Here is a 56,382-nt window from a genome sequence, read left to right as displayed (position 1 = left end):
AACACCTCGTAGTCCATCGCGAGGCCGAAGACGACGCCCACCATGAAGATCGGCATCATCGACATGACCGGGCCGGTCTCCTCGACGTTCATCAGGCCCGACAGCCAGCCCCACTGGAAGACCGCGACCACGGCGCCGAGGGCCGCCATCACGCTGAGCAGGAAGCCGAGCGCCGCCTTCAGCGGGACCAGGATCGAGCGGAAGACCACGATGAGCAGGAGGAAGGCCAGGCCGACCACCAGGGCCAGGTACGGCAGGAGCGCGTCGTTCAGCTTCTGCGAGACGTCGATGTTCATCGCCGTCGAGCCGGTGACCAGGACCTGGGAGTCGGTCTTCCGGGCGATGTCCGCGCCCTTGTCGCGGATGGCGTGCACCAGGTCCTCGGTGGTGGTCGAGGACGGCTTGGAGTCGGGGACGACCGTGATCGTCGCGGTGTCGCCGGCCTTGTTGGGCGTGGCCGGGGTGACCGTGACGACGTCCTTCAGGCCCTTGATCTCGTCGCCGACCTCGGCGAACGCGGCCTTGGGGTCGGCGCTGCCCTTGGCGTCGACGACGATCATCAGCGGGCCGTTGAAGCCGGGTCCGAAGCCCTCGGAGAGGAGGTCGTAGGCGCGGCGCTGGGTGGTGGAGGTCGGCTGGGAGCCGTCGTCGGGCAGGCCGAGTTCCAGGGAGGCGGCCGGGACCGCCGCCGCGCCGAGGCCGAGCACACCGAGCAGCAGGACGGCGACCGGGCGGCGGACGACGAAGCTCGCCCAGCGGGTGCCCATGTTGGGGCGGCCCGGCTTCCTCGGCGTCCGGCCGCCGCCGAGCAGCCTGCTCTTCTGGCCGGCCGGCTTGATCCTGCGGCCGGCGTAGCCGAGCAGCGCCGGGATCATGGTCAGCGCGATGAGGACGGCGATGGCGACCGTGCCCGCCGCGGCGATGCCCATCTTCGTCAGCATCGGGATGTTGACGACGGACAGGCCGACCAGGGCGATGACGACGGTGAGGCCGGCGAAGACGACCGCCGAGCCCGCCGTGCCGACGGCGCGTCCGGCCGCGTCCTCGCGCTCGCGGCCCTCGGCGAGCTCGGCGCGGTAGCGGGAGACGATGAACAGGGCGTAGTCGATGCCGACGGCGAGGCCGATCATCGAGGCCAGGGTGGAGGTGGTGGTGCCCAGGTCCAGGGCGCTGGCGAGCGCGGTGATGGCACTGACGCCGATACCGACCCCGATGATGGCGGTGAGCAGCGGGAAGCCGGCCGCGAGCAGCGAGCCGAAGGTGATGACAAGGACGACCGCGGCGACCGCGATGCCGATGATCTCGCTGGAGCCGGTCTCGGGGGTCGCGCTCAGCGCGTCACCGCCGATCTCGACGGTGAGGCCCGCGTCCCGCGCGTCCTGGGCCGCGTCCGTCAGGGCGTCCTTGGAGGAGTCCGCCAGCTCCATGCCGGAGACCTCGTACTTCACCGAGGCGTAGGCGATGGTGCCGTTCTTGCTGACGGCGTGCCCGGTGTAGGGGTCGGCGACGGAGGCGACCTCGGAGCCGCTCCGCAGTTGTGTGACGGTCTTCTCGACGGTCGCCTTGTTGACGGCGTCCGTCATCTTCTCGCCCTTCGGGGCCTTGAAGACGACCCGGGCGGTGGCGCCGTCGGCGCTCATCCCGGGGAAGCGCTGTTCCAGCAGGTCGAAGGCCTTCTGGGCCTCGGTGCCGGGGATGGAGAAGGACGTGTTGCCGGCGGCCGGCGCGGAGGCGGCGCCCACCCCGGCGAGGGTGAGCAGCGCGACCCATATGAGGGCGACGAAGTGCCGTCGCCGGAAGGCGAGGCGGCCGAGTTTGTAGAGGAACGTGGCCACGGAGGCGTACTCCCGGTCAGGTCGTTGGGTTCAGCTGGGCAGGGGTGATCAGCCCGACGACGTGAGCGGTGACGTCAGGTGGTGGGCTTGCTCGGGAAGAGCGTTCAGCTCGCGGGTACGCCGAAGGCGGGGAGAACCACGGCGTCGATGTACGAAAGGAGGAAGTCCTGCGTCGGCGGCTGTTCGTCGATCATGGTGCGGGCGGCGAACGCGCCGATCATCATGTGCATCACGAACCTGATCGCGGGGTTGTCCGCACGGACCTCGCCCCGGTCGACCGCCCGTTGCAGCACGCGGCGGAACTCCGCCATCTCCGGCTCGATGAGGTGCTCCCGGAACGCCTTGAGCAGATCCGGGTTGCCGTGCACCGCCATGGCCAGGCCCCGCATCAGCGCGGAGCTCTGTTCCATCTCGCAGTCGTCCGCACGCAGGGTGAGCGCGTGCAGATCGCCCCTGAGGGAGCCGGTGTCGACGTCGCCGGCCCGGCCCGGCTGCTTGTTGTGCCGCACGGCCTTGGCCACCAGTTCGGCCTTGCCGCCCCACTGGCGGTAGAGCGTGGCCTTGCTGGACCGGGTGCGGGCGGCCACGGCGTCCATGGTGAGGGCGTCGTAGCCGACCTCGCGGAGCAGGTCGAGCACGGCCTCGTACAGCTCGGCCTCGCGCTCGGGGGTGATACGGCTGCGACGTGTCGCCGCGACGGCTTCGGTCATGCCCGTCACCTTCCCGCTCCGGAGCTTCTTCCTCGTACATCCACGAAGATACCCCGTGCACCAGCGAAACGAAACCGTTTCGTACGTGCGGTGGGTCACGAAGGTGAAGGGCGTGTAAGGAAGGGGGCGGCGCGGACCCCATAAGTTGCCCGCGCGGTGTGACCGGAAAAGCATGGGGACGTGAGCTATCTGCGCCTTCCCCACCTCAGCGGCGACCTGCTGTGCTTCGTCGCGGAGGACGACCTCTGGCTGGCCCCCCTCGACGCCCCGGGCCGCGCCTGGCGGCTCACCGCGGACCGCACCAAGACCGGCCACCCGCGCTTCTCGCCCGACGGCCGCCGGATCGCCTACACGACCTGGCGCAGCCTCGTCCCCGAGATCCACCTCGTCGACGTCGACGGCGGCCCCGGCCGCCAGCTGACGTACTGGGGCAGCGCCGACACCCAGGTGTGCGGCTGGACCCCGGACGGCGACATCCTGGCCGTGGCCTCCCACGGCCAGCCCTTCTCCCACTTCACCTGGGCCTACAAGGTCCCCGCCGACGGCGATCCGGGCGGGCGGCTGCCCTGGGGCCCGGTCGCCGACATCCAGTGCGCCGACATCGCCGGCGAGCACAGGACCCTGCTGCTCACCGGCACCCCGCCGCACGAACCGGCCTCCTGGAAGCGGTACCGCGGCGGCGCGACGGGCCGGCTGTGGCTGCACGGGCGACGCCTGCTGCCGGACCTCGACGGCCATCTGGCCTGCCCCATGTTCGTCGCCGGCCGGATCGCCTTCCTCTCCGACCACGAGGGCGTCGGCAACCTCTACTCCTGCGCCCACGACGGCACCGACCTGCGCCGGCACACCGACCACGACGCCTTCTACGCCCGGCACGCCGCCGGCGACGGCGAGCGGGTGGTCTACCAGTGCGCGGGCGACCTGTGGCTGGTGGACGACTTCTCGCCGGGCGGCACGCCGCGCAAGCTCGACGTCCGGCTCGCCGGGCCGCGCACCGGCCGCCGCCGCTACCAGGTGCCGGCCGCGCAGAACATCGACGGCATCTCCGTGGACGACACCGGCCGGGCCAGCGCGGTCGTCGTCCGCGGCAGCCTGTACTGGCTCACCCACCGCGACGGCCCCGCCCGTACGATCACCGACACGCCCGGCGTCCGGGTACGGCTGCCGGAGATGCTGGGCTCCACCGGGCAGATCGCCTACGTCACCGACGCCGAGGGCGAGGACGCCGTCGAGATCGTCCACCTGCCCCGCGCCACCGGTGACCGCGCGCCCCGGCGGCTGGCGTCCGGCGCGCTCGGCCGGGTCCTGGAGATGGCCTGCGACCCCCAGGGCGAACGCCTGGCGGTGGCCTCGCACGACGGGCGGCTGCTGCTGATCGACGTGCCGGAGGACGGGGCGGCGGAACCGGAGGACGGGGCGCCGGAGCCGGAGGAGGGGGAGGCCGGGGCGGAGTCCACGATCACCGAGCTGATCCGGTCCCTCAACGGCCCGGTCCGCGACCTCGCCTTCTCCCCCGACGGCTCCTGGCTCACCTGGTCGCACCCCGGCATCGGCCGCTCCCTGCGCAAGATCAAGCTGGCCCGCATCAAGGACCGGCTGATCGTCGACGTCACGGACGGCCGCTTCGAGGACGAGAACCCGGTCTTCACCCGCGACGGCCGCTACCTCGCCTTCCTCTCCTGGCGCGGCTTCGACCCGGTCTACGACGTGCACACCGGCGACCTGTCCTTCCCGCTCGGCTGCCGCCCGTACCTGGTCCCGCTCTCCTCGGCGACCCCCTCCCCGTTCGCCCTGAACCCCGAGGGCCGCCCGGCCGCCGGCGGGCTCGATCCGCTGGAGGACGAGGAGACCGGCGAGGCCGGCACGGTGACGGTCGAGGCCGAGGGGCTGGCGAACCGGGTCACCCCGTTCCCGGTCATCGCCTCCAAGTACTCCGGGCTGCACCCGGTCGCGGGCGGCGGTCTGGTCTGGCTGCGCTGGCCGATCTCCGGCGCGCTCGGCGAGACCTTCGTCAATCCGGCCGACGTCAGCGGACGTCCGACCCTGGAGTTCTTCAACATCACCAAGGCGAAGAAGTCCGAACTGGTCGATCACCTGGACTGGTTCACCGTCAGCGGCGACGGCACCCGGCTGGTCGTCGTGGACGAGGGCGACCTGAGGGCGGTGCCGTCGACCGAGGTCGGCGACGCGGACTCGACCGTCTGGATCGACGTGCGCCGCATCCTGCACCAGGCCGACCCGCCCGCCGAGTGGCGCCAGGCCTACGACGAGGCGGGCCGGCTGATCCGCGCCTACTTCTGGGAGCCGGGCATGTGCGGCATCGACTGGGCCGCGGTGCTCGACCAGTACCGTCCGCTGGTCGAACGGGTCGCGTCCCCCGACGAGTTCGCCGACCTGCTCCGCGAGGTCCTCGGCGAGCTGGGCACCTCGCACGCCTACGTCACCGCCGCCCGCCGCAACGAGGGCCCGCCGCACTACCAGCGCTGGCAGGGCCTCCTCGGCGCCAACTTCGTCCGCCGGGACGGCCGCTGGGTGGTCCGGCGCATCCTCGCCGGCGACTCCTCCGACTCCAAGGCCCGCTCGCCGCTGGCCGGCACGGGCATCCGCGAGGGCGCCGTCCTCACCCACGTCGAGGGCCGCCCGGTCGACCCGGTGACGGGCCCGTACCCGCTGCTGGCCGGCGCGGGCGGTACGACGGTGGAGCTGACGTTCACCCCGTCCGAGGACGAGACCGGACACGCCCGCCGGGTCGCGGTCGTCCCGCTCGTCGACGAACGGCCGCTGCGCTACCAGGACTGGGTGGCCAAACGCCGCGAGGTCGTCCGCGAGTTGAGCGGCGGCAAGTGCGGCTACCTGCACATCCCCGACATGGGCGGCTCCGGCTGGGCCCAGTTCAACCGCGACCTGCGCATGGAGGTCTCCCGGCCCGCGCTGATCGTGGACGTGCGCGGCAACGCGGGCGGGCACATCAGCGAACTCGTCATCGAGAAGCTGACCCGCACGATCCTGGGCTGGGACCTGACCCGGAACGCGCAACCGGTGTCGTACACCTCGAACGCCCCGCGCGGACCCGTGGTCGCCCTGGCCGACGAGGCGACGTCCTCCGACGGCGACATGATCACCGCCGCCTTCAAGCTGCTGAAGCTCGGCCCGGTCGTCGGCCAGCGCACCTGGGGCGGAGTGGTCGGCATGACCGGCCGGCACCGCCTCGGCGACGGCACGGTCATCACGGTGCCCATGAACGCGGCCTGGTTCGACGCCTACGGCTGGTCCGTGGAGAACCACGGCGTCGCTCCCGACCTGGAGATCCTGCGCACCCCGCTGGACTGGGCGGAGGGCCGCCACGCCCAGCTCGCCGACGCGGTCGAACTCGCCCTGGAGCTCCTGGAGTCCAACCCGGCGGCGGTCCCCCCGACCTACAGCGACGTCCCCAACAGATCCCGCCCGAAACTGCCCCCGAGGGCGACTTGAGCCCCCGGAACCGACACAGGGTGCCCTCCTGGAAGAAGGGCACCCCACGTCAACCGGCCAAGGCCGAGCGCAGCAGTCAGGCGTCGTAGTCCCGGTCGAACCGGTCCTTCATCTGCTGCTCCGTGTCCTCGATGTCACGGTGGTTCTGGTGGCCGCCCCGCTCCGGCGGCTGCTGGCCCTGACGGCCCTGCGGCTGGCCCTGGCGGCCCTGCTGCGGGCCGCGCTGGCCGGCCTTCTCGCGGCCCTGGTCCATCTTGTCCTTGGCCTGGCGCGACTTCTCCTGGAACTGGTCCTTCATACCCATGTGGGTTCACTCCCGTGATGAGTGGGGGTCCGGCCCCGTCGGTGGGGCCTCGACCAGATTCACACGGGCGAACACGCCCTGCATGTCGATCAGTTACGGTGCGTAGCGCGGGCCGCCTCGTCAGCCGCCCCACCTGCGCCGACGAGCCCGGAACGCATGCCCTTCAGCCGGGGCGCGAACCGCCTCATCTCGCGCTGCCCGACCGTCCCGATGAGCGCGGGCAGATATCCGCGCACGCCCTGCATGCCCCGCAGCCACCACTGCCCGTACACATGCGCCGAGCGCCGCTCGATCCCCTCCACCAGCCGGTCCACGGCGGGTCCCAGCGGGTAGGTCTTGTTGGACGGCCACGGCAGCCGCTGCCGCAGCTCCCGCATGACCTCGTCCTGGTCGGCGCCGCGCACCATGTCGGTGTCGGTCCAGGACAGGTACCCGACGCCGACGCGGACGCCCTGGTAGCCGACCTCGGCGCGCAGACTGTGCGCGTACGCCTCCACGCCCGACTTGGACGCGCAGTACGCCGTCATCATCGGCGCGGGTGTGATCGCGGCGAGCGAGGCGATCTGGAGCAGGTAGCCGCGGCTCTCCACGAGCACCGGGAGGAACGCCCGCGCGGTCACCGCCGAACCGATGAGGTTCACCTCGATCACCCGCCGCCACGCCTGCGGATCGGAGTCGGCGAACGGACCGCCCGTCGCCACACCGGCGTTGGCGACCACGATGTCGACCTTCCCGAACCGCGCCTTCACCTCCTCGGCGACCCGGCTCATCGCCTCGTGGTCGGTGACGTCGGCGTGCCAGTGGGCGCTGTCGCTGTGCAGCCGCCCGGAGACCTCCTTCAGCGCCTCCTCCTCCAGCCCGACCAGCGCCACCTTCGCGCCGCGCGCGGACAGTTTGCGCGCCAGCAGCTCACCGACGCCGCGCGCCGCTCCCGTGACGACCGCGACCTGTCCTTCGAGGCTGACCCTGCTCATGCGCCCTCCTTGATCCGCGCGGGGGTGGAACCGTGCTCGGGGGCAGCCCCCGTGACATACGTGCCGACGAGTTCCCGGATGCGGGCCGTCACCGGCTCCGGGGCCTCGATCGGGGTCATGTGGCCGACGCCGGGCAGCTCGGTGAGGCCGACGCAGTGGGGCAGCGCGGCGACCAGCGCCCGGGCGTGCGCCAAAGGCGTGAGCCGGTCCGACGCGCCGTGCAGCACGGCGGTGGGCGCGCTCAACCGCCGTACGCCGTGGTCGAGATCGAGCGCGGCGAGGACGGCCGACCACGCGTGGCGCGCGGTGCGCGGGCAGGCGTGCACGATCCGCGCGCACGCCTCCACCATGTGCGGGGCGGAACCGGCGCCCATCGTGGCGTACTTGAGGATGCTCCGCGCGACCGGCGCGACCGGCCCGAGGGGCGCGCGGGAACCGAGGACGCGCCCGGTGATCCAGGTGCGCACGCGCCCGGCGCGCAACGGCACCACCCGCGACTGGGCGACCAGCCGCGAACTCCCCGTGCTGCACAGCAGGACGGCGGCTGCGTGTTCCCGGAAGCGGGGGCGCTCGGCCGCGGCCATGACCGTCATGCCGCCCATGGAGTGACCGACGACGAGCGCCTGCTCCCCGCGCGCCAGCGTCTGCGCGAGCACCGCTTCGAGATCGTCCGCCAGCGCCTCGGCGGTGCAGGCGGGGCTCGCGGGACTGCGCCCGTGCCCCCTCTGGTCGTAGGCGATCACCCGGTGGTCGGCGGCCAAGTCCCGTATCTGGGCCGCCCAGAACGCCGTCGAGCAGGTCCAGCCGTGGGCGAGGACGACCGGTGGCGCGTCCTTCGGGCCGTGCACCTCGACGTGCAGCCGCGCGCCGTCGGCGGAGACGGCGGTGAGGGTGCGGGCCGGGGCGGGCGGCGCGCAGGGGCCGGAGGTGACGTGGACGCTCCGGCTCATGCGGCGGCCCCGCTCTTCCGGCCGGCCGGCCCGGCACCGGGTCCGGCCGCCGGCGCGGGCTTGCGCAGGACCTCGTACTCCGCGAGGTCCACCCGCCGGGTGGCACGCCGGAACTCGGTCGTCGTACCGGGCCAGATGGTGGTGTTGCGGCCGCTCGCGTCCAGGTACCAGCTGGTGCAGCCGCCGGTGTTCCACACGGTCCGCTTCATGCGCTCCTGCACCCGGTCGGTCCAGGCGTCGACGGCGGCGGGCCGGGCGTCGAGGGCGGTACGGCCGCCCAGGACGTCGAGCTGGCGCAGATAGTCGGCCATGTAGTTGAGCTGGGACTCGATCACGAGGATCATCGAGGAGTTCCCGAGGCCGGTGTTGGGCCCGATGATCGTCATCCAGTTCGGGAATCCGGCCGCCGAGGCGCCGCGCAGCGCCCGCATGCCGTTCTTCCAGGACTCCGCGAGCGTGATGCCCTCCGCGCCGACCACGCGCTCGGCGATGGGCATGTCCGTGACGTGGAAGCCGGTACTGAAGATGATCGCGTCGACCTCGGCCTCGGTGCCGTCGGCCGCCACCGCCGTGGACCCGCGGATCTCGCTCAGCCCGCTGGCGACGACGTCCACGTTCGGCCTGGCCAGCGCCGGGTAGTACGCGCTGGACAGCAGGATCCGCTTGCAGCCGATGCGGTAGTCCGGGGTGAGCTTGGCGCGCAGGGCCGGGTCCTTGATCGCGCGGGCCATGTTCCGCTTGGCGAACTGTTCGACCAGGCCGAGTTCGTCCGGGCGCTTGGTGAACGCCTGGACCTGGAGCTCCCGGATGCCCCACAGCAGTCCGCGCCGGACCTGGGCGGTGACGGGCAGCCGGCGGTGCAGCCAGCGCTCGGCGCCGCTGATGGCGCGGTCGACGCGGGGCAGCACCCAGGGCGGGGTGCGCTGGAAGAGGGTGAGCCGGCCGACCTGCGGCTGGATGGCGGGGACGATCTGTATGGCGGAGGCACCGGTGCCGACCACGGCGACCCGCTTGCCGCGCAGGTCGTAGTCGTGGTCCCAGCGGGCGGAGTGGAACACCTTGCCGGGGAAGGATTCCAGGCCGGGGACCTCGGGGATCTTCGGGTCGGACAGCGGCCCGGTGGCGGAGACGACGACGTCGGCGGTCAGCGCGCCGCGCGTGGTCTCGATGGTCCACCGAAGGTTCTCGTTGTCCCAGGTCATCAGCTTGACCTCGGAGTCGAGACGGAGGTGCGGGCGCAGTCCGAAGAGGTCGGTGACGTGCTCCAGATAGGCGCGGATGTGCCGCTGCCCGGAGAAGGTGCGCGGCCAGTCCGGGTGGGGCGCGAAGGAGAAGGAGTACAGGTGCGAGGGCACGTCGCAGGCGCACCCGGGGTAGCTGTTGTCGCGCCAGGCGCCGCCGACGCTGTCGGCCCGCTCCAGTACGACGAAGTCGGTGATCCCCTCGCGGCGCAGCCGCACGGCGGCCCCCAGCCCGCCGAACCCGGACCCGATCACCGCCACCCGTACATGCTCGTGCTCGGCCATCCCGAAGCCTCCACGCATCGCCTAGGAACTCTGCCAGTGAACACTGGCGCAATGGGACTGTAGAACAGCCGCCTACTGAGCGGTAGGGGGCGGCGGAAGGAAAGTTACCGTCGGTACGCCATAGGCTGCGGTCGTGGCAGAGGACGCGGAACACCCCACGGTCAGGCGCGAGTACCGCATGGAGGAGCTGGCCCGGCACGCGGGCATCACCGTGCGCACCCTGCGCTTCTACCGCGAACGCAAGCTGATAGGACCGCCCCGCCGCGAGGGCCGCATCGCCTGGTACGACGACCACCACCTGGCCCGGCTGCGCACCATCGCGGCACTCCTGGAGCGCGGCCACACCCTGAACGGCATAGCGGAACTCGCGGACGCCCTCGACCAGGGCCGCGATGTCGCCGACCTGCTGGGCGTCGGCACCCCCACCGAGGAGGAGCCCGTCCGCCTCACCCCCGAGGAACTCGCCGCCCGCTTCGAGGGCGAGGTCACCCCCGAGAACCTGGCCGCCGCCCTGGAACTGGGCTATCTCGGCACCGACGGCGACGAGATCGTCCACATCAGCCGGCGCCTGCTGGACGTCTCCTCCGCACTGGTCCGCGAGGGCATCCCGCTCGCCGAGGTACTGGCGGCCGGCGCGCGCGTCCGCGAACACGCCGACGCCCTGGCCGAGCTCTTCGCCGACCTGATCCTGCGCCACGGCCCCGAGGAGGACCTGCGCCGACTGCGCCCCCTGGCCCGCAGCGTCGTGGAGGCGGAACTCTCGCTGGCACTGGACCGCCGGCTGAACAAAGGCTGAGGCTTGATCATTCACTCCATCGGAGTAGCTTTCCGGCAAGCCCGTACGCGCGTCCATAGCCAGCCCTCGGCCCCGCCCACCGGCGCCGAGCCACTCCTCACCTCCTCACCGGACGTCCCCGGGCGCTGGCCGCCCTGCGCCTGAGTTGCGTGACCAGCGTGACGACGTCGCCGGGCCGCCAGCGTTCCGCCGTCCAGCGCTGCGCGGACCACCTCGGCTTCCACCTGGTCGCCGAAGCCTCGGACCTCGGCGTCTCGGCGCGTACGACCTCTCCGTTCGAGAGGCCGGCACTCTCCCCCTGGCTGCGGCGGCCCCATGCATACGAGGCCGTCGTCTGGTCGCACGTGGACCGTGCCGTGCGCTCCGTCGAGCACATGACCGAGTTGATCGCCTGGGCTCGGCGGCACGGCCGGACCCTCGCCTTCGGAATGCCCGAGGACGGCGTCCCTCTCGTGGTGACACCCCTGGCAGGCGGCTCCGTCATCCGGCGCTGCATGGAGTTGGCCCGGGATGCCCAGCGGGAGGCCGAGACCATTTCCGCGCGCCTCACCAGTGCCCACGCCACCCTGCGTGAGGCGGGCCGCTACGGCGGCGGGCTGGTGCCGTACGGCTACCGGGAGGCACCTCACCCCTCGGGCAGCGGGTGGTGCCTGGCCCCCGATCCCGAGACCGCCTCCCTCGTACGGTCGCTGGTGAGCGAGGTGCGATCCGGGCGCTCGCTGATCGCCCTCGCACGCGAACTCAACGACCGGGGCGTGCCGGTGCCACGGGACCGCCAGGCGCAACTTCAGGGTCGCCGAACGGGCGGCCGCCGCCACGGACGTGACTTCGACCACTTCCGATGGACGTCGGGCACCCTGTCCAAGGTGCTGCGCAGCCCGTCCCTCAAAGGCCACCGCACCCACCGGCCAAACGGTCCGCGACGGAGCGGGTACCCCCGTGCTCATCGGGCAGCCCCTGCTGTCCGATGGCGAGTTCGACGCCCTGCAAGCGGTCCTCCAGACCCGGTCGAACGGCACCCGCCGCCCCAGGCGCCCGACGTCTGGCGAGGTGTGCCCGGCGCCGACCGGTGTGCGCTCCGACTGGCTGGAGCAGTACACGCTGGACTGCTACCGGCGAGCGACAGGAAAGGGGGCTCCTGCGACCCGTGAGGACCTCCTCCGCGACAGAGTCCGCGTCACCGTCGCCAAGGGCCGCCGGGGCGGCGGACCCGAACGCAGCAGGGGGCCGGAGGCGTCACGGCTGACCTTCACGATCGAGGGGCGGGCCCCGCAGAGCGGCTGAGTCGACCACCGTGGACAGCACGGGCGCCCCGCCGGCCGACGGGGCCTCGTGCGGTCCACCTCACATATCGAAGACCACCGTCACCGGCGCGTGGTCCGACCAGCGCTCCTCGTGGCTGGCCGCTCGCTCCACCACCGCCTTGACCGCGCGCCGGGCCAGCCCAGGCGTCGCCACGGCGAGGTCGATGCGCCAGCCCGAGTCGTTGTCGAAGGCCCGCCCCCGGTACGACCACCAGGTGTACGGGCCCTCCGTGTCCGGGTGCAGGGCGCGGACGACGTCGACGTAGCCGCCCTCCTCGGCCGCGAACACCCGGCTGAGCCAGTCCCGCTCCTCGGGCAGGAAGCCGGAGTTCTTGGTGTTGCCGCGCCAGTTCCTGAGGTCGGCCTGCCGGTGCGCGATGTTCCAGTCGCCGCAGACCAGGACCTCGCGCCCGTCGGCGGCGGCCCGTTCACGCAGCTCCTTCAGATGGGCCAGGAACTCGCCCATGAAGCGGACCTTCTCGTCCTGCCGCTCGGTGCCGACCTCGCCGGAGGGCAGGTAGAGGGAGGCGACGGTGACACCGGGCAGCTCGGCCTCGACGTACCGTCCGCTGCCGTCGAACTCGGCGGAGCCGAAGCCGACCCGGACCCGGTCGGGCTCGCGCCGGGTGTAGAGGGAGACGCCCGCGCGGCCTTTGGCGGCGGCCGGGGCGTGCACGACGTGCCAGCCGTCGGGCCGGCCGGCCTCGTCGGGCAACTGGTGCGGCTCGGCGCGCACCTCCTGAAGGCAGACGACGTCCGCGTCCGTCCCGGCGAGCCACTCCACGAAGCCCTTCTTCGCGGCGGCCCGCAGCCCGTTCACGTTCACCGAGGTCACAGTCAGCACCCGGGCACGATACCGGCACACTGGTCCGGGTCCACAAAATCCGGGATCCCCGCCGACTGCATAGAAGTACGATGCCCAGCATGATTATCCGCCGCGTTCGTTTCGATCACCCCGACGCCGTGAAGCTCAACGACGAGGTCCAGGCCGAGTACCACCAGCGCTACGGCGACGGGGGCGACGCCACGGCCCTGGACGCCGCCGACTTCGACCCGCCCCAGGGCGTGTATCTGATCGCCTACGACGAGCGCGACCGCCCCGTGGCCACCGGCGGCTGGCGCAGCCAGGACCGCAACGAGGAGGGCAACGAGGACGGCGACGCGGAACTGAAGCGCATGTACGTCGTCGCGGAGATGCGCGGCCGGGGCCTGGCCCGCCGCATGCTCGCGGCCCTGGAGGAGGACGCCCGCATGGCCGGCCGGGTCCGCATGGTCCTGGAGACGGGCACCAAGCAGCCGGAGGCCATCGCCCTGTACACCTCCAGCGGCTATGAGCCGTGCGCGAAGTTCGGCTACTACCGGCACCACGAGGAAAGCCTCTGCTACGCCAAGCGGCTCTGACCCGGGGGCGGTGAAGCCGCCGCCCAGGCGGCGGCGCCTCCGCCGCTGCCGCTGTCGCCGCCGGAAACGAAGAAGATCCCGACCGGTCATGATGACCGACGGGATCTTCGTCGTGCAGTGGACCTGAGGGGATTTGAACCCCTGGCCCCCTCGATGCGAACGAGGTGCGCTACCGGACTGCGCCACAGGCCCTTGCAACGAGTGAAACTCTAGCATCCCGATCGGGGTGCTTGGAAATCCGCTCCCTGACTGGTCAGGGCGGGTGTTTCCGGGGTGACCCGGGTCACTCGTTGGCCGCGCGCGGGCGGTCGCCGTCCTCGTACTGGTCGAAGAGCGGCGTGCGTCCGCGTTCCCGCACCCGGCGTGCGGCGGCCACGGCGGAGGCCGCGCCGCGCGAGCGGGTGCGGGCGTGGGGGCGGCCGTCCGCGGCCTTGTCCCCCTTCTTCTCCCCGGGCACCGCCTCCGGGTCGCGCGCCTCGCTCTTGGGCGCGGAGCCCGCCTCCTGCTCCGGCACGACCGCGCTGGACCGCGCCGAGCTCCAGGTGTCGGGTGCGCCGAGATCCACGTCGGAGGTGGCGCGCGGGGCGACGGGCGCGGTCACGTACGTCGGCAGCGGCACCGGCACCGGGTCCCAGCTGTCCCCGTGACCGGGCCGCCGCTGCCGCTCGCGCTGCTGGTCGACCCACTCGGCGTGGTCGGTCTGCTCGACGAGGGCGCGCCGGTCGGCGGCGAGCGCGGACAGGCCGGTGTCGGTCTCGGCGGCCTGGCCCTCCTCCGGTTCCTCGGCGTCCGGTCCCGTGTCGGGGGACACGCGCCGGCGCGGCTGGCGCTCGCGCAGGCGCTGGGCGGCGGCCTCGGCACGGCGCCGGTCCATCTGGTAGGCGAACCGGCGGCGCTCCTGCACCCGCAGATAGGCGATGTACGCGCTGAGCAGCACGGCGGGCGCGCCGGGCACCCAGAGGAAGGCGAGGCCGCCGACGGCGGCGACGATCGCGCCGAGTGTGAAGGCGAGGAAGAGCATCACGGTGGTGCGCCGACGGCGCGCGAGCACCTTGGTGCGCCGGGCGCGTGCCGCGGCCGACTGCGCCGAGGGCACGCTCCGTGCTGCCGGTTCACGCTGCGGGGCCGGTGGGGTCCCGGACGCGGGCGCGGGCGCGGGGGCGGGCCGGGACGCCGGAACGGAGGCGTGGTCGCTCGCCGCCTCGGTGCCGCCGGGCGCCTCGGGCTCGGCCTCCTCGGCCACCTGACGGCGGGTCGGAGGCACGGCGAAGGCCCGGACGTCCACCGAGTCGGTGACGGCGTCCGGATCGACGGCGCCCTGCTCCCCCTCCTGGGCGGAGCGCGCCCGCAGGTCCCTGGCGTACCGACGCTCCATACCCGCCCGTCCGGACAGCAGCCGGATGGCGGTGCTGAAGCGTTCCGTCGGACGGGCCTCGTTCAGCTCGTCCTGCCTACGGAGCCACATCGGCACCAAGTAGGCGGCCCAGGCCCCGACAATGACTGCGTAGATGAGGCCGCTGCTGCTCACGCTCACACCGTAGAGGGGTTTGCGTGAGGCCATCCGCCAATTGGGCCGGTGTGTCGCACGATCTGGCTCATATTTCCAGCATTTTTTGCGACCCTTGCGATCAGAGGACCGCCGCAGCCGGGAAATTCAGCGTCCCGAGACGGTCAACAGCCGATCATTTTCGAACATATATTCAATTTACTGGCTCTCGGTGCGCTGGCTCCCGCGAGAGCGCGCCCGCTTCCACCGCGTGAGCAACCCGTCGGGCACCTCTTCCGCGGTGAGCGCGAAGACGAGATGGTCGCGCCAGGCGCCGTCGATGTGCAGATAACGCGGCCGGAGCCCCTCCTCGCGGAATCCGAGTTTCTCCACCACCCGCCGGCTCGGCCGGTTCTCGGGGCGAATGCAGACCTCGACGCGGTGCAGGCCGACGGTGCGGAAACAGTGGTCCACCGCCAGCGCGACGGCCGTGGGCATCACCCCGCGCCCGGCCACCGCCTCGTCCACCCAGTACCCGACGTGCCCCGAGCACATCGAGCCCCAGGTGATCCCGGCGACCGTCAACTGCCCGACCAGCTGCCCCTGGTACTCGATGACGAACGGCAGCATCCGGCCCGCGTTCGCCTCGGAGCGCAGATGCCGGACCATCTGGCGGTAGGTCGGCCGGTGCGCTATCGGTCCGCTCGGCGTGGGCGGCGGGATGGTCGCCTCCCACGGGCGCAGCCAGTCGCGGTTGCGCCGGTTCACCTCGCGCCAGACCCGCTGGTCGCGCAGCTTTATCGGCCGGAGGACGACATCGCCGTCCACCAGTACGACGGGCCAGGAAGGGGTGTTCAGCTCGCACCCCCCGTACCGCCGGGTCTCGGGTGGTCACCGCCGCGGATCTGGTCGACGGCATGGATCAGCAGGGGCTCCAGCACGGCGAGGCCGTCGCGCACCCCGCCGGTCGACCCGGGCAGGTTGACGATCAGCGTGCGCCCGGCCACTCCCGCCAGGCCCCGGGACAGCGCGGCGGTCGGCACCTTCTCGCGGCCGTACGCGCGAACGGCCTCCGCGATGCCCGGCACCTCGTGGTCGATCACCGCGCGGGTCGCCTCGGGGGTGCGGTCGGTGGGCGACAGGCCGGTGCCGCCGGTGGTGACGACGACGTCGTACCCGGCGGCGACGCCCGCGCGCAGGGCCGCTTCCACGGGGTCGCCGTCGGGAACGACCTGCGGGCCGTCGACGTCGAACCCGACGCTCCTGAGGCCGTCGGCGACCAGCGGACCGCCCTTGTCCGCGTAGACGCCCGCGGCGGCCCGGTTGGAAGCGGTGATCACCAGAGCACGGTAGGTCATGTCCTGCTCCAGTCGCCCGACTTGCCGCCCGTCTTCTCCTCCACCCGTACGTCCGTGATGACCGCCCCCTTGTCGACCGCCTTGACCATGTCGATCACGGTGAGCGCGGCGACCGTCACGGCGGTGAGGGCCTCCATCTCGACGCCCGTGCGGTCCGTGGTCTTCACGGTGGCCCGGATCTCCACGGCGTCGTCCGCGACCGACAGGTCCAGTGTCACACCGGACACCGACAACGGGTGGCACAGGGGGATCAGATCCGGGGTGCGCTTGGCACCCATGATCCCGGCGATCCGCGCGGTGGCGAGGGCGTCCCCTTTGGGCACGCCCTCGCCGCGCAGCAGTTCGACCACGCGTGGTGCGACGAGGACCCGGCCGCTGGCGCGGGCGGTGCGCGCGGTCACGTCCTTCCCGGACACGTCGACCATGCGGGCCGCGCCCGCCTCGTCGATGTGCGTCAGTCGGTCCTGCGCAGGGGCTCCGGGGGTCTCCCCCCGGGAAGGCTGGGTCATGGCTGTGGCGCTCCCGGTCCGGGCCCGGCGCGGTGCGGCGCGCGGGCCTGCTGTGCGCGACACGGTACCGCCAACCGGCGGAGCTCAGCCGAGCAGGACCACCTCGACCTCGCTGCCGGGCTCGACGGACTCCGTGTCCTCGGGCACGACGATCAGCGCGTCCGCCTGCGCCAGCGCGGCGATCAGGTGGGAGCCGGCACCGCCCACGGGGGTCACCTCGCCGTCGGTGTAGGTGCCGCGCAGGAACTGGCGGCGCCCCTTCGGCGAGCGCAGCGCCCCGTCGGCCTTGAGGACGGCCCGCGCGCGGGGCCGGTGGAGGTCCGTGACGCCCATCAGCGCGCGGATGGCGGGGCGGACGAACAGCTCGAAGGAGACGTACGACGACACCGGGTTGCCGGGCAGTGCCAGCAGCGGGGTGTGGTCGGGGCCGATGGAGCCGAAGCCCTGGGGCTTGCCGGGCTGCATGGCGAGCTTGCGGAACTCGACGCCGCTGCCCGCCTCGTCCGCGTCCCCGGCGTACGACAGCGCCTCCTTGACGACGTCGTACGCGCCGACGCTCACCCCGCCGGTGGTCACCAGCAGGTCGGCGCGGATGAGCTGGTCCTCGATGGTGGAGCGCAGGGTCTCGGCGTCGTCGGCGACGGCGCCCACCCGGTAGGCGATGGCGCCCGCGTCCCGCGCGGCGGCGGTGAGGGCGAAGCTGTTGGAGTCGTAGATCTGCCCGCCGGCCAGTCGCTCGCCGGGCTGGACGAGCTCGCTGCCGGTGGACATCACGACCACCCGCGGGCGGGGGCGCACGCGCACCGTGCCGCGGCCGATCGCGGCGAGCAGCGCGATCTGCGGCGGGCCGAGGACCGTCCCGGCCTCCAGGGCGAGGTCCCCGGCCTTCACGTCGCTGCCCTTGGCCCGCACGTGCGCGCGTGCCTCGGCGGAGCGGTACACGTGCACATGGCCCTCGGCGCCCTCGGGGGCCAGGCTGCGCGCCCGCATGCCGCTGACCGGGCCCTCGCCGAGCCCGCCGTCGGTCCACTCGACGGGGACGACGGCCTCGGCACCGGGCGGCAGCGGCGCGCCGGTCATGATGCGCGCGGCCTGTCCGGGGCCGACCCGCACCGGGTCGGCCGCGCCGGCCGCGACGTCCCCGACGACCTCCAGGACGGCCGGGAACTCCTCCCCGGCGCCCGCCACGTCCGCGACCCGCACCGCGTACCCGTCCATGGAGCTGTTGTCGAACGGCGGCAGGGACACCGGCACCGTGACGTCGTCGACCAGGACGCAGCCCTGGGCGTCGAGCAGTTGCAGCTCGATGGGTTCGAGGGGGCGGACGGTCGAGAGGATGTCCTCAAGATGCTCGTCCACCGACCACAGGTCGTCCGGGCCGGCGGGGCGGGTCGCGGCGCTGCTCAAGATTCCTGCATCTCCTCGGCTACGTAACTGCGGAGCCAGGTCCGGAAGTCCGGGCCCAGGTCCTCACGTTCGCATGCGAGTCTGACAATGGCACGCAGGTAGTCGCCACGGTCACCGGTGTCATAGCGGCGGCCCTTGAAGACGACGCCGTGCACCGGGCCGCCGACCTTCTCGTCCTGCGCGAGCTGCTGGAGCGCGTCGGTGAGCTGGATCTCGCCGCCGCGGCCCGGCTCGGTCGTGCGCAGTATGCCGAAGACGTGCGGGTCGAGGACGTAGCGGCCGATGATCGCGTAGTTCGAGGGGGCGTCCGCCGGGTCCGGCTTCTCGACCAGTCCGGTCACCTTGACCACGTCGCCATCGGCGGTGGCCTCCACCGCGGCGCAGCCGTAGAGGTGGATCTGCTCGGGCGCGACCTCCATCAGGGCGACGACGCTGCCGCCGTGCCGCTCCTGGACCTCGATCATGCGCGCGAGCAGCGGGTCCCGCGGGTCGATCAGGTCGTCGCCGAGGAGGACGGCGAAGGGCTCGTGGCCGACGTGCGGGGCGGCGCACAGCACGGCGTGCCCGAGGCCCTTGGGGTCGCCCTGGCGCACGTAGTGCATGGTGGCCAGGTCGCTGGACTCCTGCACCTTCGCGAGCCGTTCGGCGTCGCCCTTCTTCTCCAGCGCCGATTCCAGCTCGTAGTTGCGGTCGAAGTGGTCCTCAAGGGGGCGCTTGTTGCGCCCGGTGATCATGAGGACGTCGTCGAGCCCCGCCGACACGGCCTCCTCGACCACGTACTGGATCGCCGGCTTGTCTACGACCGGCAGCATCTCCTTGGGAGTGGCTTTGGTAGCCGGCAGGAACCGGGTGCCGAGGCCGGCTGCGGGAATGACAGCCTTGCTGATCCTGGGGTGGGACTGAGTCATGCCCGCCACCATATCCGGTGCCTTTGTGGGGAATCTGTGGCTCAGGCTGCTTGACCCTTATATGGACTGCATTAGGAAGGGTGCGAGGACCACCAGTGGAACACGACGGACGTACGGGCGAGCCTGACAAGCGCGCGTTTCGGCGAGAGCTCCTCGGGGTGAGGAACAGGTTGACGGCGGATGACGTCCGCGTGGCGGGCCGCGCGCTGGCCGAGCGCGCCCTGGAGCTGCCCGAGCTGGCGCGTGGCCGCACGGTGGCGGCGTACGTCTCGGTGGGCAGCGAACCGGGCACGCCCGCCCTGATGGACGCGCTGCGCGCGCGGGGCGTGCGCGTCCTGCTCCCCGCGCTGCTGCCCGACAACGACCTGGACTGGGGCGAGTACGCCGGCCCGGACTCCCTCGCCCGGGTGCGACACGGCGGCAAGATGGCTCTTTTCGAGCCCTCCGGTCCGCGTCTCGGCCCGGACGCCGTGACGGACGCGGACGTGGTCCTGCTGCCCGGGCTCGCGGTGGACGCGCGCGGGATGCGCCTGGGGCGCGGTGGAGGGTCGTACGACCGGGTGCTGGCCCGGCTGGAGCGCGCGGGCGCGCGCCCGCGGCTCGTGGTGCTGCTCTACGACACGGAGGTCGTCGCGCGCGTCCCGGCGGAGGCGCACGACAGACCGGTGCACGCGGTGGTGACGCCGTCGGGTGTGCGCCGCTTCCCGCAGGGCTGACCCTTCCCCTGAAACGCGGAAGCGGCCCTCCACGCGCGCGTGGGGGGCCGCTTCCGTGCCGTGTGCCGGTGGTCAGGGCTGGAGGACCAGGGTGTCGCTCGTGCTCTTGTCCACGGCCTTGCCCGAGAACGACCAGGGCAGCAGCTCGCCCTTGGCCCACTTGCTGGTCTGGTCCGTGTAATGCGCGCTGAAGGCGTGCCCGGAGGCGCCGCTCAGGTTGATCCACTTGGACTTGTCGAGGTCGGCGAGGTTGACGACCATCCGCATGGACGGCACCCAGACCACGTTGTAGCCGCCGGCGGCGTTCCAGCCGGTCGCGTTCACCGTCGCCTCACCGCCGCTGAGCTTCCAGGGGCCGCGGTTGAGGAGGTACTGGAGGACCTTGGGGCCCTCGGTGCCGAGCGTCTGGTTCTTCAGGAACAGCCGGTGCAGACGGCCCCAGCTCCAGGTGTCGATGTCCTTGCCGAGCTTGGCGGTCAGCTCCCAGCGGGCGTCGATCATGGCGCGGGCGAAGAGCTGGTCGCGGTTCTCGGCGGCGGGACGGGTGCCCGACTTGGGCGTCTTCCACCAGTCGCTGTCCGGCTTGTCCATCAGGGTGCGCACGACCTCGAACCAGCGGTCGCCGCCGTCCGGCTGCGCCTGGTCGGCGTCGCGCTGGCCGCACTCGCGCACCTTGGTGTCGTCGTCCACCGGGCCGGTGCTGTCGATCTTGTCGACCCACAGGCACTGTCCCTTGACGCGCAGCTCCTTGGGCAGCTTGTTGCCGAACGCGAGCTTGAGGATGTTGCGCCAGACGGCGTTGAAGTACGCCGCCGCCGCGGAGTCGGCGTCCTGGGTGTAGTCCCAGCCCTCCAGCAGCTTCTGCGCCTGGCGGACCTCCGGGTCGTCCAGGTTGATCTTCAGCAGCTTGGGCACCAGGAGCTTGGCGATCTCGCTGCTGTTGTCCGTCTGCATCTGCCGCATGTCGTCGGTGGAGATCTTGCCGCCGTCCTTGATCTTGGACTCGATCAGGTCGGTGATGCGCTGGCTGCGGGTGCCGTAGCCCCAGTCCGTGGTGAGGGTGTACGGGTACGTGTCCGGGTCGACCACGGCCTGGTTGGCGGTGACGATGTAGCCGCGCTTCGGGTCGTACTCGTAGGGCAGTTCGTCCTGCTTGATGAAGCCCTTCCAGCGGTACTTCGAGTCCCAGCCCGGCACCGGGACGGCACCGGAGTCCTTGGCGGTGCGGGTGGGGATCCTGCCGGGCAGCGTGTAGCCGATGTGGTTGTCCGTGCTGGCGTAGATCAGGTTCTGCGAGGGCACGTCGAACAGGGCCGCCGCCGCGCGGAAGTCGCTCCAGTCCCCGGCCTTGTCGAGGGCGAACACGGCGTCCATGGTCGTGCCCGGGTCGAGCGCGGTCCACCGCAGGGCGATGCCATAGCCGTCGCCGCGGTCGGGCGCGGCGGTGTTCACGGTGGCCTTCTTGCCGACCTGGACGAGTTCGTCGTCACGGTCGGACAGCAGCGGCATCCCGTCCTGGGTCTGCCGGACGACGATCGTCTTGGCCGAGCCCCCGGCGACCTTGATGGTCTCCTCGCGGGTCTTGAACGGCCGGATCTTGCCGTCGTACAGGTAGCCGTTCGCGCTCACCTTCTCCAGGTAGAGGTCGGTGACGTCGACGCCGGAGTTGGTCAGGCCCCACGCGATCTTCCCGTTGTGGCCGATGACCACACCGGGCATGCCGGCGAACGTGTAGCCGGTCACGTCGTACTGGCACTTGGCGGAGACGGTGCGGCAGTGCAGGCCCATCTGGTACCAGACGGACGGCAGGGACGCCGACAGGTGCGGGTCGTTGGCGAGCAGCGGCTTGCCGGTGATGGTGTACTTCCCGGCGACCACCCAGGAGTTGGAGCCGATGCCCTGGCCGTTCACGCCGACGGCCGTGGGCAGGTCGTCCAGGACGTTGTAGAGGCCGTCCAGCTGGCTCGTGAGGCCCGAACCCGTTCCGGCCGAGGTGGAGGAGCCGGTCGTGCCCGTCGTGCCCTGAGAAGAGCCCGTGGCGCCGCCGGTCGTGCCCGTCGTGCCCGTCGTACCGGTCGTGCCCGTCGTACCGGTCGTGCCCGTCGTGCCCGCACCGGAGCTCGTGCCGCCGCTCTGCTGGAAGGCCTGGGTCACCGCGTCGTACTGGCCCTCCTGGACGATCGGCTTGTTGCGGCCGTAGGGGTACGCCGGGTACAGGTCCTGGATCTGCTGCGGGCCGAGGCGGCTGGTCATGAGGGCGCGGTCGATCTCGTCCTGCATGTTGCCGCGCAGGTCCCAGGCCATCGCCTTCAGCCACGAGACGGAGTCGACCGGGGTCCACTTCTCCGGCTTGTAGTCGTTGGTCAGGCCCAGGGCCGCGTACTCCAGGGAGATGTCCTTGCCGTCCTTGCCCTGGAGGTAGGCGTTGACCCCCTTGGCGTACGCCTGGAGGTACTTCTTGGTGGAAGCCGACAGCTTGGTGTCGTACTCCTGCCGCGCGATCCGGTCCCAGCCGAGGGTGCGCAGGAACTCGTCGTTCTTGACCTGGCCCTTGCCGAACATCTCCGACAGGCGCCCGGAGGTCATGTGCCGGCGCACGTCCATCTCGTAGAACCGGTCCTGCGCCTGGACGTAGCCCTGCGCCATGAACAGGTCCTCGTCCGAGGACGCGTAGATCTGCGGAATGCCGTAGCCGTCCCGCTTGACGTCGACCGGCCCGGACAGGCCGTCGAGCTTGATCGAACCGGTGGTCTGCGGGAAGGAGGCGCGGACGGTGCTGATCGACCAGTACGCCCCGTAGGCGATGCCTCCGATGATGGCCAGGACCAGCACCAGCACGATGAGTCGGGCTCTGCGCCCCTTCTTCCTGCCGGACTTGACGGACGTGGCACCCGCTGTGGCGGTGTCACCCGTGGTGGCGGTGGTGTTGGGGGGCATCGCTGTCCTTGCTGTCCTAACGCGAGCGGCAGGTCGGGCTGTGACTTTGAATGAGCGCTGGAGCAACCATAGGCGCAGGGCCCTGTCCCGCTTGACGCGGAGTCGGGAACCAGCGCGTACGAGCGTTCGATCTTGCCTCGCCGAACGTCAAGAAATCGTCAAGAGTTAGGTAAGGTAACGAAGTAACCGAAGATCCGCGGGCCCGATCCCGGAGGAGGAACGCCCCCTGACTGTTCACCACCTCAACCAGCTCCTGCTCGTCTGCTCCATCGTCCTGCTCGTCGCCGTCGCGGCCGTCCGGGTCTCGTCCCGCAGCGGGCTCCCCAGCCTGCTCGTGTACCTGGGGATCGGCGTCCTCATGGGCCAGGACGGCATCGGCCACATCCAGTTCAACAGCGCCGCGACGACCCAGGTCATGGGGTACGCGGCCCTGGTCGTGATCCTCGCCGAGGGCGGTCTGGGCACGAAGTGGAAGGAGATCCGGCCGGTCCTGCCGGCCGCCTCCGTGCTGGCGACGGTGGGAGTCGCGGTCAGCGTGGGCGTCACCGCTGCGGGCGCGCACTACCTGGTCGGGCTGGAGTGGCGGCAGGCGCTCATCATCGGGGCGGTGGTGTCGTCGACGGACGCGGCGGCGGTCTTCTCGGTCCTGCGGAAAATCCCCCTCCCCGCGCGCGTGACGGGCACACTGGAGGCCGAGTCCGGCTTCAACGACGCCCCGGTGGTCATCCTGGTCGTCGCCTTCTCCACGGCCGGCCCGGTCGAGCACTGGTACCTGCTGCTCGGCGAGATAGTCCTGGAGCTGGCCATCGGCGCGGCCCTGGGCCTCGCCGTGGGCTGGTTCGGCTCCTGGGGGCTCAGGCACGTCGCCCTGCCCGCCTCCGGTCTCTACCCGATCGCCGTGATGGCCATCGCCGTCACGGCGTACGCCGCCGGCTCCCTGGCGCACGGCAGCGGCTTCCTCGCCGTCTACCTGGCCTCCATGATCCTCGGCAACGCCAGGCTCCCCCACTGGCCCGCCACCCGCGGCTTCGCCGAGGGGCTCGGCTGGATCGCCCAGATCGGCATGTTCGTCGTGCTCGGCCTGCTGGTCACCCCGCACGAGCTGGGCGACGACATCGTGCCCGCGCTGGTCATCGGGCTGGTGCTGACCATGGTGGCCCGCCCGCTGAGCGTGGTGGTCAGCCTGGTGCCGTTCCGGGTGCCGCGGCCGGAGCGGATCCTGATGTCGTGGGCCGGGCTGCGCGGCGCCGTGCCCATCATCCTGGCGACCATCCCCATGGTGAACGGCGTCGCCGGCAGCCGCCGCATCTTCAACATCGTCTTCGTCCTGGTCGTCGTCTACACCCTCGTCCAGGGGCCGACCCTGCCCTGGCTGGCCCGCACGCTCCGGCTGGGCGAGAAGGGCGAGGCCGCCGACCTCGGCATCGAGTCGGCGCCCCTGGAGCGGCTCCAGGGACACCTGCTGTCCGTCACCGTCCCCGAGGGCTCCCGGATGCACGGCGTGGAGGTCAGCGAGCTGCGCCTGCCGCCCGGCGCGGCCGTCACCCTCGTCGTGCGCGAGGAGAAATCGTTCGTGCCGCTGCCCTCGACCGTGCTGCGGCACGGCGACGAACTGCTGGTCGTCGCCACCGACCCGGTCCGCGACGCGGCGGAACGGCGACTGCGCGCGGTCGCCCACGGCGGCAAGCTGGCGGGCTGGCTGGGCACGGACGGCAACCGCGGGTGAGCCCCGTGGCAATCACAGGCGCCCCCTGCGAGCGTGCTCGCTTTCACAGGGGCACAGGCCATGATCCCTGTAGTATGAAGGCACCCTGATCGAACCAACTCTGCCTGATGCAGAGCTGGCGCGACCGTATGGCGGCCGGAACATCCTCCGCGGAGGCACCGGTATCTACCGCAGTTCCGCGCAAGAGGACAGCTCTCGGCGCCCCCGCACGGGCGCGCTACCAGGCGGAAGAAAGGCACGGGCCGTGGAGTCCACGGTCACCACCGAGCCGGCGGAGAACCCGTCGACGTCGCCCCGCCCCGGATACGGACAGCTGCTGCGCACCCGCGGCGCCTGGACGTTCCTGCTCCCCGGCTTCGCCGCGCGCCAGCCGTTCGCGATGCTCACCCTCTCGATCGTGCTGCTCGTCCAGCACACCACCGGCTCGTACGGTGCCGCGGGCGCCGCCGCGGCGGCCACCGGCGTCTCCATGGCGCTGTTCGCGCCGTACGGCGGGCGCCTCGCCGACCGCTACGGCCAGCGGGCCGTCCTGCTCCCCGGCATCCTGGTGCACACGCTCTCCGGCCTGTCCCTGACGGCGCTCGCGCTGGCACACGCGCCCCTGTGGGCGCTGTTCCTGGCCGCCGTCCCGACCGGCGCCTCCGTACCGCAGATCGGCCCGATGGTGCGGGCGCGCTGGGGTGTGAAGCTCCAGGGCACGCCCCTGATGACCACGGCGGCGGCGTTCGAGTCGGTCACGGACGAGCTGACCTTCGTCGTCGGCCCCCTGCTGGCGACCGCGTTGTGCACGGCCGTGACGCCGGCCGCGGGCCTGGTCACGGAGGCCGGGCTGACCCTCGTCGGCGGTCTGCTGTTCGCCGCGCGGAAGAGCACGCAGCCGCCGGTCTCCCGGGAGAGCGGGCACGCGCGCGTGCGGCACGCCTCCGCCCTGCGTGTCCCGGGCGTGCGCGTGCTGGTCGTCACCTTCCTCGGCATCGGCTCGGTCTTCGGCGGTATGCAGGTGTCGTTCGCGGCCTTCACCGAGTCGATCGGCGAGCCCGGCCTGAACGGCGCCCTGTACGGCGTCTTCGCCGCCGGGAACATGCTGTCCGGCATCGTCTGCGGCGCGGTCGCCTGGAAGACGGCCCCGCAGAAGCGCCTCGTGATCGGTTACACGGCGCTCGCGGTGGCGGCGTCCGCGCTGTGGACGGCACACTCGGTGCTGCTGCTCGCCGCGCTCGGCCTGCTGGTCGGCATGTGCATCGCCCCGGCGCTGATCACCGGCTACACGCTGGTCGAGGGCCTGGTCCCGGCCGGCGCCCGGACCGAGGCCTTCACCTGGCTGACCGGCGCCGTCGCGCTCGGCCAGGCCGCCGCCGTCACGGTCGCGGGACAGCTGGAGGACCGGCTGTGGGACGGCTCCGGGTTCCTGGTACCGATGGGCGGCACCGTGCTCGCGCTGGTGACCCTGGTGACGCTGCGGTCGCGGCTGTCCGCACGGCACGGGAACCGCACCATCGCGCGTGGCGTCGGTCACCGCGTGCCGGTCACGGTGGACTGATCCCCGGGAATACGTCACTATGGACCGTCGTTAGCACTCATCGAGTGAGAGTGCCAGGAGGAAGACAGTGCCGACCTACCAGTACCAGTGCACCGAGTGCGGCGAGGGCCTTGAGGCGGTGCAGAAGTTCACCGACGACGCCCTGACCGTCTGCCCCAACTGCAACGGCCGCCTGAAGAAGGTGTTCTCCGCAGTCGGCATCGTCTTCAAGGGCTCGGGCTTCTACCGCAACGACTCCCGCGGCTCCACGTCGAGCAGCACCCCGGCGTCGAAGCCGGCCGCCTCGTCGTCCGACACGAAGGCGTCCTCCTCGACGTCCTCGTCCTCGTCGAGCTCCGGTTCCGCCAGCAGCTCCGCAGCCTGACACCTCCCATCCGGACCCTGCCGTCGCACGACGGCAGGGTCTTCGGCGTTCCCCGGCACCGGCTCCCCCACGCCCACGCGGCCCGCTAGTGTGCTGGTCATGGCCAAAGCAGAGATCGGCGTAATCGGCGGTTCGGGTTTCTACTCCTTCCTCGACGACGTGACCGAGGTCCAGGTGGACACCCCCTACGGGGCGCCCAGTGACTCGCTCTTCCTCGGGGAGATCGCCGGCCGGAAGGTCGCCTTCCTGCCCCGGCACGGCCGTGGCCACCATCTGCCCCCGCACCGCATCAACTTCCGCGCCAACCTGTGGGCCCTGCGCTCCGTCGGCGTACGGCAGGTGCTCGGCCCGTGTGCGGTGGGCGGACTGCGTCCCGAGTACGGGCCGGGCACCCTGCTCGTGCCCGACCAGTTCGTGGACCGTACGAAGTCCCGGGCACAGACCTACTTCGACGGGCTGCCGCTGCCGGACGGCACCGTGCCGAACGTCGTGCACGTGTCCATGGCCGACCCCTACTGCCCCACAGGGCGTGCCGCCGCGCTGAAGGCCGCCCGCGGCCGGGACTGGGAGCCGGTGGACGGCGGCACGCTGGTCGTGGTCGAGGGCCCGCGCTTCTCGACGCGCGCCGAATCGCTGTGGCACCAGGCCCAGGGCTGGTCGGTGGTGGGCATGACCGGCCACCCCGAGGCGGCGCTCGCCCGGGAGCTGGAGCTGTGCTACACCTCGCTCACCCTGGTCACCGACCTCGACGCGGGCGCCGAGACCGGTGAGGGCGTCTCGCACGAGGAGGTGCTGGAGGTGTTCGCGGCCAACGTGGACCGGCTGCGCGGCGTCCTCTTCGACGCGGTGGCGGCCCTTCCGGAGACCGGCGAGCGGGACTGCCTGTGCGTGAACGCGCTGGGCGGAATGGACCCGGGGTTCGCGTTGCCGTAGTGCCGGGGGGGTGAGGGGGAGGTCGGGCGGGGGGGCGGGCCGGGCCGGGAGGGACGGGTGGGGGAGGTTGGGCTGAGGAGGCCGGGCCGGGCAGGCCAGGCCGAGGACGCCGAGCCGGGGAGACCGAGCCGAGGACGCCGGGGGCGAGGAGGCTCGGTGACGCGGGGCGCGGCGCGGCTTGGCGGCGAGGCACGGCAGCGCGGCGCAACTCAACGGCGGGGCACGCAGCACGGCGCGACTCAGCGGCCGGGACGCGGCAGCACGGCGCGGCGGCGCGGAACTCCTCGTTCGGGTGGGTGAGTTATCCACAATCCGTCCGTGATCCACCGGCCCCGGCGGGATCCGGCGCGAGGCGTCATCGTGGCATCGCAAGCCGAACTCCTCCTCGCAGGCGGTGACTCCCATGCCCTCGTCCCCCCTCCCGCTCCCGCCCTCCCCCTCTCGCTCCCCCTCGCTCCCGCCCTCCCCTTCTCACTCCCCCTCGTTCTCCTCCGCGCCGACTCCGCCCCCGCTCTCCCCCGCTCGCTCCTCGTTCCCGCCCCCGCTGCGGCCTCCGCGTCCGCTGGGCACGGATGCCCCGCCGACCCGCGAGGTGTCCCCGTTCGATCCGGTGCGGGTGCGCGGCGGGCGGTACCGGTCGCAGCGGCTCCTACGGCAGCGCGGGCGAGCCGTCGCGGCCGGGCTCGCGGTGACGGCGGTGGCGCTCGTGGCCGCGGGGCCCCGGACCGGCGCGGAACCACACGGCACGCAGCGTGCCGACGGCCATCGGGCGGCGGAGCCCGTACGCCCCCACCCGGCGGTCGAGGTGGTGACGGCTCCGGTCCGGATCGCCGACGCCGCCGCGGTTCGCCTGCTGCACTCCGGTGACCGTGTCGACGTGATCGCCGCGGAGGACCCGTCGGCCGGGGCCGGCGTCCGGGTGCTGGCGCGCGGCGCACGGGTGACGGAAGTGCCGGAACCGCCGTCCAGTGCGGCCGAGAGCGGTGCGCTGGTCGTGCTGTCGGTGCCGCGGCCCACGGCGGCCCGGCTGGTCGGGGCGAGCGCCACCGCGCGCCTGGCGGTGACGCTGTGCTGAACCGGCTCGTACGCGCTCTTGGCGCCGTGGCCGACGTGTGGGCGAGGGCCTCGATCCGGTTACGGAAGTGGACACGACGTCCGCACCGTGCCGTAGGTTGCGGAGCGTTTCGTTCCACAACCTGTGCACGCGAGGAGAGTCCCCCAAGTGAGCGTGAAGAAGGATCCGGGCGTCTGGCAGGGCTTCAAGGCCTTCCTGATGCGCGGCAACGTCGTCGATCTGGCGGTCGCGGTGGTCATCGGCGCGGCCTTCACGAACATCGTCAACTCGATCGTGAAGGGGATCATCAACCCGCTGGTCGGGGCGATCGGCACCCAGAGCCTCGACAACTACAGCTCCTGCCTGAAGGACCCGTGCCGGGTGAGCGCGGACGGCACGGTCAAGAGCGGCGTGCCGATCATGTGGGGCTCCGTCCTCGGGGCCACGCTCAGCTTCCTGATCACCGCGGCGGTGGTGTACTTCCTGATGGTCCTGCCGATGTCGAAGTACCTGGCCCGGCAGGCGGCCCGGAAGGCGGCCCGGGAGGGCACGAAGGAAGTGGTCGAGGTGACCGAACTGGAGGTGCTCAAGGAGATCCGCGACGCGCTGCTCGCGCAGCGCGCGGCCGGGCACGACGAACGCTAGCGGCGCCGCCCGCGGACCGCTCAGAGGTGGTGGGGCGGCTTCTCGTCCAGGAAGCGCTTCAGGTCGGCGGCGCTGTCGCCGTCCGGGCGCTCGCCCCACCCGCGGTCGGTGTCGTCCGAGGACTGCTGGTCCAGCGGGTCGTCGAAGACCAGCGCGGGCTTCGGGTCGCGCGGCTCGGGTTCACGGGCGGTGCTCATGCCTCCAGGGTACGGCGCCCGCCGGCACCCCCGGCCTGGGATTTTCGCCGGACCGGTGGACCCTCCCCCGCTTGTGAAAGTCTGCACAAGATTTCGTCCCGGTTTTCTGCTGTGCTGGGAACCATGACGTCGAGTTCCCCTCCCACGCCCGCCCCCTCGGGCGCACCCAAGCCCTCCCGCCCCCTGCGGCGGCTCACCGCCCGCGAACGGGGCGAGGCGCACCGCGTCGCCTCCTCGCTGGAGCTCTTCTTCGATCTGTGCTTCGTCGTGGCGGTCGCGCAGGCGGGCGTGCAGCTGGTGCACGCCGTGGCGGCGGGCCACGCGGGCGAGGGGATCCTCAACTACGCGATGGTGTTCTTCGCCATCTGGTGGGCGTGGATGAACTTCAGCTGGTTCGCCTCGGCATACGACAACGACGACGCCCTCTACCGGGTGGTCACCCTCGTACAGATCGCCGGCGTCCTGGTGCTGGCCGCCGGTGTCTCCCGGGCCTCCACGCAGCACGACTTCCTCCTGGTCCTGCTGGGCTACGTGATCATGCGGCTGGCGATGGTCTGGCAGTGGCTGAGAGCCGCGAGATCGGCGCCGGGCGCGGAGCGGACCACGGCGCTTCGGTACGCGTGCGGCGTGCTGTTGTGCCAGATCGGCTGGCTCGGGCTGGTGGCGCTGCCGGAGCCGGCCCGCCCCTGGGTGTTCCTGGTGATGGTGGTCGCGGAACTGTGCGTGCCTCTCTACGCCGAGAGGGCCCAGAACACCTCCTGGCATCCGCATCACATCGCCGAGCGGTACGGCCTGTTCACGATCATCGTGCTCGGCGAGACGATCGCCGCGGCCACGGTCGCGGTGAAGTCGGCCACGGACGAGCACAACGCGCTGGGCGAGCTGCTGCCCATCGCGGCGGGCGGACTGCTGATCGTCTTCTCCGCGTGGTGGATCTACTTCGTGGTGCCCATCCACGGCCACCTGCGCTCCAGCCGGCGGGCGTTCGTCTGGGGCTACGGCCACTATCTGGTCTTCGCCTCGGCGGCGGCGATCGGCGCGGGTCTGGAGGTCGCCGTGGAACAGGCGGTCGGCAAGGCGCACATCTCCACCCTGTCCGCCTCGGCCGCCGTCACCCTGCCGACGGCGCTGTACCTGCTGACCGTGTGGGGGCTGCACGCCCGGCACTTCAAGGCGGGCCTCACCCAGCAGCTGGTGCTGCCGGTCACGGCTCTGCTGGTGATCTGCTGCACCTTCCTGGGCGACTGGGCGGTGCTCGCGGCGGGGCTGGTGTCCGCGGTCTCGGTGGCGGTCGGGGTGGTCCTGACGGCGCGCGCGTCCGGCCGGGAGCACGCGGCGGGCGCCACCGCCGCGGCCGGCTGATCTCCCGGGCAGCGCGCCGGACTGGGCGAGACTGGCGTCCATGACAGCTGACGCATTGACGGACGTCGCCGGGCTGCGCGTGGGGCACGCCACCCGTACCGGCGACGGGTGGCTCACCGGCACGACGGTCGTCCTCGCTCCCGTGGGCGGCGCGGTCGCGGCCGTGGACGTGCGCGGCGGCGGCCCCGGCACCAAGGAGACCGACGCGCTCGACCCGCGCAACGTGGTGCGGAAGGTCGACGCCGTCGTGCTGACCGGAGGCAGCGCGTACGGACTCGACGCGGCCTCCGGGGTGATGGCCTGGCTGGAGGAGCGGGAGCGGGGCGTGCGGGTGGGGACGGATCCGGCGCATGTCGTGCCGGTGGTGCCCGCCGCGTGCCTCTTCGACCTGGGGCGCGGCGGGGACTTCCGGGCCCGTCCGGACGCGGGGACGGGACGCTCGGCGGTGGAGGCCGCGGCGGCCGGTGTGCCGGGGGCCCGGGTGGCGCAGGGGTGCGTCGGCGCGGGCACGGGCGCCGTCGCCGGTCGGCTCAAGGGCGGGGTGGGCACCGCGAGCACGGTGCTCGACTCGGGGGTCACGGTGGCGGCACTGGTGGTGGCGAACGCCGCGGGGTCGGTGCTGGATCCGGAAACGGGGGTGCTGTACGGGGAGTTGTTCCAGGGACGGGTGGGGTATCCGGAGGAGCGGGTGCACGAGGCCGCGTGCCGGCGCCTGGACGAGGCCGCCGCCGGGAACGGGCCGGCGCCGCTCAACACGACGCTGGCGGTGGTCGCGACGGACGCCGACCTCTCCAAGGCGCAGGCGCAGAAGCTGGCGGGCACGGCGCACGACGGGATCGCGCGGGCCGTGCGGCCGGTGCACCTCCTGCACGACGGGGACACGGTGTTCGCGCTGGCGACCGGCACGCACGCGCTGGATACGCACCCCTTGGCGCTCAATGACATCCTCGCCGCCGGCGCGGACATGGTGACACGCGCCATCGTCCGGGCCGTACGCGCCGCCGAGTCGGTCGACGGGCCGGGCGGAATGTGGCCGTCGTACGGGGAGTTGTACGGGCAGGGGTAACGGTACGGCCCCGGGGGCGGGGTGGATTGTCGCGGTTCTGTCACGCGATGGCGTTCACGGGCGGGGGAGGGAACCTTCCCCGGCCTCGGCGCCCTCTTCCTCCACGCACTGGAACGGATCACGCACATCACACGAACTGGGAGCAGCCCGTGACAACGCCGGACATTGCAGCGCGGCGCGCACTGGGGGCCTGTGCCGCCCTGATGGTCGGCGCCCTCACCCTGACCGCCTGCGGCGGCAGCGCCAAGGCCGACAACGACGACGGCAAGGGGGGCAAGGGCTCCCCGAAGACGTCGACGGCGAAGATCGCGATCTCGGCCAAGGACGGTTCGACGGGGGCGTCCATCAACGCGACCGGGGTGAAGGTCAGCGACGGCAAGCTGACCGATGTGAAGATGACCGTGGCGGGGTCGGGGCAGACCGTGCCGGGGGCGATATCGGGGGACGGCCGCAGCTGGAAGCCGAAGGAGCGGCTGGAGCGCGGGACGAAGTACCAGATATCCGCGACCGCGAAGGACGGCGAGGGGCGCACGGCGGCGGCCAACTCCATCTTCACCACCGTCACCTCGGCGAACAGCTTCATCGGCACCTACACGCCGGACAACGGCACGACGGTCGGGGTGGGCATGCCGGTGTCGTTCACCTTCGACAAGTCGATCACCGACAAGAAGGCCGTGCAGTCGCACATCACGGTCAACACCACCAGCGGCCAGCAGGTGGTCGGGCACTGGTTCGGTGACCGGCGGCTCGACTTCCGGCCGCAGGAGTACTGGAAGGCCGGCTCCAAGGTCACGATGGACATCGACCTGGACGGGGTCCAGGGCGCGCAGGGCGTCTACGGGGTGCAGAAGAAGACGGTCTCCTTCACGATCGGCCGGTCGCAGGTCTCCACGGTCGACGCCCGCACGCAGACCATGACGGTCGTGCGGGACGGCCAGACCGTCAAGACGGTGCCGATCTCGGCGGGCAGCCCGCAGCACACCACGTACAACGGGCAGATGGTGATCTCCGAGAAGTTCGTGCAGACCCGTATGAACGGCTCGACGGTCGGCTTCGGCGGGGAGTACGACATACCGGACGTGCCGCACGCGATGCGGCTGACGTCGTCGGGGACGTTCATCCACGGCAACTACTGGTACAACAAGGGCAACCCGCCGTTCGGGCGGGAGGGCACCAGCCACGGCTGCGTCGGCCTCGCGGACGTGCAGGGGGCGCAGGGCGCCACGTCGGCCAAGTGGTTCTTCGACAACTCGCTCGTCGGCGACGTGGTGATCGTGAAGAACTCCCCCGACACGACGGTCGCCCCGGACAACGGCCTCAACGGCTGGAACATGTCCTGGAGCGCCTGGACCGCGGGAAGTGCCGCCTGAGCGGCGGGTTTTGACAGAACATCGGGCCGCGCGGGAACTTTTCGCGCGGCCCGCGCGTTTTCCCGGCGTACGTTTTCTCGGTTCCCGGACATGATGTCCGACCGAGGGGCTACGGTATGCACCCACAAGGTGACATGCAGCAACGCCCGGGAGAAGCCTTGAGCGTTCCGTACGAGACCGCAGCGTACGAACCAGCCGAGTCGCCCGAGTCTCCTGAGGAGCATCTCGCGCGGCTCCTCGGCCGTGCCCTGAACTCCTTCGAGCTGCCCGACGAGGTGATCAGACGACTCGACTGCGCGCTGGCGCACGACAGTTCGCTGCACTCCGCGTACCACAGCGCGGGGCTGCACCGGGAGACGTACCGGCACACCTGGCTGCTCGCCGACGGCTCGGCGGTCACGCTGTGGGAGCTGGTGCACAACCCCACGCCGGGCAGCGCGCCGGAGCACGAGGTGTACGTCGACGAGGAGGAGGTGCAGACCGCCACGGCACGGCTCGGTCTGCCCCCGGAGACGCGGGACTTCGAGCTGCCCGCGCTGATGCGCCTGTGGGCGATTCCCGAGCCCCGGCACATGTACGCCTCCGACGACTCGGCGGACCACGCGCGCCGGCTGCTGCGCCGCGCGGAGAACCCGGACCGGCCCGACGCGCGGACGGCGGCACTGCTGGCGACGGCGACCGCGCACGAGATCACCCAGGCGTTCGGCCGTCCGGGGCGGGCCGGACGGGCCGGGCTGAGCTACGCGCTGTACGAGCACGCCTTCCTGCTGCCGGACGGCACCGAGATCTCCCTGTGGGAGGTCGAGCACACGGCGACGCCCGACGGACGGCACATGTGCGAGGTCTACCTGTCGGAGGACGCGGCCCGGGAGGCGATGGAGCGGCGCGCGGCGCGGCAGGGCTGAGGTCAGCCGTTGGCGAGGTGCCGTACCAGGCCCGCGAACGCGTCCTGTTCGGCGGGCGTCAGCTCGACGGACTCCCGGGAGGGTCCGACCCGCGTCTGGCTCGGCAGGGCCGGGAGCGGCACGGTGGAGCGCCGGACGACGGTCCGGCGGCCGGCGCGGCGCAGCAGACGCATCAGAACGACGGCCCAGACGACGGCCGCCACGGCGAGGACGGCCACGCCGATCAGCTGGAGGGTCGGGGCGTGCTCAGGCATGCCTCCCAGTACACACCACGGTCCGGGACTTTGGTCCCGGACCGTGACGTATCTCGCAGGTGCCGTGAACAACTCACAGCGAACCAAAGGGACAAGAGGCAGGAGCAGCGGGGCGCGGCGCCGTCGGTGACGGTGCGGCGGTCAGGCCGCTATCGGCTGCTTGGTCTCCTTCGGCGCGGTGGCCGCCGGCGCGGCGGGATCGGTGGCCGTGGCCCCGGGGACCGGCTTGCGCAGCCCCTTCAGGAGGACCACCAGGGCCGTGGTGACGCAGACGCCGGCCGCGATGGCCACCAGGTACAGGAGCGGGTTGCCGATCAGCGGGACCACGAAGACGCCGCCGTGCGGGGCGCGCAGGGTGGCGCCGAAGGCCATCGACAGGGCGCCGGTGAGCGCACCGCCCACCATGGAGGACGGGATGACCCGCAGCGGGTCGGCCGCCGCGAACGGGATCGCGCCCTCGGAGATGAAGGACGCGCCCAGCACCCAGGCGGCCTTGCCGTTCTCCCGCTCGGTCTGCGTGAACAGCCTGCCGCGCACGGTGGTGGCCAGGGCCATCGCCAGCGGAGGGACCATGCCGGCCGCCATCACCGCGGCCATGATCTTCATGGCGGAGTCGCTGGGGTCGGAGACGGCGATGCCGGCGGTGGCGAAGGTGTAGGCGACCTTGTTGACCGGGCCGCCGAGGTCGAAGCACATCATCAGGCCGAGGAGGGCGCCCAGCAGGACGGCGTTGGTGCCGGTGAGGCCGCTCAGCCAGTCGGTCAGGCCCTTCTGCGCGGAGGCGATGGGCTTGCCGATCACGACGAACATCAGGAACCCGACGATCGCCGAGGAGATCAGCGGGATCACCACCACCGGCATGATGCCGCGCATCGCCGCCGGGATGTTCACCTTCTGGATCGCCATCACCACGCCACCGGCGATCAGGCCGGCCGCCAGACCGCCCAGGAAGCCGGCGTTGATGGTGAGGGAGATCGCGCCGCCGACGAAGCCGGGGACCAGGCCGGGCCGGTCGGCCATGCCGTAGGCGATGTAGCCGGCCAGGACCGGGACCAGGAAGCCGAAGGCCACGCCGCCGATCTGGAACAGCAGGGCGCCCCAGCTGTCGGCCTGGGTCCACACGAAGTGGTCCATCACCGACGGCGCCTTGTTGATCTTGTAGCCGCCGATCGCGAAGCCCAGGGCGATGAGGAGGCCGCCCGCGGCGACGAACGGGACCATGTAGCTGACGCCGGACATCAGCCACTTGCGGAGCTTGGTGCCGTAGCCCTCGGTGGAGTCGCCCGCGCGGTCGACCGGCGTACCGGCCGAAGCGCGCGCCGGGGCGCTCGCCTCGCCGCGCGCCGCCTTCTCACGGACCTCCGCGAGGAGTTCGGCGGGGCGGTTGATGCCCGCCTTCACCCCGACGTCCACGGTCGGCTTGCCCGCGAAGCGGTCCTTGTCACGCACCGGGACGTCGTGCGCGAAGATCACGCCGTCCGCCGCCGCGATCACCGCCGGGTCCAGCCGGGCGAAGCCGGCCGAGCCCTGCGTCTCGACGACCACCTCGACGCCCGCCTCGCGGCCGGCGTTCTCCAGGGACTCGGCCGCCATGTAGGTGTGGGCGATACCGGTCGGGCAGGAGGTGACGGCGACGACGCGGAAGGGACGCTCGCCGGAGCCGGCGGGCTCCGCGGCGGGCGGTGCGGTGTCCGCCGCGGGCGCGTCCTGCGGGCTTGCGCCCCCGGTGCTCGTATCCGCGTCCGGCGTGTGCGCCGTCCTGCCCGCCGCGGCGCCGGTGGAGGCCGCCACCGGCGCCGCAGCGGTGTCTTCGGAGGCTTCCTCGGCGCTCTGCGCCGACGCTGCCTCGTCGCCCCGGATCAGCGCCGCCGCCGTCTCCGCGTCGCCCACCGTCCGCAGCGCGGAGGTGAACTCGTCGTTCATCAGCTGGCGCGCGAGGGAGGAGAGGATCGTGAGGTGGGCGTCGTCGGCGCCGGCGGGTGCCGCGATCAGGAAGATCAGGTCGGCCGGGCCGTCCGCCGCGCCGAAGTCGATGCCGGCGGCGCTGCGGCCGAACGCGAGGGTCGGTTCGGTGACATGGGCGCTACGGCAGTGCGGGATGCCGATACCGCCGTCCAGGCCGGTCGGCATCTGGGCCTCCCGGGCGGCCACGTCGGCGAGGAAGCCCTCCAGGTCGGTCACCCGGCCCTGGCTCACCATGCGCTCGGCGAGGGCACGGGCCGCCGCTTCCTTTGTGTCGGCGGACAGGTCGAGATCGACCAGGTCCGCGGTGATCATGTCGCTCATCGCGGGCTCCTCTGCACGCGTATCGCCCGGGGAGAGGGGTGGGCGGAGGTGGGGACGGGGGTCTTGTGGGGGGCGGTGGGGCGGACGGGGACCGACGGGACACCGCGGCGGGGGGAGCGGGGCGGGGCCGGCGTATCGGGGGCGGGGGGCAGGTGGGGAGCGGTGGAGCGGTACGGGGCCGGCGGGAGACTCCTGCCGAGGGAATCGGACGCGCCCGTAACGGACCGACCCTGAACGGACGGAGCAGTAACGGACCGACCCGCAACGGATCGACCCACAACGAACCGACCCGTAACGGGCGTACCGCGAGTGGTCGGCCCCTGCGCCGGAGCGTTCACGCCGCGAACCGCCGGAGCGGCCGAGGCGCGCGCCCACGTTCCACGGGCGGCCGGAGCGAGTGTCACGCCGTCCGGAGCGGTCGTACACGGCGTGGCGGTCATGACGCCGGCTCCCTCAGTTCGCGGTCCACGGGGATGTCGGCGGTCACGGTCACCGCCGCCGGGTCCAGGTCGGCCGGGGTCGGCATCACGCTGCCGGGGAGCTGGACGGCGGCGGCGCCGTGGGCGACGGCGGAGGCCAGGGCGTCGGGACCGGTGCCGCCGGCGATGAGGAAGCCCGCCAGGGACGCGTCACCGGCGCCGACGTTGCTGCGGACCGCGGACACGCGCGCGCTGCCGAACCACGCGCCGTCGTCCGACACCAGCAGCTGGCCGTCGGCGCCCAGGCTCGCCAGCACGGCGCGGGCACCCATCGAGCGCACCTCCTCCGCCGCCTTGAGCGCGTCGCCCACGGTCGTCAGGGGGCGCGCGACGGCTTCCGCCAGCTCCTCGGCGTTCGGCTTGACCACGTCGGGCCGCGCGCGCAGCGCCTCCAGGAGCGCACGCCCCGAGGTGTCCAGCGCGATCCGGGCGCCCCCGGCGTGCGCCCGCGTGACGACATCGGCGTACCAGGAGGGCGCGAGCCCCCGGGGCAGGCTGCCGCAGCAGGCGATCCAGTCGGCGTCGCGGGACTGGGAGCGGACGGTGTCCAGGAGGAGTTCCTGCTCGGGCCCCGACAGCTCCGGACCCGGCGCGTTGACCTTCGTGAGGACGCCGTCGGCCTCCGCGAGCGCGATGTTGGAGCGGGTGGCTCCGAGGACCGGGACCGGCGCGACCTCGATGCCCTGCGCGTGGAGCAGTTCGGCGACGAGCGCCCCCGGCGCACCGCCCAGGGGCAGCACCGCGACCGTGCGCCGGCCGGCGGCGGCGACCGCGCGCGAGACGTTCACGCCCTTGCCACCGGGGTCCATGCGCTCGGTCTCGGCGCGGATGACCTCGCCGCGCTTGAGGGCCTGGACCTCGTAGGTGCGGTCGAGGGACGGGTTGGGGGTGACGGTGAGGATCATGCGCGCACTACTTCCGTGCCGCCGCGCTCGATGGCGGCGGTGTCTTCGGGGCTCAGCCCGCTGTCGGTGATCAGCAGGTCCACGTCGCTCAGGTCGCCGAAGCGGGCGAAGTGCTCCTGGCCGTGCTTGGAGGAGTCGGCCAGCAGCACCACGCGCCGGGCGGCGGCGACGGCGGCCCGCTTGACCGCGGCCTCGGCGAGGTCGGGGGTGGTCAGACCGTGCTCGGCGGAGAAGCCGTTGGCGGCGACGAACAGCACGTCGGCCCGGATCTCGCCGTACGCGCGGAGCGCCCACGCGTCCACGGCGGCGCGCGTACGGTGCCGTACGCGCCCTCCGATCAGATGGAGCTGGATGCCCGGGTGGTCGGCGAGGCGGGCGGCGATCGGCAGGGAGTGCGTGACGACGGTGAGCCGCGCCTCCAGCGGGATGGCGGCGGCGACGCGGGCCACCGTCGTACCGGCGTCGAGGATCATCGTGCCCTCGGCCGGCAGTTCGGACAGGGCGGCCTTGGCGATGCGGTCCTTCTCGTCGGCGGCGGTGGTCTCGCGCTCGGCGAGGTCCGGCTCGAAGTCCAGGCGGCCGGCCGGGATGGCACCGCCGTGCACCCGGCGGAGCAGACCGGCCCGGTCGAGGGCCTTCAGATCGCGCCGGATCGTCTCCGCGGTGACCTGGAACTCCTCGGCCAGCGACAGCACGTCCACCCGGCCGCCGTCACGGGCGAGCCGGAGGATCTCCTGCTGCCGCTCCGGTGCGTACATGTCCGTTCGCCTCCGCCTCAATGTCCGACCGATGTCCGACGCCGGTGTCCGCGCCGATGTCCGACCGTTTCCGGGTCATGCCCGAACGTGTGGTTTCAGCGGCAGGCTACGCCCGCATTTCCGGAAAGTAAACAGATTCGGGCCCGGGATGGGCATGAACGGACTCCCGGGCGGCTCCGGGCGGCTTCCGGTAGGCGTCCGGCGAACCTCCGGCGCGGTCCGGGCAGCGCGGAGGCCCGGCACCGAACCGGTACCGGGCCTCGCGTCGTGCCTGGTCAGTGCGCCAGCGCGGGTTCCTTCTCCCCGGCCGGCGCCTCCTCGGCCCCGCCCTCCACATGCTGGGCCGGTCGCTTCGGCAAGGCGGACATCAGCAGGAGGATCACGGCCATGATCCCGGCGACCCACCACAGCGCGTACTGGAAGGCGTGCACGAAGGCCGGACCGACCTGGGCCCGGGTCAGCCGGTCGCCGATCTGCCCGAAGAAGACCACCGACACCAGCCCCAGCCCCAGCGCGTTGCCCATCTGCTGCACGGTGTTGATGAGCCCGGACGCGGAACCGGCGTGCTCGCGCGGCACCTCCGAGAGCACCGCGTCGGTCAGCGGGGCGACGATCAGCCCCATGCCGATGCCCATCACGACCAGCGGCAGGGCCATCTGCCAGGAGGCGATGGCGAGGCCGTAGTGGCGGGCCTCCCACAGGTACAGCAGCACGCCCGCGCCCATCACCAGCGCGCCCGCCTGGAGCACCTTCCGCCCGAACCGCGGGACCAGTTGCTGCACCGACAGCCCGGCCGCCGCGGACACGGCGATCGAGAACGGCACCCCGGTCAGCCCGGCCCGCAGCGGGCTCCAGCCCAGGCCGATCTGCATGTACAGCGTCCAGACCAGGAAGAAGATGCCGAGCGCGACCCCGAAGACGGTCTGCACGGCGATGCCCGCGGCGAAACTCTTCACCCGGAAGAGGGACAGTTCGACGAGCGGGGAACCGTCCCTGGCGGCCTTCCGTTTCTCGTACGACACCAGCGCCGCGAAGACGGCGAGCGCGCCGGCCATGCACAGGTACCCCCACAGCGGCCAGCCCAGCTCGCGCCCGCGGGTGAGCGGATAGAGCAGCATCAGCAGGCCCAGCGTGACCAGGGCGACGCCGACGAGATCCAGCTTCAGCGCCTTGGGGGCCTTGGACTCGGAGATGAACCGGCGGCCCAGCAGCCAGGCCAGGACGCCGACAGGGAGGTTGATGAGGAAGATGGGCCGCCATTCGAGGCCGAACAGGTTCCACTCCGTCAGCAGTGCGCCGAGCAGCGGGCCGGAGACCGCGCCGAGGCCGACGATCGCGCCGAACAGACCGAAGACCTTGCCGCGTTCGTGGGCCGGGAAGGTGGCGTGCACGATCGACAGCACCTGCGGCACCATCAGCGCCGCCATGCCGCCCTGGAGGATGCGGGAGGCGACCAGCATCTCCGGGTTCACGGCGAAGCCGCACAGGGCCGAGGCGAGCGTGAAGCCGCCGATACCGATGAGGAACAGCCGCTTGCGGCCATGGATGTCGCCGAGCCGCCCGCCGGTGATCAGGCCCGCTGCGAAGGCGAGGGCGTAGCCGGCGGTTATCCACTGGATCTGGCTGACCGAGGCGCCCGCGCTGCGCTGGATGGACGGGATGGCGATGTTGACGATCGTCACGTCCACCAGGTCCATGAAGGCCGCGGTCATGACGATGGCCAGGGCAAGCCAGCGGGAGCGGTCGGCGGTCGGTGCGCGCAGTTCTCCGCGCCCTTGCGCGGTGGTGCTGTCGTTCGGGGTCATGGAGCGACCGTAGGACCGCATTAGGTCAGACCGCGTCCTATTTTTCCGGCATGCTCGCCTGCATGACGACCGATACTCCGGCCCGGCTGTTCCAGCTCCTCTCGCTCCTCCAGACGCCCCGAGAGTGGCCCGGCGGTGAGCTGGCCGAGCGGCTCGGGGTGTCGCGGCGGACCGTGCGGCGGGACGTCGACCGGCTGCGGGAACTGGGTTATCCGGTGCGGGCGACGAAGGGCGTGGACGGCGGGTACCGGCTGGTGGCGGGCAAGGCGATGCCTCCGCTGGTGCTGGACGACGAGGAGGCGGTCGCCATCGCGGTGGGGCTGCGGGCCGGTGCCGGGCACGCCGTGGAGGGGGTGGACGAGGCGTCCGTGCGGGCCCTGGCGAAGCTGGAGCAGGTGCTGCCCTCCCGGCTGCGCCACCGGGTGTCCACGCTCCAGGCCGCGACCACACCGCTCACCAGCGGGGACGGACCGAGCATCGCCCCGGAGACGCTGACCGTGATGGCGTCGACGGTGGCCGGGCGGGAGCGGCTGCGGTTCGCCTACCGCGACAAGGACGGCAGCGCGTCCCGGCGGCTGACCGAGCCGCACCGGCTGGTGTCGACGGGCCGGCGCTGGTACCTGGTCGCGTACGACCTCGACCGGGCGGACTGGCGCACCTTCCGGGTCGACCGGGTGAGCGAGCCGTTCGCGACCGGAGTCCGGTTCGCGCCCCGGGAGTTGCCGACGGGGAGCGCCGCCGAGTTCCTGCGGCAGTCGATCCAGCGACGGCAGGAGACGTACGCGTTCGAGGTGCGGTTCGCCGCGTCGGCGGACCGGGTGTCCGGGCGCCTGCCGCGGTGGCTCGGGGTGCCCGAGGACGACGGTTCGGGCGGCTGTGTGCTGCGGGGCACCACCGGCGATCCCCTGGAGTGGCTGGCGGTACGGCTGGTGATGGCCGGTTACGAGTTCGCGGTGCGCGGGCCCGGGGAACTGGGGGAGTGCGTGCGGGAGTTGGGGGGCCGGTTGAGCAGGGCGGCGGGGGCCGACGCCGACGGGAGGGTGTAGGGCCGTCGCACCGTGGTCCGGGGCGCCTGCCTCCCCTTCCACCTTCCCTGGGGCACCTCACCTCTGTCCGGAGGTCATCTCACCGCCCCGCACCCCGGCTCCCGCTCTCGCCCCACTCGAAGGACCGGAGGGCGCGCAGGTTCTGAAGGGCCAGGGCTGCCGGGCCGTCCGGGCCGGTGGGTGGGGTCGTCGTGGCGGCCCAGGACTCCACGGCCACGCGCACGGCGGCACCGGCCACGGCCGCGGCGAAGCGGAGGTGCGGGGTGAGCGGGGCCGGACCCCCCGCCGCCTCGGCTCGCCTCATCAGGATCTCCGCCAGCGCCCCCTCCGACGTCTGGCACACCTCCGCCCACACCTTGCGCAGGGCCGGGCTGGTGTCGGCGAGGCGGACCAGGGTGCGGAGCCATTCCCAGGACGCGGCCGAGACGCCGAGGCCAGGGGTGAGGGTGTGCTGGACGGCGTGTTCCAGGGCCTCGGGGAGGTTCAGATGCGCCGGGGCCGTACGGACCGCCTCGGCCCAGCGCTGGGCGCCGGCCGCGTAGAGGGGGGCCACCGCCTCTTCCTTGGTGGCGAAATAGCGGTAGAAGGTGCGCGGTGCGATGCCCGCGGCCTGGGCGATGTCCTCCGCGCGGGTGGACCGCAGGCCGCGCTGGACGAAGAGGGCTGCCGCCGCCCGGGCGATCTCCATTCGTGTCTCGGCCTTCCTGCGTTCGGTGAGGGACACCGGTGCGGAGGCGGAAAACGGCTGGTGGGCGGCGCTGGGGGTGGTGCTCATCCCGGCAGGCTATGCCTGTGTGGCAGAATCTGCCATCCGGCGGTCCACCCCGGGGTTCAGGTACGGGGTGGGCCGCCTTTCCAGCAGGTCAGGGCCGGACACGGCCTCATTGGCCCCCGGGCCCCTGGCCTCCCGTGGCCCCTCACGAGAAGAAGCCGGACTCCGGCGCCCGGGGGGGGAGGGGCGCCGAAGTCCGGCTCGGGGAGGTCCCGGCGCCGGGGGGGGATTGCGACGGGACGTGGTTCACGTGGGCCGGCCGGGTGGGGTCGGCCGGGGCTGTGCGGTGGGGTGGGGAGTGCGGTTCCCGGGCCCGCTCCTGGGCCCGGAAGGGTTGTTCCCTCGGGCCCAGCGGTTGAAGCGATGGGACCACGCCATGTTTGCGCCGTCTTTCGCCACCGGGTGTGCGCCCCGTGCACCCCCTGCGTCACGCCGCCGCGTCGAAACCGGTCTGGCGGGCCAGCTTCTTCAGCTCCAGCAGCGCGTGCTTCTCGATCTGCCGGATCCGCTCACGGGTGAGCCCGTGCTCCTTGCCGACCTCGGTCAGGGTGCGCTCGCGGCCGTCCTCGATGCCGTACCGCATCTTGATGATGGAGGCCGTGCGCTGGTCCAGGCGGCCGATCAGGTCGTCCAGCTCCTCGCTGCGCAGCAGGGTCATGACCGACTGCTCGGGAGAGACCGCCGAGGTGTCCTCCAGCAGGTCGCCGAACTGGGTCTCGCCCTCGTCGTCCACCGCCATGTTCAGCGAGACCGGGTCGCGGGACCAGTCGAGGACGTCCGTGACGCGCTCCGGCGTCGAGCCCAGCTCCGCGGCGATCTCGGCCGGCTCCGGCTCGCGGCCGTGCTCGCGGTTGAACTCGCGCTGCACGCGGCGGATGCGGCCCAGCTCCTCCACCAGGTGGACGGGGAGCCGGATCGTGCGGGACTGGTCGGCGATCGACCGGGTGATGGCCTGCCGGATCCACCAGGTGGCGTACGTCGAGAACTTGAAGCCCTTGCGGTAGTCGAACTTCTCCACGGCGCGCACCAGGCCGGCGTTGCCCTCCTGGATCAGGTCGAGCAGCGGCAGACCGCTGCGCGGGTAGCGCCGGGCGACCGCGACGACCAGGCGGAGGTTGGAGCGGATGAAGACGTCCTTGGCCCGCTCACCGGCGGCGACCAGGGCCTCCAGCTCCTCGCGGGTGGCGTCCGTCTTGGACTCCTCCTCGCCGTCGAGGACCTGCCGCGCGAACACACCCGCCTCGATGGTCTGGGACAGCTCGACCTCCTTGGCGGCGTCGAGCAGCGGCGTACGCGCGATCTCGTCGAGGTACATGCCGACCAGGTCGCGGTCTGCGATCTCGCCGCCATGAGCGCGAACACTGCTTGCCGAGTCGGCCGTCTCGCCGGTGGCGGACTTACGACGGGCGACGGCACGGGTTGCCATGCGTGCTCCCTTGCGATGGTGGGCTGGCGGGTGGTCCTGGCGAACGCTCGGCACTGACGGGGGAGTCTCTGGGACTCGCTCACTCGCTCTCGCTCCGAGACTCTCTCCGAGTGCCCTGCATCCGTGGGAAACAACGACTGGAATCCGGACAGAATTCCCAACCCGCCCCCCAACTTTTCTGATCATGCAGTACCCTGTCCGCCACGCTGGGAGGCGAGATGCGGTCGGAACCCACTGAGACGCAGGTCAGACCAGGAATCGAGGCAGACCTCGACACCCTCACGGCGATCTACAACCACTATGTGCGTGAGACGGCCATCACATTCGATACCGCGGTCTTCACCCCGGAAGAGCGCCGCCCTTGGCTGCTCTCCCACCCGGAAGACGGCCCGCACCGGCTGATGGTTGCCACGGACGCGGAGTCACAGGAGATTCTGGGGTACGCCACATCCAGCCCTTACCGGCCGAAGCCGGCGTACGCGACGTCCGTGGAGACCTCGGTGTACGTCGCCCCCGACTCCGGCCGCCGCGGGATCGGCACGCTGCTCTACGGCGCCCTGTTCGACGCCCTGGCCGGGGAGGACGTGCACCGCGCCTACGCGGGCATCGCCCAGCCGAACGAGGCCTCCACCCGGCTCCACGAGCGCTTCGGCTTCGCGTACGTGGGCACGTACCGCGAGGTGGGTCGCAAGTTCGGCCGCTACTGGGACGTGGCCTGGTACGAGAAGCCCCTCTAGCCCACCTCTGGCCCACCTCTAGCCCAGCCGGGCCGCAGCGGACCGGACCTCGCCTCGGACCGGGCCGTCGCGGCCCGGCCCCCGCCTCATCCGAACTGCACCGACCGCTTCGCCATTCCCATCCAGAACCCGTCGATGACGGACTTCTGCGCGTCCAGCTCGCCGCCTGCCTCCGCCGCGCCCATGGTCACGAAGAGCGGGGCGAAGTGCTCGGTGCGCGGATGGGCGTAGCGGCCGGCCGGGGCCTTGTTCAGGAAGTCGAGCAGCGCGTCCCAGTCGCGGGTCTCCAGGGCCCGCCTCCCCCAGTCGTCGAACTCGGAGGACCAGCTCGGCACGCCCCGGCCGGCGTACCGCAGGGCGGCCAGGTTGTGGGTGAAGAAGCCGGAGCCGACGATCAGCACGCCCTCGTCGCGCAGGGGGGCGAGCTTGCGGCCGATGTCCATCAGGCGCACCGGGTCGAGGGTGGGCAGGGAGATCTGGAGGACGGGGATGTCGGCGTCCGGGAACATCTCGACGAGGGGGACGTACGCGCCGTGGTCAAGGCCGCGGTCGGGGATGTCCTGGACGGGGATGCCGGGGGCGCGCAGCAGCTTGCGGACGGACTCGGCGAGCGCGGGGGCGCCGGGGGCGGCGTACCGCACCTGGTAGTAGTGCTCGGGGAAGCCCCAGAAGTCGTAGACGAGCGGGACGGTCTCGACCGCGCCGAGGGCCAGCGGGGCCTCCTCCCAGTGCGCGGACACCATGAGGATCGCCTTGGGCCGGGGCAGGCCGGCGGACCAGGCGGCGAGCTGGCCGGGCCAGACGGGGTCGTCGGCGAGCGGCGGGGCACCGTGGCTGAGGTACAGCGCGGGCATGCGCTCCTGGGCGGTGGCGGACATCGCGGCGGCTCCCGGTGATCCAGATGCTTTAACTCTCAAGTTCTCACGGAAACTCTACGCCTGACTTGTTCAAGTTTCAAGGAGCTGGCTCGTACAGTGGGGATATGAACACGGCACCGGACCCCGCCGCCGCGCGGCACCGCTGGCTCACCGACGAGGAACAGCGCATCTGGCGCGCCTACCTGCACGCCACCACCCTGCTGGAGGACCACCTCGACCGGCAGCTCCAGCGCGACGCGGGCATGCCGCACATCTACTACGGCCTCCTCGTCGGCCTCGCCGAGGCGCCGCGCCGCCGGCTCCGGATGACCGAACTGGCCATGAAGGCCAAGATCACCCGCTCCCGGCTCTCGCACGCCATCGCCCGGCTGGAGAAGAACGGCTGGGTACGCCGTGAGGACTGTCCTTCCGACAAGCGCGGCCAGTTCGCCGTCCTCACCGACGCGGGCTACGAGGTGCTGCGGCGCACCGCGCCCGGCCATGTCACCGCCGTGCGGCAGGCGCTGTTCGACCGGCTGAGCCCGGAACAGCAGAAGGCCCTCGGCGAGATCATGGAGATCGTCGCCGAGGGCCTCCAGCCCAACGAAGCGGGTGCGGACCTGCCCTGGCTCCGCTAGTCAGCCGGTCAGCGCAAGGCGGGTCGGTCCGTACGGCCGGTCAGTGGGCCACCACCGGGACCGGCACCTCGTCCTCGACACCCGAGCCGGAGGCCACCGGGTTGGAACCGGGACGGCCGGCGTTGACGAAGGTGAAGGCGATCAGGGCGGCGGCGGCCAGGATGCCGACGGCGAACCAGATCGCGGTGCTGTAGCCGTGCACCTGGCCCTGGAGCATCACCAGCTGCTGCTGCGGCTTGGAAGCGGCACCGGCGATGTGGTCCTTGATGTACGAGGTGGTCGCCGAGGCCGCGATGGTGTTCAGCAGGGCCGTGCCGATCGCGCCGCCCACCTGCTGCGAGGTGTTGACCATCGCGGAGGCGACACCGGCGTCCCGGGGCTCGACGCCCTGGGTGGCCAGGGACATCGCCGGCATGAACGCCGTACCCATGCCGAGGCCGAGCAGCACCATCGCGGGCAGCAGCAGGGCGCCGTAGGAGGAGTCGATCTCCAGCTGGGTCAGCAGCAGCATGCCGATCGCGGCGACCAGGAAGCCGGGGCCCATCAGCAGGCGGGCCGGGACGCGGGTCATCAGCCGGGTGCCGATCTGGGTGGAGCCGGTGATCATGCCGGCCACCATCGGCAGGAAGGCGAAGCCGGTCTTGACCGGCGAGTAGCCCTTCACGACCTGGAGGTAGTAGGTCAGGAAGAGGAACAGGCCGAACATGCCGATGATCGCGAGACCGAGGGACAGGTAGATGCCGCCGCGGTTGCGGTCGGTCACCACGCGCAGCGGCAGCAGCGGGGCCTTGACCTTGGACTCCACGATCGCGAACGCGACCAGCAGCACCACGGAGGCGACGAACATCGACACGGTCACCGCGTCGCCCCAGCCGTCGGACTCGGCGCGGGTGAAGCCGTAGACGAGCGCGACCAGACCGAGGGTGGACAGCAGGACGCCCGGGATGTCGAGCGGGTTGCGGTTGCGCCCGCCCTCCGGCTCACGGATGACGAAGTAGGCGCCGGCCGCGGCGACCACGGCGAACGGGACGTTCACGAAGAAGGTCCAGCGCCAGTCCAGGTACTCGGTGAGGAAACCGCCGAGGATCAGGCCGACGGCACCGCCACCGCCCGCGATGGCGCCGTAGATGCCGAACGCCTTGGCGCGCTCCTTGGCGTCGGTGAACATCACCGCGAGCAGGGACAGCGCGGCCGGGGCGAGCAGTGCGCCGAAGACGCCCTGGAGGGCGCGGGCGCCGAACATCATCGCGCCGGTGGTGGCGGCACCGCCGAGCGCGGAGGCGGCGGCGAAACCGGCGAGGCCGAGCACGAAGGCGCGCTTGCGGCCCCACAGGTCGGCGATCCGGCCGCCGAAGAGCAGCAGGCCGCCGAAGGCGAGGGCGTAGGCCGTGACGACCCACTGCCGGTTGCCGTCGGATATGCCGAGGTCAGTCTGGGCGGAGGGAAGGGCGATGTTCACGATGGTGGCGTCGAGGACGACCATCAGCTGGGCGAGCGCGATGAACACGAGCGCCTTCCAGCGGTTGGCGTCACCGCTCGGAGCGGCGGCGCCGGGAGCCTTGAGGGCTGCTTCGGACATGGAGATACCCACTTCGGGACTTCGTGACGGAGAAGTTCGGGACTTCGTGAAGGAGGAGGTCACGGCTTCGTGACGGAGACGGTCGGGACTTCGGGACGGAGAGGGCCGGGACTTCGTGAAGGAGACGGTGACGAAAGGCGTGACGGAAAAATGACGAGAAAACGGAGTACGGCGGAAAGATGAAGAGGCCGTGCTACGGACGGTGGACCGGCCGTTCCACGCAAGGTGGACCGGCCGTTACTCGGAAGGCGGACTGGGTACGGGAGCTGAACTGATCGGTCGGTCGTCGGTCAGCAGTCGCGCAGCTCCCTGATCTCGACGGCCCGGCCCGGCAGGGCGGAGCGGGCGGGTGCCCGCAGACCGTCGAGGAACAGTTGCAGATGACGGTGGACGAAGCGGTCGCCGCGCATGCAGTCCGTGCCGGCCGGGGGCCGGCTCAGCTGGGCCACGACGATCATCAGATCGCCGACCCCGACGTCCGGCCGGAGCTGCCCGGCCACCTTGGCCCGGCCCATGACCTCCTCGACCAGTTGCTCCACGCGCTCGCGGGAGGCCTCCAGGTCGGGGTGGTGCTGGTCGAAGGTGCTGGACACCATGGGACACAGCGCACTGATCCGCTCGTCGGCGGCGGTGTGCACGAACCGCTCCAGGGCGGCGAAGGCGTCCCCGGTCTCCGCGAGGGCCAGTTCGGCCGCCTCGGCCGTACGGTCCATGACGGAGCAGACGACCTCACGGACGAGGGCGTCACGGTCGGGGAAGTTGCGGTACACCGTGGCATTGCCGACGCCGGCCCGGCGGGCGATCTCGTCCAGCGGCACGTCCGGACCGTGCTCGACGAACATCTCCCGGGCGGCGGTGACGATCCGCTCCCGGTTGCGCAGGGCATCGGCGCGCGGCCGGGGCGCCTTGCGCACGGAGGGGGCGGTCGTGGCGGTCACGGTGAACTCCTCGGGTCGGTCGGGGGTGCGGCACGGCGGTGTGCCGTGGTGCAAGTGGCGCATCCTGTGACTCGGCGATTCGGCGATTCGGCGACCAGGCGGCTGGGCGACTCATCGGTTCGCCGACTCGACGACTCGGCGACGAGCACTCGACGGTGAGCGTTCGCGCGCCGGGCGCGATCCGGGGAACCGGTCCCCGTTTCGATCGAACACAGGGCTAAACGGGGAAACCCTCCCCGGTTATTTCCCGCCAACCGAAAGAAGCGATGTGACCTGAGACACAATCACCGTCCCCTGGGATTCACCCCGCTGCGGCCCCGCTTTCCCACGATCGGTCTCCTCCAGCGCGCGCCCACCGCCCCGCCGACACAGGGTGAGCGCAAGGGTGCAGCCGGAGACCGGCGGCTGCCGTGGCGCGAAAGGTCCCTGCATGCAGCCGCAGCCGCAGCCCCGCCCCCGCCCCCGCCCCCGCATACGCCCGCGCCGGGTTGCCGCCCTGTCGATGGTGACCGCACTGACCCTCGCGGTCAGCACCTCGGCCGGGACCGGGAACCTCACGGCGCCCCCCTCCGCCGCCGGGCCCGACGACCTGGCCCGCAACTCCGCGCTCGTACCCTGCATGATCCGCGGCGGTCTGGACGTGCAGATGACCGAGGGCCTGCCCACCCCGTCCGGCTACTCCCGCGCCACCGGCACCGTCCGCGCCCTGACCCTGATGGTGGACTTCCCCGACGCACCCGGACCGGGCAGCGCGATGGACCGCTTCCACGAGTTCTTCCCGCAGACCCAGGAGTGGTTCCGCACCGCGTCGTACGGCCGTCTCGACTACCGCCCCGAGACCCCCGTCACCACCTGGCTGCGCATGCCGAAGACCTTCCAGGCGTACGGCATAGAGCGCGGCGCGCCCTTCGACCCCGGCTACCGGAACCTGGTCCAGGACATCGTGGCCGCCGCCGACCCGACGGTGGACTTCCGCGACTACGACCTGCTGAACGTGCTCATCACCCCGAACGCCGGCCCCTCCGCCCTGGACACCGTGCTGTCCGTGACCTTCGCCGGGAACGACGACGCCCCGGTCGCCGACGGCGTCCGCATCTCCAACGCCTCCTTCGTCTACTCCCGCCAGGACGACGGCTCCGGCTCCTACTCCCGCACCGGCTACCGGGTGCTGCCGCACGAGAACGGCCACACCTTCGGCCTGCCCGACCTGTACACCCAGGCGGGCGGGGGCGCGGTCGGGCACTGGGACATCATGAGCGAGGACTGGGGCGCCAACAACGACCTGCTGGGCTGGCACAAGTGGAAGCTGGGCTGGCTGGACGGCGGCCAGGTCGGCTGCGCGGCGGCGCGGGGCAGCACCGAGTACACCCTGTCCCCGCTGTACCGGCCGGGCGGCGGAAAGCTGGTCCTGGTGCCGGTCACCCCGGGCAGCACCTACGCGCTGGAGGTCCGGGCGCAGGGCGGCAACGACGAGGCGGTGTGCCGCCCGGGACTGCTCATCTACAAGGTCGACGGCAGCGTCGACACCGGCCGCGGCCCGGTCACCGTCTACGACAGCCACCGCCAGAGCGGCGGCTGCACCCGCAGCCCCAACGTGCACGCCGAACTCTCCGACGCGCCCTTCGCCCCCGGCGAGACCTTCAAGGACCCCCGCCACGGCATCACCGTCCAGGTCCTGAAGACGGACGAGGAGGGCAACTACCGGGTGCGGATCACGAGGGGGGCGGGGGCGGGAGTGGGGGCGTGAGGGTGGGGGCGTGAGGGCTGGAAGCCGGCACGCGCCCTGCTCGGGTCCGGCCGACTCGGGTCCGGCCGACAGGGGTTTACCGTAGGCGTGCCCCCATGCCCCGATGGGATGCCGTACCGGAGAGACGATGCCCGCCATGACCGCAGTGGATGCCGATGCCCGCGCCGGGGCCGGGACGCCGGGGGAGGCGGTCGGGCCGTTGGTGCGCGGAGTCGCGGTGCTACGGCGGCTCACCGAGGCGGGCGGCACGCTCAGCCCGAGCGCGCTGGAACGGGCCACCGGCCTCGCCCGCTCCACGGTGGACCGGATCACCGGCACCCTCGGCCGCATGGGCTACGTCCGCCTCGACGGCCGGGACGTCGTCCTCACCCCTCGCGTGATGGAGCTGGGCAACGCCTACTTGGCCGCCCTGCGCCTGCCCGCGCTGCTCGACGCGCGCGCCGACGCCCTCGCCGACGAACTGGACGAGTCGGTGTCGCTCGCGGTGGCCGACCTCGACGGCATCCGCTTCATCCACCAGGCCACCCGCCGCCGCGCGCTGTCCGTCAGCTTCCGCATCGGCGACCTGCTGCCGGCCGAACGCACCGCGCCGGGCGCGCTGTTCGCGACGGAGTGGACGGAACCGGACTGGACCCGCTGGCGGGAACGCCGGGCAGAGGACGCACAGGACGCGTCCTTCCCAGCGGTACCGCCCAGAGCGGAGCCGACGAACGACTACTCCTCCACCTCCTCCTCCAAGCCCTCCTCTCCCGGCTCCTGCGCGGACTCCTTCACGGAACGGGTGGAGCGGGCGCGCCGGGACGGCTGGGCCGTGGACGACCAGTTGATCGAGCCGGGCCTGGTCGCGGTGTCCGTACCGGTACGGGATCCCGGCACCGGCCGCGTGGCCTGCGTGGCGAGCGTGGTCAGCCACACCAGCCGGCACTCCGCGGCGGACCTGCGCACCAGCCTGCTGCCCCGGCTGCGTACGGCGGTGCGGGCGATGGAGACGGACCTGCGCACCGCACCCGCGCCCGAGCCGGGTCCGGCACCGGCCGGCCTGGCGACCTGGACCACGGCGTCCAAGCACGAACTCGGCCGGGACTTCGTGGAGTCGCTGGCCCGGGGTCTGACGGTGCTGACGGCGTTCGGCGAGGGCCGCTCGGCGCTGTCCCTGACGGAGGTGGCCCGTGCGACCGGCCTGTCCCGGGCCACCGCACGCCGGGCGCTGCTCACCCACGAGCACCTGGGCCTGGTGACGGCCCGCCCCGACCGCACCTTCGCCCTCACCCCGCGGGTCCTGGACCTCGGCTTCCCGCCCCTGTCCCGCACGACACTCCCCCGCCTGGCCGAACCGCACCTGCGGGCCCTGGCGGACGCGGTACGGGAACCGACGGCACTGGCGGTGCTGACGAGCGACGGCAAGGAGATCCAGTACACGGCCGGGGCGGGCACTAGCCGGGTCCTGACCGTACGGATCGCCGTGGGCACGCGGCTGCCGGCCACCGCGACCTCCCTGGGCCGCGTCCTCCTGGCGGACAGCGCCGCTCCCCTGTCCCCGACGCTCACCGAGGTCCGCTCCCAGGGCTACGCCCTGGTCGACGAGGAACTGGAATCGGGCCTGCGGTCCATCGCCGTACCGGTACGGGACCGCACGGGCCGGACGGTGGCCGCCCTGAACGTCTCCACCCACGCGGCACGGCGCACCCTGCGGGATGTCGTCGCCGATCTCCTGCCCGCCCTGCACACGACGGCGGCCCGCATCCAGCAAGACCTCCACACCGCATCCCGCTTCACCCACGTCCCCCCGTCCTGATCCGGTACCCTGTGGACCGAGCGCCCACCAGGACGCCCACCCACGCCTTCGTAGCTCAGGGGATAGAGCACCGCTCTCCTAAAGCGGGTGTCGCAGGTTCGAATCCTGCCGGGGGCACAACGCGTTACCGCTCTGACCTGGGGTTTCTCCCCCAGGGAGGGCGCCTACTCGGCCTCGGGCTCCTCGTCCGGGGCCGTTTGCGTGAGCGGGCGTGCGTCGTCGTGAGTCCCGGGCCGGAAACCGCCTGTGCTGGGAGAGGGCCGCCACGTCTTGATCGGACAGCCCCTGGCGTCCTCCGAGGCGCGGGTCAGCGCTGCCTTCCTGATTCCGCCGCGGACAACCCCTGCGGTGCCCTGCCCTCGGGGACGCTCAGGTCCTGGGTTCCTATGACGGAGAGCAGTTCCAGTTGCTCGGCTCCCCGGCTTCCGGGCGGCGCGGTGAACCACAGCAGGCGTTGGCGTCCGTCCTCGCTGAGAAGGTTGTAGCAGTCGAGTTCGATGACGCCGAGTGTGGGGTGGACGATCTTCTTGTGGTCCTTGCGGCGCACCGCGACGTCGTGGGTGTCCCAGAGGGCTGCGAACTCCGGGCTACGGCGGCGTAGCACGGCGATCATCCTCGTGACCTCCGCGTCCCGGCCGCGGCGGGCGGCTGCTGCCTGGAGGTCGGCCACGAACACCCGGGAGTGGTGCGGGTGGTCCTCGACCGGGTACCTCTCGCGGGTCTGCGGGTCGGTGAACCAGCGGTACACGAAGCTCGCCGCCGGTCCGCGGTGTGCCGGGGACTTGCCGAGCAGGTTCCGGGCCAGGTCGTTTTCCACCAGGGTTTCGTGCAGGTCGGTGATGACGCGCGCGGGGGTGTTGGACAGCCGGTCCAACAGTCCGAGGAGCGCGGGCTGCACGTGTGCCGACGGTCCGTGTGCCGACGGGGGGACAGGCCGCTCGGCCAGGTGGAACAGGTGGTCGCGCTCGTCGACGTTCAGGCGCAGGGCTCGGGCGAGGGCGGCCAGGGTCTGGGCCGAGGGCTGCACCCCGTTCTTCGCGCTGCCGCGTTCCAGCTCGGTGTAGTAGTCGGCCGACAGCCCTGCCAGCTGGGCGACTTCCTCGCGGCGCAGCCCCGGGACGCGTCGGCGCGGGCCTTGGGGGAGACCGGCCTCGGCGGGGCGGATGCGGTCGCGGCGTGTCCTGAGGAAGGCGCCGAGTTCGGGAAGGTTCACCCCTTCATGGTCGCTCGCGTGCCAGGCCGTAGCCAGGGGGTGGCATCCCCTGGGTAAACGCAGCCCTGGCTAGGGATGGGGGACCGGCCGAGCGTGGAGGACGCAGCAGGGCGACGGCGAGACCGCGGCCCGACCCATATCCACCACAGGAGTCAGCCATGTCTATTCCCGCTTCCCCCGACGGGATCGCTGCCCCGGCCCAGCCCTCCGTCCCGCCCCGGGTCGCGATCGTCACGGGCGGCTCGCGCGGCATCGGCCGCCGGACCGTCGGCCGGCTGGCCGCCGACGGGTACGCCGTCGTGGTCGGCTATGCCGGCAACCAGGACGAGGCCGAAGCAGCCGTGAAGGAGGCGGTCACCGGTGGTGTCCGGGCGATCGCAGTGCGCGCCGACGTCGCCGACGAGCACGCCGTCGCGGCTCTGTTCGACGCGGCCGAGGCGGAGTTCGGCGGTGTCGACGTCGTCGTGCACGCGGCCGGGCGGGCACACATGGCGCCGATCGCCGAGCTGGACCTGGCCGTCCTGGACGACCTGCACCGCACCAACATTCGCGGCACGTTCGTCGTCGTCCAGCAGGCCGCCCGTCGGGTGCGCCGCGGCGGTGCGATTGTGACGTTCTCCACGTCCGTGGTGGGGCTGGCCTTCCCGAACTACGGCGCGTACTCCGCCAGCAAGGGTGCGGTCGAGGCGCTGACGCTGATCCTGGCCCGGGAGTTGCGGGGCCGGGACGTCACCGCCAACGCCGTCGCGCCCGGCCCCACGGCCACCGATCTGTTCCTGGACGGCAAGGACGAGGAGACCATTGCCCGCCTGGCCGCCCAGCCCCCGCTGGAGCGCCTCGGTACCCCGGCCGACATCGCCGAGGTCGTCGCGTTCCTGGCCTCCCCGGCCGGCCACTGGATCAACGGACAGGTCGTCCGCGCCAACGGCGGAATCATCTGAGCCCCGCCCGCAACCACCCCATGGATCAACGAAGGACCCTGTCATGAGGAACTACGACACCGGAAAGGTCATCCTGGTCACCGGGGCCTCCAGCGGCATCGGGGCGCTGTCCGTGCGTGCTCTGGCCCTCGCCGGTCACACCGTGTACGCGGGCATCCGCCAGATCGCGACCCGCAACGCGACCGCGGTGGCCGGCCTGGTGCGCTACGGCACCGACCACCAGGTCGACGTGCACGCCGTCGAGCTGGACGTCACCTGCCAGGACTCCGCCGACGCCGCAGCAGACCGGATCTTCGCCGAGCGCGGCCGGCTGGACGTGGTCGTGCACAACGCCGGACACATGGTCCTGGGCGCCGCCGAGGCGTTCACCGCCGAGCAACTCGCGGACCTGTACGACGTGAACGTCCTGGGTACCCAACGCGTCAACCGCGCCGCCCTGCCGAAGTTGCGTGAGCAGGGCTCGGGACTGCTGGTGTGGATCGGCAGCTCCAGCACCCGCGGCGGCTGCCCCCCGTTCCTGGCCCCGTACTTCGCAGCCAAGGCCGCGATGGACGCGCTGGCCGTCAGCTACGCCGCCGAGGTGCTCCCGTTCGGCATCGACACCGCGATCGTGGTGCCCGGTGCGTTCACCACCGGCACCAACCACTTCGCCCACGCCGGCGCCCCCGCGGACCGTGATCGTGCCGAAGCCTACGACCAGCGTCACCAACCCGTGACGGACGATCTGGGCAAGCGTCTGGCCGCGCTCATCCCTCCAGACGCCGATGTGACCGAGGTCGCTGAAGCCGTCGTGCGCTTGGTCGCGATGCCGCACGGCACCCGGCCGCTGCGCACCCACGTGGATCCCAGTCGGGACGGCAGCGAAGTCGTCTCCGCGGTCGCCGACCGCGTCCGCGCCGACTTCTTCCGCCGCATCGGACTGGACCGCCTGCTCACCGCAGGCAGCTCCTTGTAACGCCCCACTGAGAGAAGGAACGACCAGCCATGCCTTTCGCGAACTTCAAGGTCCCCGAGAAGACCCTCACCCCGAAGCAGAAGGAGGAGATCGTCACCCGCACCACCGAGCTGTACGTCGAGATCTACGGCGAGCGCGCCCGCGACAACACCATGGTGCTGGTCGAAGAAGTCGCCGACGGCGGCTGGGGCATCTCCGGCAACGTGCTGACCCTCGCCATGCTCGGTGAGGCGACACCGACCGACAACAGCGACGCCTGACCGCACCCACCGGCCGTCATTCGGCCAAGACAGCACCTTGAAACCGAGGGCCGCCGCCGATCGCACCCGGCGGCCCTCGGCTGGGCCCAGCTGGGCTGCGCGACCTGCTTTTGCGGCTGGTGCCTGAGCTAGGACACCAGGGTTTTGCCCGGGCGGGCATCCACTGCGCCGGATTCCAGGCGGAAGGTGCCGTACGGGGTGACGTCGGACCAGAACAGCGCGGTCAGGCCGCACCGGTCCTCGTAGTCGGCGATGGTGTTCGCGGTGGCCGGCTGTGCGCTACGGCATGTAGTGACTGGCCTGTGTTCCCAGGAGGTTCAGCAGGGCCAGGGCGTCGGCCCCGGGGGACCCCGACGGCGCGCTGAAGAGGACGAGGTACTGGTCACGGTCGGTGAGGGTGAGCGTGTCGCAGTCGACGGTGATCTCCCCGACGGCTGAGTGGCGGAAGGTCTTCGTGAGCATCGGCGCGGTCTGTACGTCGTGTCGCGCCCAGAGGCGGACGAAGTCAGGGCTGGCATCGCGGAGTTCGCCGACGAGACCGGTCACCGCGGGATCGCAGGGGTAGCGGGCGAGGGTGGTGCGGAGCTGCATCACGACGCTCAGCCGGAACTCGGCGGCGTCGGAGATCCCGTAGAGCGTCTCATCGGCGCGCTGCGGCCCGAGGAAGGCCCGGCGCGCGAGGTTGCGGTCCTCGGGGGCGAGCGGGGCGAAGTCCTCCATGAGCGCGGCCGCGAGGTCGTTCCATGCGAGGACCTCGCACGCGGCGGACATCACGAAGCCGGCCGTCTGCGGCAGCCGCTCCAGGAGCGCGAGGATGCTCGGGCGGACGTCGCGCCGGTGCAGTCCCGTACGGTTCGGCGCGGTGCCGGCGAGGACGTGGAGGTGGTCTGACTCCGCGTCGGTGAGCCGCAGCGCGCCGGCGATCGCGGCCAGGACGTCGCCCGAGGGGCGTGGTGCCCGGCCCTGTTCGAGGCGGATGTAGTACTCGGTGGAGATGTGCGCGAGGACCGCTGCTTCCTCGCGGCGAAGACCTGGTGTGCGCCGGCGCGGGCCGGAGGGGAGGCCGACGTCCTGTGGCCGCAGCCGCTCGCGGCGGCTGCGGAGGAACGCCCCGAGCTCCTGCTTGTCCATACGCCCAGTGTGCGCGCCGCCCGGCCGTGGATCCTGGTACAGCCTGTGCCTGTATCCGGCCGGCAGCCGGTCGGACGCTGCTGCCATGACGAACAACACGAACACC

Annotated in this window: 50 protein-coding genes, 2 tRNA genes and 1 pseudogene (1 of these 53 running past the window's edge); 25 read left to right on the top strand and 28 right to left on the bottom strand. The window is 72.1% G+C overall.

The genetic code is table 11. The features are described 5' to 3' along the window. Together AQJ11_RS27005 and AQJ11_RS27000 are read right to left on the bottom strand one after the other, a co-directional pair. A protein-coding gene (locus tag AQJ11_RS27005) for an MMPL family transporter (protein ID WP_059264679.1) crosses the window boundary here: on the bottom strand, positions 1-1,835 show its 5' portion. 367 nt of this gene lie to the left of the window's left edge; 1,835 of the gene's 2,202 nt are visible here — the first part of the coding sequence; it begins with the start codon at positions 1,833-1,835; its stop codon lies off the left edge, out of view. A gap of 104 nt (positions 1,836-1,939) precedes the next feature. Beyond that, positions 1,940-2,545, bottom strand: a complete 606-nt coding sequence (locus AQJ11_RS27000; RefSeq protein WP_014673235.1) for a TetR/AcrR family transcriptional regulator — start codon at positions 2,543-2,545, stop codon at positions 1,940-1,942. A gap of 180 nt (positions 2,546-2,725) precedes the next feature. On the opposite strand from AQJ11_RS27000, the gene AQJ11_RS26995 reads away from it, so the two are divergent. Continuing rightward, positions 2,726-6,016, top strand: a complete 3,291-nt coding sequence (locus AQJ11_RS26995) for a S41 family peptidase (RefSeq protein ID WP_059264677.1) — start codon at positions 2,726-2,728, stop codon at positions 6,014-6,016. Between the two features lie 76 nt (positions 6,017-6,092). Here the strand turns inward: AQJ11_RS26995 and AQJ11_RS26990 are convergent, their stop codons facing one another. The 4 genes from AQJ11_RS26990 to AQJ11_RS26975 form a co-directional block, all read right to left on the bottom strand. Then, positions 6,093-6,320: a hypothetical protein gene (locus AQJ11_RS26990; protein ID WP_059264675.1), complete on the bottom strand. Its 228-nt coding sequence runs from the start codon at positions 6,318-6,320 to the stop codon at positions 6,093-6,095. Positions 6,321-6,409: 89 nt separating this feature from the next. Further along, positions 6,410-7,294, bottom strand: a complete 885-nt coding sequence (locus AQJ11_RS26985) for an SDR family oxidoreductase (protein ID WP_059264673.1) — start codon at positions 7,292-7,294, stop codon at positions 6,410-6,412. Next, complete coding sequence (locus AQJ11_RS26980) at positions 7,291-8,244, bottom strand: alpha/beta fold hydrolase (protein WP_059264671.1); 954 nt, start codon at positions 8,242-8,244, stop codon at positions 7,291-7,293. The genes AQJ11_RS26985 and AQJ11_RS26980 overlap by 4 nt, the downstream gene beginning before the upstream one ends. After that, the gene (locus tag AQJ11_RS26975; protein WP_014673240.1) at positions 8,241-9,770 is read right to left on the bottom strand and encodes a flavin-containing monooxygenase; all 1,530 of its coding nucleotides are present in this window, start codon (positions 9,768-9,770) and stop codon (positions 8,241-8,243) included. Before AQJ11_RS26975 ends, AQJ11_RS26980 begins: the two co-directional genes overlap by 4 nt. Before the next feature lie 178 nt (positions 9,771-9,948). Between AQJ11_RS26975 and AQJ11_RS26970 the strand changes: the two genes are divergently transcribed. From AQJ11_RS26970 to AQJ11_RS51250, 3 genes and pseudogenes are all read left to right on the top strand, one after another. Beyond that, a complete protein-coding gene (locus AQJ11_RS26970; RefSeq protein ID WP_059264794.1) occupies positions 9,949-10,566 on the top strand; it encodes a MerR family transcriptional regulator in 618 nt (205 codons plus the stop codon). Positions 10,567-10,715: 149 nt separating this feature from the next. After that, a pseudogene (locus AQJ11_RS51255) lies at positions 10,716-11,423 on the top strand (recombinase family protein); the annotation flags it as partial. An 82-nt stretch (positions 11,424-11,505) separates the two neighbouring features. After that, complete coding sequence (locus AQJ11_RS51250) at positions 11,506-11,850, top strand: hypothetical protein (RefSeq protein WP_059264666.1); 345 nt, start codon at positions 11,506-11,508, stop codon at positions 11,848-11,850. A 60-nt stretch (positions 11,851-11,910) separates the two neighbouring features. On the opposite strand, the gene AQJ11_RS26955 is transcribed toward AQJ11_RS51250, so the two are convergent. Next, entirely contained in the window at positions 11,911-12,705 is a 795-nt protein-coding gene (locus AQJ11_RS26955) for an exodeoxyribonuclease III (protein WP_059264792.1), read from the bottom strand. A gap of 89 nt (positions 12,706-12,794) precedes the next feature. Between AQJ11_RS26955 and AQJ11_RS26950 the strand changes: the two genes are divergently transcribed. Then, positions 12,795-13,271 (top strand): GNAT family N-acetyltransferase, encoded by a 477-nt coding sequence (locus tag AQJ11_RS26950; protein ID WP_086011541.1) that lies wholly within the window; start codon positions 12,795-12,797, stop codon positions 13,269-13,271. A gap of 118 nt (positions 13,272-13,389) precedes the next feature. Here AQJ11_RS26950 and AQJ11_RS26945 read toward each other — a convergent pair. The 7 genes from AQJ11_RS26945 to galU all read right to left on the bottom strand — a co-directional run bounded on the left by AQJ11_RS26945 (position 13,390) and on the right by galU (position 18,939). Then, a tRNA-Ala gene (locus AQJ11_RS26945) sits at positions 13,390-13,463 on the bottom strand. A gap of 91 nt (positions 13,464-13,554) precedes the next feature. After that, the gene (sepX, locus tag AQJ11_RS26940) at positions 13,555-14,799 is read right to left on the bottom strand and encodes a divisome protein SepX/GlpR (protein ID WP_208616622.1); all 1,245 of its coding nucleotides are present in this window, start codon (positions 14,797-14,799) and stop codon (positions 13,555-13,557) included. 177 nt (positions 14,800-14,976) lie between these two features. Next, complete coding sequence (locus tag AQJ11_RS26935; RefSeq protein ID WP_014673245.1) at positions 14,977-15,585, bottom strand: GNAT family N-acetyltransferase; 609 nt, start codon at positions 15,583-15,585, stop codon at positions 14,977-14,979. 26 nt (positions 15,586-15,611) lie between these two features. Beyond that, entirely contained in the window at positions 15,612-16,115 is a 504-nt protein-coding gene (locus tag AQJ11_RS26930) for a MogA/MoaB family molybdenum cofactor biosynthesis protein (protein WP_014673246.1), read from the bottom strand. Then, entirely contained in the window at positions 16,112-16,624 is a 513-nt protein-coding gene (gene moaC, locus AQJ11_RS26925) for a cyclic pyranopterin monophosphate synthase MoaC (RefSeq protein WP_014673247.1), read from the bottom strand. Before moaC ends, AQJ11_RS26930 begins: the two co-directional genes overlap by 4 nt. Before the next feature lie 84 nt (positions 16,625-16,708). Next, positions 16,709-18,031: a molybdotransferase-like divisome protein Glp gene (gene glp, locus AQJ11_RS26920; RefSeq protein ID WP_014673248.1), complete on the bottom strand. Its 1,323-nt coding sequence runs from the start codon at positions 18,029-18,031 to the stop codon at positions 16,709-16,711. Then, positions 18,028-18,939 (bottom strand): UTP--glucose-1-phosphate uridylyltransferase GalU, encoded by a 912-nt coding sequence (gene galU, locus AQJ11_RS26915; protein WP_041665945.1) that lies wholly within the window; start codon positions 18,937-18,939, stop codon positions 18,028-18,030. Before galU ends, glp begins: the two co-directional genes overlap by 4 nt. A 95-nt stretch (positions 18,940-19,034) precedes the next feature. Between galU and AQJ11_RS26910 the strand changes: the two genes are divergently transcribed. Continuing rightward, positions 19,035-19,655 carry a 5-formyltetrahydrofolate cyclo-ligase gene (locus AQJ11_RS26910; protein ID WP_079082413.1) on the top strand — a complete coding sequence of 207 codons (621 nt, stop codon included), beginning with the start codon at positions 19,035-19,037 and terminating at the stop codon, positions 19,653-19,655. 72 nt (positions 19,656-19,727) lie between these two features. Here AQJ11_RS26910 and AQJ11_RS26905 read toward each other — a convergent pair whose 3' ends face one another. After that, positions 19,728-22,592: a penicillin acylase family protein gene (locus tag AQJ11_RS26905; protein ID WP_059264664.1), complete on the bottom strand. Its 2,865-nt coding sequence runs from the start codon at positions 22,590-22,592 to the stop codon at positions 19,728-19,730. A 205-nt stretch (positions 22,593-22,797) separates the two neighbouring features. Here AQJ11_RS26905 and AQJ11_RS26895 point away from each other — a divergent pair, with 205 nt between their 5' ends. The 6 genes from AQJ11_RS26895 (at position 22,798) to mscL (ending at position 28,854) form a co-directional block, all read left to right on the top strand. Beyond that, positions 22,798-24,318, top strand: coding sequence for a potassium/proton antiporter (locus tag AQJ11_RS26895; RefSeq protein WP_078611757.1), 1,521 nt, complete (start codon positions 22,798-22,800; stop codon positions 24,316-24,318). Positions 24,319-24,562: 244 nt separating this feature from the next. Beyond that, positions 24,563-25,858 carry an MFS transporter gene (locus AQJ11_RS26890; RefSeq protein ID WP_059264662.1) on the top strand — a complete coding sequence of 432 codons (1,296 nt, stop codon included), beginning with the start codon at positions 24,563-24,565 and terminating at the stop codon, positions 25,856-25,858. Between the two features lie 67 nt (positions 25,859-25,925). Beyond that, positions 25,926-26,222, top strand: coding sequence for an FmdB family zinc ribbon protein (locus AQJ11_RS26885; RefSeq protein ID WP_014673254.1), 297 nt, complete (start codon positions 25,926-25,928; stop codon positions 26,220-26,222). A 99-nt stretch (positions 26,223-26,321) separates the two neighbouring features. Beyond that, positions 26,322-27,155: an S-methyl-5'-thioadenosine phosphorylase gene (locus AQJ11_RS26880; RefSeq protein ID WP_041665266.1), complete on the top strand. Its 834-nt coding sequence runs from the start codon at positions 26,322-26,324 to the stop codon at positions 27,153-27,155. Between the two features lie 403 nt (positions 27,156-27,558). After that, positions 27,559-28,230, top strand: coding sequence for a hypothetical protein (locus tag AQJ11_RS51245; RefSeq protein WP_244218359.1), 672 nt, complete (start codon positions 27,559-27,561; stop codon positions 28,228-28,230). Positions 28,231-28,377: 147 nt separating this feature from the next. After that, positions 28,378-28,854 carry a large conductance mechanosensitive channel protein MscL gene (gene mscL, locus AQJ11_RS26870; RefSeq protein WP_014673257.1) on the top strand — a complete coding sequence of 159 codons (477 nt, stop codon included), beginning with the start codon at positions 28,378-28,380 and terminating at the stop codon, positions 28,852-28,854. A gap of 20 nt (positions 28,855-28,874) precedes the next feature. Here mscL and AQJ11_RS48390 read toward each other — a convergent pair whose 3' ends face one another. After that, a complete protein-coding gene (locus tag AQJ11_RS48390; RefSeq protein ID WP_014673258.1) occupies positions 28,875-29,051 on the bottom strand; it encodes a hypothetical protein in 177 nt (58 codons plus the stop codon). A gap of 123 nt (positions 29,052-29,174) precedes the next feature. Between AQJ11_RS48390 and AQJ11_RS26865 the strand changes: the two genes are divergently transcribed. The 4 genes from AQJ11_RS26865 to AQJ11_RS26850 all read left to right on the top strand — a co-directional run bounded on the left by AQJ11_RS26865 (position 29,175) and on the right by AQJ11_RS26850 (position 33,754). After that, positions 29,175-30,413 carry a low temperature requirement protein A gene (locus tag AQJ11_RS26865; RefSeq protein ID WP_059264661.1) on the top strand — a complete coding sequence of 413 codons (1,239 nt, stop codon included), beginning with the start codon at positions 29,175-29,177 and terminating at the stop codon, positions 30,411-30,413. 40 nt (positions 30,414-30,453) lie between these two features. Continuing rightward, entirely contained in the window at positions 30,454-31,479 is a 1,026-nt protein-coding gene (locus AQJ11_RS26860; RefSeq protein WP_107120876.1) for a P1 family peptidase, read from the top strand. A gap of 149 nt (positions 31,480-31,628) precedes the next feature. Next, positions 31,629-32,849 (top strand): L,D-transpeptidase, encoded by a 1,221-nt coding sequence (locus AQJ11_RS26855; RefSeq protein WP_175252175.1) that lies wholly within the window; start codon positions 31,629-31,631, stop codon positions 32,847-32,849. Between the two features lie 158 nt (positions 32,850-33,007). After that, complete coding sequence (locus AQJ11_RS26850; protein WP_059264659.1) at positions 33,008-33,754, top strand: DUF6227 family protein; 747 nt, start codon at positions 33,008-33,010, stop codon at positions 33,752-33,754. A 2-nt stretch (positions 33,755-33,756) separates the two neighbouring features. Here the strand turns inward: AQJ11_RS26850 and AQJ11_RS26845 are convergent, their stop codons facing one another. The 5 genes from AQJ11_RS26845 to AQJ11_RS26825 form a co-directional block, all read right to left on the bottom strand. Next, the gene (locus tag AQJ11_RS26845; RefSeq protein ID WP_059264658.1) at positions 33,757-34,008 is read right to left on the bottom strand and encodes a hypothetical protein; all 252 of its coding nucleotides are present in this window, start codon (positions 34,006-34,008) and stop codon (positions 33,757-33,759) included. Positions 34,009-34,149: 141 nt separating this feature from the next. After that, positions 34,150-36,294: a PTS fructose transporter subunit IIABC gene (locus tag AQJ11_RS26840; protein ID WP_059264657.1), complete on the bottom strand. Its 2,145-nt coding sequence runs from the start codon at positions 36,292-36,294 to the stop codon at positions 34,150-34,152. A gap of 436 nt (positions 36,295-36,730) precedes the next feature. Then, positions 36,731-37,678 (bottom strand): 1-phosphofructokinase, encoded by a 948-nt coding sequence (gene pfkB, locus AQJ11_RS26835; RefSeq protein ID WP_059264656.1) that lies wholly within the window; start codon positions 37,676-37,678, stop codon positions 36,731-36,733. Then, positions 37,675-38,436 carry a DeoR/GlpR family DNA-binding transcription regulator gene (locus tag AQJ11_RS26830; RefSeq protein ID WP_014673267.1) on the bottom strand — a complete coding sequence of 254 codons (762 nt, stop codon included), beginning with the start codon at positions 38,434-38,436 and terminating at the stop codon, positions 37,675-37,677. Before AQJ11_RS26830 ends, pfkB begins: the two co-directional genes overlap by 4 nt. A gap of 275 nt (positions 38,437-38,711) precedes the next feature. After that, on the bottom strand, positions 38,712-40,241 hold the full coding sequence (locus AQJ11_RS26825) for an MFS transporter (RefSeq protein WP_107120879.1): 1,530 nt from the start codon (positions 40,239-40,241) through the stop codon (positions 38,712-38,714). 62 nt (positions 40,242-40,303) lie between these two features. Here AQJ11_RS26825 and AQJ11_RS26820 point away from each other — a divergent pair, with 62 nt between their 5' ends. Continuing rightward, on the top strand, positions 40,304-41,287 hold the full coding sequence (locus AQJ11_RS26820) for a helix-turn-helix transcriptional regulator (RefSeq protein WP_208616621.1): 984 nt from the start codon (positions 40,304-40,306) through the stop codon (positions 41,285-41,287). Between the two features lie 79 nt (positions 41,288-41,366). On the opposite strand, the gene AQJ11_RS26815 is transcribed toward AQJ11_RS26820, so the two are convergent. Together AQJ11_RS26815 and AQJ11_RS26810 are read right to left on the bottom strand one after the other, a co-directional pair. Next, on the bottom strand, positions 41,367-41,975 hold the full coding sequence (locus AQJ11_RS26815) for a TetR/AcrR family transcriptional regulator (protein ID WP_059264653.1): 609 nt from the start codon (positions 41,973-41,975) through the stop codon (positions 41,367-41,369). 511 nt (positions 41,976-42,486) lie between these two features. Then, positions 42,487-43,485, bottom strand: a complete 999-nt coding sequence (locus AQJ11_RS26810) for a sigma-70 family RNA polymerase sigma factor (RefSeq protein ID WP_059264652.1) — start codon at positions 43,483-43,485, stop codon at positions 42,487-42,489. A 218-nt stretch (positions 43,486-43,703) separates the two neighbouring features. On the opposite strand from AQJ11_RS26810, the gene AQJ11_RS26805 reads away from it, so the two are divergent. Beyond that, positions 43,704-44,222, top strand: a complete 519-nt coding sequence (locus tag AQJ11_RS26805; protein ID WP_059264651.1) for a GNAT family N-acetyltransferase — start codon at positions 43,704-43,706, stop codon at positions 44,220-44,222. Between the two features lie 86 nt (positions 44,223-44,308). On the opposite strand, the gene AQJ11_RS26800 is transcribed toward AQJ11_RS26805, so the two are convergent. After that, positions 44,309-45,100 (bottom strand): dioxygenase family protein, encoded by a 792-nt coding sequence (locus AQJ11_RS26800; RefSeq protein WP_059264650.1) that lies wholly within the window; start codon positions 45,098-45,100, stop codon positions 44,309-44,311. A gap of 104 nt (positions 45,101-45,204) precedes the next feature. Between AQJ11_RS26800 and AQJ11_RS26795 the strand changes: the two genes are divergently transcribed. Further along, positions 45,205-45,717 carry a MarR family winged helix-turn-helix transcriptional regulator gene (locus tag AQJ11_RS26795; protein ID WP_014673274.1) on the top strand — a complete coding sequence of 171 codons (513 nt, stop codon included), beginning with the start codon at positions 45,205-45,207 and terminating at the stop codon, positions 45,715-45,717. Positions 45,718-45,757: 40 nt separating this feature from the next. Here AQJ11_RS26795 and AQJ11_RS26790 read toward each other — a convergent pair whose 3' ends face one another. Further along, positions 45,758-47,296 (bottom strand): MFS transporter, encoded by a 1,539-nt coding sequence (locus tag AQJ11_RS26790; protein WP_059264786.1) that lies wholly within the window; start codon positions 47,294-47,296, stop codon positions 45,758-45,760. 290 nt (positions 47,297-47,586) lie between these two features. Further along, positions 47,587-48,234: a TetR/AcrR family transcriptional regulator gene (locus AQJ11_RS26785; RefSeq protein ID WP_014673277.1), complete on the bottom strand. Its 648-nt coding sequence runs from the start codon at positions 48,232-48,234 to the stop codon at positions 47,587-47,589. A 430-nt stretch (positions 48,235-48,664) separates the two neighbouring features. Here AQJ11_RS26785 and AQJ11_RS26780 point away from each other — a divergent pair, with 430 nt between their 5' ends. The 3 genes from AQJ11_RS26780 (at position 48,665) to AQJ11_RS26770 (ending at position 51,893) form a co-directional block, all read left to right on the top strand. After that, positions 48,665-49,981: a M6 family metalloprotease domain-containing protein gene (locus tag AQJ11_RS26780; protein WP_059264649.1), complete on the top strand. Its 1,317-nt coding sequence runs from the start codon at positions 48,665-48,667 to the stop codon at positions 49,979-49,981. Positions 49,982-50,108: 127 nt separating this feature from the next. Continuing rightward, positions 50,109-51,776 (top strand): IclR family transcriptional regulator domain-containing protein, encoded by a 1,668-nt coding sequence (locus AQJ11_RS26775; protein WP_059264648.1) that lies wholly within the window; start codon positions 50,109-50,111, stop codon positions 51,774-51,776. A 44-nt stretch (positions 51,777-51,820) separates the two neighbouring features. Continuing rightward, positions 51,821-51,893: transfer RNA gene (locus AQJ11_RS26770), tRNA-Arg, on the top strand. Between the two features lie 190 nt (positions 51,894-52,083). Here the strand turns inward: AQJ11_RS26770 and AQJ11_RS26765 are convergent. Beyond that, the gene (locus AQJ11_RS26765; RefSeq protein WP_059264647.1) at positions 52,084-52,989 is read right to left on the bottom strand and encodes a helix-turn-helix transcriptional regulator; all 906 of its coding nucleotides are present in this window, start codon (positions 52,987-52,989) and stop codon (positions 52,084-52,086) included. A gap of 158 nt (positions 52,990-53,147) precedes the next feature. Between AQJ11_RS26765 and AQJ11_RS26760 the strand changes: the two genes are divergently transcribed. The 3 genes from AQJ11_RS26760 to AQJ11_RS26750 are packed head-to-tail and all read left to right on the top strand — an operon-like array spanning position 53,148 to position 55,145. Next, the gene (locus AQJ11_RS26760; RefSeq protein ID WP_059264646.1) at positions 53,148-53,930 is read left to right on the top strand and encodes an SDR family oxidoreductase; all 783 of its coding nucleotides are present in this window, start codon (positions 53,148-53,150) and stop codon (positions 53,928-53,930) included. A gap of 43 nt (positions 53,931-53,973) precedes the next feature. Beyond that, positions 53,974-54,885 (top strand): SDR family NAD(P)-dependent oxidoreductase, encoded by a 912-nt coding sequence (locus AQJ11_RS26755; RefSeq protein ID WP_059264645.1) that lies wholly within the window; start codon positions 53,974-53,976, stop codon positions 54,883-54,885. Between the two features lie 29 nt (positions 54,886-54,914). Continuing rightward, positions 54,915-55,145, top strand: a complete 231-nt coding sequence (locus AQJ11_RS26750) for a tautomerase family protein (protein WP_059264644.1) — start codon at positions 54,915-54,917, stop codon at positions 55,143-55,145. 279 nt (positions 55,146-55,424) lie between these two features. On the opposite strand, the gene AQJ11_RS26745 is transcribed toward AQJ11_RS26750, so the two are convergent. After that, positions 55,425-56,276: a helix-turn-helix transcriptional regulator gene (locus AQJ11_RS26745; protein WP_059264643.1), complete on the bottom strand. Its 852-nt coding sequence runs from the start codon at positions 56,274-56,276 to the stop codon at positions 55,425-55,427. Between the last annotated feature and the right edge of the window lie 106 nt (positions 56,277-56,382).

It is taken from the genome of Streptomyces corchorusii (genome assembly GCF_001514055.1).
Lineage (GTDB): Bacteria > Actinomycetota > Actinomycetes > Streptomycetales > Streptomycetaceae > Streptomyces > Streptomyces olivaceoviridis.
The sequence above is the reverse complement of the archived record's forward strand: the minus strand, read 5'-3'. Positions and strand labels throughout refer to the sequence as shown.

Bases quoted from the DNA above. Each gene is read 5' to 3' on its own strand.
- AQJ11_RS27000 (WP_014673235.1), bottom strand. From the start codon at position 2,545: ATGACCGAAGCCGTCGCGGCGACACGTCGCAGCCGTATCACCCCCGAG.
- AQJ11_RS26990 (WP_059264675.1), bottom strand. From the start codon at position 6,320: ATGGGTATGAAGGACCAGTTCCAGGAGAAGTCGCGCCAGGCCAAGGAC.
- AQJ11_RS26985 (WP_059264673.1), bottom strand. From the start codon at position 7,294: ATGAGCAGGGTCAGCCTCGAAGGACAGGTCGCGGTCGTCACGGGAGCG.
- AQJ11_RS26980 (WP_059264671.1), bottom strand. From the start codon at position 8,244: ATGAGCCGGAGCGTCCACGTCACCTCCGGCCCCTGCGCGCCGCCCGCC.
- AQJ11_RS26975 (WP_014673240.1), bottom strand. From the start codon at position 9,770: ATGGCCGAGCACGAGCATGTACGGGTGGCGGTGATCGGGTCCGGGTTC.
- AQJ11_RS26970 (WP_059264794.1), top strand. From the start codon at position 9,949: ATGGAGGAGCTGGCCCGGCACGCGGGCATCACCGTGCGCACCCTGCGC.
- AQJ11_RS26950 (WP_086011541.1), top strand. From the start codon at position 12,795: ATGATTATCCGCCGCGTTCGTTTCGATCACCCCGACGCCGTGAAGCTC.
- AQJ11_RS26930 (WP_014673246.1), bottom strand. From the start codon at position 16,115: ATGACCTACCGTGCTCTGGTGATCACCGCTTCCAACCGGGCCGCCGCG.
- moaC (WP_014673247.1), bottom strand. From the start codon at position 16,624: ATGACCCAGCCTTCCCGGGGGGAGACCCCCGGAGCCCCTGCGCAGGAC.
- galU (WP_041665945.1), bottom strand. From the start codon at position 18,939: ATGACTCAGTCCCACCCCAGGATCAGCAAGGCTGTCATTCCCGCAGCC.
- AQJ11_RS26905 (WP_059264664.1), bottom strand. From the start codon at position 22,592: ATGCCCCCCAACACCACCGCCACCACGGGTGACACCGCCACAGCGGGT.
- AQJ11_RS26880 (WP_041665266.1), top strand. From the start codon at position 26,322: ATGGCCAAAGCAGAGATCGGCGTAATCGGCGGTTCGGGTTTCTACTCC.
- AQJ11_RS51245 (WP_244218359.1), top strand. From the start codon at position 27,559: ATGCCCTCGTCCCCCCTCCCGCTCCCGCCCTCCCCCTCTCGCTCCCCC.
- AQJ11_RS48390 (WP_014673258.1), bottom strand. From the start codon at position 29,051: ATGAGCACCGCCCGTGAACCCGAGCCGCGCGACCCGAAGCCCGCGCTG.
- AQJ11_RS26865 (WP_059264661.1), top strand. From the start codon at position 29,175: ATGACGTCGAGTTCCCCTCCCACGCCCGCCCCCTCGGGCGCACCCAAG.
- AQJ11_RS26860 (WP_107120876.1), top strand. From the start codon at position 30,454: ATGACAGCTGACGCATTGACGGACGTCGCCGGGCTGCGCGTGGGGCAC.
- AQJ11_RS26845 (WP_059264658.1), bottom strand. From the start codon at position 34,008: ATGCCTGAGCACGCCCCGACCCTCCAGCTGATCGGCGTGGCCGTCCTC.
- AQJ11_RS26840 (WP_059264657.1), bottom strand. From the start codon at position 36,294: ATGAGCGACATGATCACCGCGGACCTGGTCGATCTCGACCTGTCCGCC.
- pfkB (WP_059264656.1), bottom strand. From the start codon at position 37,678: ATGATCCTCACCGTCACCCCCAACCCGTCCCTCGACCGCACCTACGAG.
- AQJ11_RS26830 (WP_014673267.1), bottom strand. From the start codon at position 38,436: ATGTACGCACCGGAGCGGCAGCAGGAGATCCTCCGGCTCGCCCGTGAC.
- AQJ11_RS26825 (WP_107120879.1), bottom strand. From the start codon at position 40,241: ATGACCCCGAACGACAGCACCACCGCGCAAGGGCGCGGAGAACTGCGC.
- AQJ11_RS26820 (WP_208616621.1), top strand. From the start codon at position 40,304: ATGACGACCGATACTCCGGCCCGGCTGTTCCAGCTCCTCTCGCTCCTC.
- AQJ11_RS26815 (WP_059264653.1), bottom strand. From the start codon at position 41,975: ATGGAGATCGCCCGGGCGGCGGCAGCCCTCTTCGTCCAGCGCGGCCTG.
- AQJ11_RS26810 (WP_059264652.1), bottom strand. From the start codon at position 43,485: ATGGCAACCCGTGCCGTCGCCCGTCGTAAGTCCGCCACCGGCGAGACG.
- AQJ11_RS26805 (WP_059264651.1), top strand. From the start codon at position 43,704: ATGCGGTCGGAACCCACTGAGACGCAGGTCAGACCAGGAATCGAGGCA.
- AQJ11_RS26800 (WP_059264650.1), bottom strand. From the start codon at position 45,100: ATGTCCGCCACCGCCCAGGAGCGCATGCCCGCGCTGTACCTCAGCCAC.
- AQJ11_RS26795 (WP_014673274.1), top strand. From the start codon at position 45,205: ATGAACACGGCACCGGACCCCGCCGCCGCGCGGCACCGCTGGCTCACC.
- AQJ11_RS26790 (WP_059264786.1), bottom strand. From the start codon at position 47,296: ATGTCCGAAGCAGCCCTCAAGGCTCCCGGCGCCGCCGCTCCGAGCGGT.
- AQJ11_RS26780 (WP_059264649.1), top strand. From the start codon at position 48,665: ATGCAGCCGCAGCCGCAGCCCCGCCCCCGCCCCCGCCCCCGCATACGC.
- AQJ11_RS26775 (WP_059264648.1), top strand. From the start codon at position 50,109: ATGCCCGCCATGACCGCAGTGGATGCCGATGCCCGCGCCGGGGCCGGG.
- AQJ11_RS26760 (WP_059264646.1), top strand. From the start codon at position 53,148: ATGTCTATTCCCGCTTCCCCCGACGGGATCGCTGCCCCGGCCCAGCCC.
- AQJ11_RS26755 (WP_059264645.1), top strand. From the start codon at position 53,974: ATGAGGAACTACGACACCGGAAAGGTCATCCTGGTCACCGGGGCCTCC.
- AQJ11_RS26750 (WP_059264644.1), top strand. From the start codon at position 54,915: ATGCCTTTCGCGAACTTCAAGGTCCCCGAGAAGACCCTCACCCCGAAG.
- AQJ11_RS26745 (WP_059264643.1), bottom strand. From the start codon at position 56,276: ATGGACAAGCAGGAGCTCGGGGCGTTCCTCCGCAGCCGCCGCGAGCGG.